This is a genomic window from Patescibacteria group bacterium (assembly GCA_041667185.1).
In the GTDB taxonomy this organism is placed as follows: Bacteria; Patescibacteriota; Patescibacteriia; order SG8-24; family SG8-24; genus JBAYFM01.
This window is the reverse complement of the sequence record JBAYFM010000011.1, coordinates 1-55,229: the sequence shown is the minus strand read 5'-3', so window position 1 is coordinate 55,229 and position 55,229 is coordinate 1. Positions and strand designations below refer to the sequence as shown.

Below are 55,229 nucleotides of genomic sequence, written 5' to 3'. Positions count from 1 at the left end.
GGGACCTTCTCCAGCCCCAGGATGCGATGAGCCGACATCGAGGTGCCAAACCGGGTCGTCGATGTGGACTCTTGGACCCGATCAGCCTGTTATCCCCGGAGTAGCTTTTATCCGTTGAGCTTCGACCATCCTATATTGGATCGTCGGATCACTAACTTCCGCTTTCGCGACTGGTCGTCTTGTCGGACTTCCAGTAAAGCAGGCTTGTGCGTTTGCGCGTCCAGCTCCGTTTCCATCGGAGCTAAGCCTACCTTTGTAAACGCCTCCGTTACCTTTTAGGAGGCTACCGCCCCAGTCAAACTACCCACCAGCTACTGTCTCCTGTGACTGCAACGATCGCGAAAAATGTAAGGAACGCGCCCGGCGAACCGGGCAAGAACTTTTCGCGACCTGTGAAGTCACAGGATTAGAATTTAAATAACACAAGGGTGGTGTCTCATTGGCGCCCGAAGGCTCCCACCTACGCTGAACATGCGCAACTTAAATCCAATAGCAAGTTGTAGTAAAGCTTCACGGGGTCTTTTCGTCCAGCTGCTGGTAGAGAGCATCTTCACTCCCCTTGCAATTTCGCCGAGTCCATCGTTAAGACAGTTGCTCCCTCGTTATGCCATTCGTGCGGGTCGGAACTCACCCGACAAGGAATTTCGCTACCTTAGGACGGTTATAGTTACCGCCGGCGTTCATCAGCGCTTCGGTTCAAAGCTACATCCGTCTTGCGACGAGTTTCACCTCTCTCCTTAACGTTCTGACACTGGCCAGGCATCAGCCCCTATACATCGCCTTGCGGCTTAGCAGGGACCTGTGTTTTTGGTAAACAGTCGGAAAGCATACGCTTGCTGCGGGCCGTCTTTCGACGGCCAGGCCTTATCCCGAAGTTACGGCCACTTTTTTGCCGAGTTCCTAAACGATGGTTCTCTCGTTCGCCTTGGCACGCTTGTGCCCACCCACCTGTGTCGGTTTATGGTACGGTTTCCGCACGCGATAGCTCTAGAGACTTTTCTAGGCACCTCGTGCTTCCGAATTGCCAGCCTCGCGGCCGGCTTTCGACGAGCGCTTGATTTACGCTGCCGGATTTACCAAGCAGCCCTCTTGCGCCCTCGCGACGATCATAGCCGAAGATCGCTCGGAATTTCGATATGCGTCATCCCATCGACGCGTACGGAAGTGCTGGAATATTAACCAGCTGTCCATCGACTACGCCTTTCGGCCTCGCCTTAGGACCGACTAACCCTGGGACGATTTGCGTTGCCCAGGAAACCTTGGGTTTACGGCGTGAAGGGTTTTCGCCTTCATTTATGCTACTTATGCCGACATTCGCACTTCTCTGGCGTCCACCGGCCCTCACGGGTCCGACTTCACTCACCAGAGAACGCTCCGCTACCGCTCGCCCCTTGCGGGACAAGCCCTCGACTTCGGTACTCAGCTTGAGCCCCGGTATGTTTTCGGCGCGGGATAACTTGACCAGTGAGCTGTTACGCTTTCTTTAAATGATGGCTGCTTCTAAGCCAACATCCTGGTTGTATAAGTCACCCTACCGCCTTTCACACTTAGCTGAGATTTAGGGACCTTAGTCGGAGATCATGGGCTGTTTCCCTTGCGACTGATGGAGCTTAGCCCCCATAGTCTGACTGCCGAGCATTCGCGCGTGGTATTCGGAGTTTGGTAGGAAACCGTAGGATTACTCCACCGGTTCCCTTTCAGTGCTCTACCCCCACACGTTTCAGCGCTCAACGCTAGCCCTAAAGCTATTTCGCGGAGAACCAGCTATCACCCAGTTCGATTGGAATTTCTCCCCTAGCCACAACTCATCCCCATGTGTTGCACAGCATGTGGGTTCGGACCTCCCCAGGGTTTTACCCCTGGTTCATCCTGGTCATGGCTAGCTCACCGGGTTTCGGGTCTAGTGCGTGCCACCTGTCGACAATCAACTCCAGGCCGAATAAATCCGGCTCAGAGTTGAAAGTCGACTGCGCCCGTTAAGGCTCGCTTTCACTACGGCTCCACCCCCTCAGGGGCTTAACCAAGCGACACGCAGCTAACTCGTCGGCTCATTCTTCAATAGGAACGCTATCACCCCGCCAGGCTTGCGCCTGACTTGGGGCTCTAACTCCTTGTAAGCACACGGTTTCAGATACTATTTCATCGCCCTCCCGGGCTACTTTTCACCTTTCCCTCATGGTACTTGTTCACTATCGATCACAAAGAGTATTTAGCCTTGCGACATAGTCGTCGCTGATTCATCCGGGATTTCACGAGTCCCGGATTACTTACGTAGTTCTGCTACGGAGACGAGTTTCTTTTTACCTACCGGGCTATCACCGTCTTTGGCCGAGCTTTCCAGCTCGTTCGACTAAGAAACACGCCTTCGCCGGGGTGTTACGAGCGCCCCCAGCAGAACCCGATCTACACCTGCTCCACAACGACTCGCATCTTTATTTGCCACCCGTGGTACGAATATTGCTATCCGAACTCGGTGCGGCAAACCATGGAATAGGTTTGGGCTCCTCCCCTTTCGTTCGCCACTACTCAGGGAATGTAGCCGCTAGACTCAGACGCGCATGACGCGTTGCCGCGTTAAACGCGGCCTGAGACTAACGACTGAATTTTTCTCTTTTCCTCCGCTTACTGAGATGTTTCACTTCAGCGGGTACCCGCTCACCAGGTCACCCTGGATCGCGATCTGACTCAACGCCAGACCAGGTTTCCCCATTCGGACATCTCCGGATCAAAGGTTGCTTGCCACCTCCCCGGAGCTTTTCGCAGGCTGCTACGTCCTTCATCGGCCCTTTGTGTCGAGGCATCCACCATGTGCCCTTAATTGCTCTCTCACCACTGAAACACGAAAACGTCCTCGTCTTCGTGTCAGCTGTATTGTTGACGTTTAGACCTTCTCTCGACTTGCTAATTCAATTGTCAAAGTCCCTGGTGCGAACGTCTTTTCCGTGGCGTTCAGCCCCAGAAGTAGAGAACGAGACGCGCTGTCATCGTTGTCTGCTTACGAGGCCAAATCCGTGAACCCTTTAAAAAAGACCGCCTTCCAAGCGGTCGAAACTTACATCAACAATTCGGATGAAGTCAGCCGCTTGAAATTGATGAAACCTTGTTTTGCATAGTTTACGAACCGTTCGCGACAGACGACCTCTCAACCGGCTATTTGTGGACAATCGTCTATTTCGAACGTGGGTCCATTATGGACTAAATCAAAAAACCTGTCAAGACCCGCGGCAAGGGAGTGTCAAGATGGGGCTGGTGTGCCCCATTTGAGCTTAAAACCGCTGCTGCCGGGCAGGATATCCACTGATTGTGGACAAGCGCACCTTTTCTCCGGAGACCGCGCGCGGGCAATCAGCGCGCCGGGCGCAATGAGAACGATTGAAAATAATTATCACTATTTTTTCAGCCGCGAGGGCGCAGCCTCGAAGATTCCGGCCGCCGATAAAAAAACCGGCCAGGCGAACCCTGACCGGCTGGATCGCGGCGCCAGAACGGCGACGATCACTTCTTGACGAACGGAGCTTTCTGCATGATCGCGTCGGCGAGGCCGTAAGCGACGGCTTCTTCGGCCGACATGAAGTTGTCGCGATCGGCGTCCCGGCGGACCTTCTCGAGGGACTGGCCCGTATGTTCCGCAATGATCCTCAGCAAGCGCTCATTGGTCTTGTCCATGTGAGCCGCACGGATCTTCACGTCCGCGACCTGGCCTTCAGCGCCGCCGAGGACCTGGTGAATCATCACCTCGGCGTTCGGCAGCACGTAGCGCAGGCCTTTGGCGCCGGCGCAGAGTAGGACGGCGCCCATCGAAGCGGCCTGGCCCATGCAGATCGTCGAGACCGGCGCGTGGATGAGCTGCATCACGTCGTAGATGGCGAGACCGGCCGTGACGTATCCGCCGGGACTCATGATGTAGAGGCTGATCGGCTTGTCCCGATTTTCAGCGTCCAGGAACAGCATCTGAGCGACAATCAAGCCAGCGCTGGCCGGATCGACCTGGCTGCCCAAAAAAATGATGCGATCCTTGAGCAGGCGGGAATAGATGTCAAAGGAACGTTCGCCGTGCGGTGTCTGTTCCACGACCATCGGCACAAGGTAGTTGCTGTTCTCTTTCTGGTCTTTCATCGCTGTCCTCCTGGCGCGGATTGGCTTTGGTAAAAGAACGGGACTTAGCTCTTTCTTAAGCTATTGGCGGTCGATTGTCAACCGGCTGCCGCGCCAGCTGGACGCCCGCGCTATATATAAAGAAAGGCCCCCGTCCGAAAGTTCGGACAGGGGCCGGAGACCTGGCTCTAGCCGATATGCGTGCGGTTACGTCCCGCGCGCTTGGCTTCAAGCATGGCCATATTCGCCTGCTGGATGAGAACCGTGACTGTTTCCTGCTCCTGGTAGCGGTGCGTCTTCACCCCGATCGAAGCGGTGATCCGGACGTCCTTCTTACCGGGAATGCTGATCCGGATCTCCGAGATGCGCTGGCGGATGCGTTCCGCCAGGAGCTGTCCGCCAGCTTCGTTCGTGAGCGGCGCGATCACGGCGAACTCTTCGCCGCCGTAACGCGTCGCCGCATCGCTGATGCGGACGGTATTCATCAGCACTTCGCCGACCTTCTGGAGGACCAGATCTCCGATCTGGTGGCCGTACTCCTTGTTGAAGTTCCCGAAGAAATCGATGTCCAGGAACAAGAGCGTCATCTCGCGGATCTGGCCGCGGGAAAGCATATTGTACTCTTCCCTGATCTTGTGATCGAAGTAGCGGCGATTGTACAAACCGGTCAGGGCATCAGTGTGGGTCAATTTCTCGACCTCGGTGTTATCCTTGATCACGGCGACGATCGCCACTTCCCGACCCTGGTCGTCGCACACGAAATTCAACGTGAGCAGACCCGGGGTCATCTTGCCGCGCAAGCCCACGAACTGGGTGCGCAGGTTGCGGATCTCGCTGTTCTGGCAGAGCATCTGGCTCACGTCCGGACCATTGATCCGTACGCGTTCGGTGCAGAGCCGGAACAAGTTATCGCCCTTGGCCAGATCGGCCTCGATCTCGAAGATATCCTCGGCTCCCTTGTTGAACATGGTGATCGTGCCGCGCAGATCCGACACGATGATCGCGTCGCTCGCGGAATCGAACACATAGCTCAGCAGGGCGGGCTGCGCGAGGATCTGCTGCCGGGCCACGAGCCGGTCTTGGCGCGATCCGATATCGAGGCGTCCGAGCGCCGACTGCGCAAGCTTCAAGACGAAACCAGCGAGCCGGATCAAGACACGGCGGAACCAGCCCGGAGCGGAACTCTCGTTCCCCCGCGCTGTCGCTTTTTGGCGCTTGTTCTCACAAGCGTGGGCAACGATGCGTTCCATGATGACCTCCTGGCAACCCAGCAGCCGAAACGGCCCGATAGCTGCCTGATTGATTGTGAACGAACTCGTCTACCCGGAAAGCTGGTAAACATAATAAGTTAGCACAAACTTGGCTACTTGGCAAGATGTCTCGGTATCCATATAATCAGCCTGGGCTTAAATATGCTGAAAATCACTGTTCTGACGGTCGGAAAACTTAAGGAAGACCACTGGCAAGCGGCTCAGGCCGAATTCCTGAAAAGGCTGCGGCCGTTCGCCAAGATCGAGGTCGTGGAAGTGGCGGCGGCGCCGATCACGCCTTCTTTCGGACCGGAAAGATCCATGGCGGATGAGGCTGCGCGGCTGATTGCCCGATTGCCGAAGGATGCCGCGGTCATCACTCTCGATCGCCGCGGCGAAAAGACTGATTCCGAGAGCTTGGCGAAATGGCTCGAGACGAGCGGTGCTTCGGGCCGGCATCTGGTCTTCGTGATCGGCGGCGCGGCCGGACTCGACGGCAAGATCAGCACCTTGGCCCAAAAGAAGATCTCCCTCTCCGGGCTGACCTTCACTCACGAAATGGCGCGGATCATCCTGCTCGAACAGCTGTACCGCTCTGCGACCATTTCAGCGGGCAAGAAATACCATTATTGAGTGGGGCAATATATAATAGAGTGCAGGAGTGGAGGAGTGTGGGAGTTAAGATACGCAGCAACTCCCCGACTCCCTCACTCCTGCACTCTCTCGCAACACATTACACCGTGCGGGCGTGGCGAAATGGCAGACGCGCCAGCCTTAGGAGCTGGTTCCCGGAAGGGATTAGAGGTTCAAGTCCTCTCGCCCGCACCACGTAAAAACCGCAGCTTGTCTGCGGTTTTTACGTGCCCCATGGAGCCGAACGAAGCGAGGCTCTTTACGGGGCTTTCTCTATACGAACGCTGGCGCTCGCGCGGCACAGCCACTATAATGAAAGGACTATGAAGAATGCCACCGAGGTCGTGTTACTCCACGGCTACGCCGAAAATCCGACCAAGATCTGGTTCCCTTGGCTGCACCAATTGCTGGAAGAACGCAGCATCCGAGTCTGGGCGCCATTCTTCCCCGATCCGCTGAAACCAAGCTATAGCCGCTGGCTGAACATGGCGTCTAAACGTGCCGCCGACTGGGACAGTTCGACCATCGTCATCGGCCACAGCCTCGGCGGCGTCACCGCGCTCCGGGCTTTGGAATTCGCCGCCAAGAAACCGATCCGCGCGCTCATCACCGTCGGCTCGCCTTTCGCCGCCACCGTCAACCTGAAACCGCTGACGAACTTTTTCGAACATCGCGTCGACTGGGAGCTGGTGCGTTCGCGGGCGGAAAAATTCATCGCCATCCAATCCAAGAACGATCCGCTCGTGCCGTTCGATCACGCGATAAGATACAAAGAAGCGCTCGGATCAAGAGTGATCATGACCGAACGTGACAACCACTTCATCGGCAGGACGAACAAGGTGCTCTGGGAGACACTGAGGCGGATGTTGTGACCGAAATCAGCAAGGACCGGGCCTAAAAACCCGGTTTTTTATTGTCCGCTGAGCTAAAATCCGCGTCTGGTCCTGAAAATAGTGTCATTCATTTGACACTATTTTTCAGATACTGTAAGCAAAGCGCGCCTAATCCCCTAACCCATCGGCCTATGCGCCAACGTTCGCGGTTCGCGATACCCACCGTCTCGATCCTCGTCTTAGCGACATTCCTCATCGGCGCGACCGCCGCGGCTCAGACGGCTGATCTGGAACAGAACCCGTCCGTCTGCAGTTGTACCTGTGCCGACGCGACGGTCGTCGGCGAACCAGCGGCCACGGAAACCACGAGCGAAAATATCGCGACTCCGACCGAAACGACAACAACGACTACCGCAGATGCGGCAGCGATCACTAGCCCGTCTACCTTGCGTATCAGCGAACTGCTGCCGGATCCGGTCGGACGCGATACTGACGGCGAATTCATCGAACTCGAGAATTACGGGACGACGGACGCCAACCTGGCCGACTGCCTGCTTCGGATCCCCGGCAAACACGACTACACGTTACCCGAGATCACACTGGCGGCCCGCAGCTTCCATTACTTCCTTTTCGCGGAAACCGGACTGACGCTCACGAACAGCGGAGGGATGCTGGAATTATCCTGCGCTGAAAACCAGCTGGCGCGCGTCAGCTACTCCGGTCCGGTCGAAGATGGTTCGGCTTACGCGATCGACGCGAGCGGGATCTGGAGTTGGACGACCGGACCGACGCCGGGACAAGCCAATGTCTTTCCGGTCGCGGCAGCGCCGCCAACAGAACAGACAGCGGCCGCCGCTCCCGAGGCGACGCCGGTCGCAGCGGAAACCATTGAAACGACCGCGAGCGCAGCGACCGACAGAACGACCGCTGACGTCGCAACACCGGATCCGCCGCCGGCTGAAGTGACGGTGGCGATCAATGAATTCCTGCCCGACCCGATCGGCAGCGACGACTTGGAATGGATCGAGTTGCGCAACGACGGCGAATACCCGGTCGACCTGGCCGGCTGGCAGCTGGATGATGCCGAAGGGGGCAGTCGTCCCTACGTCTTCCCGGCCACGACCGTCATCGCGGACCACGGACTACTGCTCGTCGCCAGATCGTCGTCCGGCCTGGCCCTGAACAATAACGGCGATCAGGTTCGCCTATTCAATGCGGCCGGACAAATGGTCTCCGCCGCGACCTACGACCAAGCTCAAGAAGGCGATTCCTTCGCTTGGTCTGGCCAAATCTGGGTTTGGTCGGAACCGACGCCGGGGCTGCCGAATTCGGCCGTTGTCATGACTGCGGCCGCCACTGCTGATCCCGAAGCTGTCGTTTCCACGACCGAGGAAACGAGCGCGTCCGATGACGAACCGGCGGCCCCGCCGCCGCTCACCATCGCCGACGCGGTCGCGCTGGCGGAAAGCGACCAAGTGCTAGTGCGCGGCGTGGTGAATATCTCGCCAGGCGCGATTTCCAAGACGATCTTCGGAATCCAGGATCCGGACGGCAGCGCCGGCCTCACGGTCAGATTATACGGAACACCGGAGCGTCCGCCGGCCGTCGGAGACGAAGTTGAATTGACCGGGCGCCTAACGACCGGCTCGCCAGGGCCACGCCTCAGCGTGTCGGCCAAAACCGGCTTGAAAGTGATCCGGCCAGGAATGACTCTGGAACCACGCGTGGTTGGTTCAGCTGACCTACCTGATCTGGACGGACCACTGCTCGTGAATATTTCCGGCGAGGTGTCCAAGATCGGTTCGACCTGGTTCAAACTGATTGACGAAAGCGGCGAAACCGAACTCATGGTCCGCTACGCGAAAACATCGCCGGCGCCGCGGCTGAACCTGAACGACCGGATCGAACTGACCGGCGTGTTCCGGAACAGATCCGCGTCGCCGGAATTATTCCTGACGCGCTCACCCCGACTGCTACCCGCGCCAGTGATTGCGGAACCTGAAAAAGAAACGGCGCGTGCAGCCGATGCTTTGAATATCAATCTGTCTCCCGCCGTCGAGCTGCCAGCCATCCGAGCGGCCAACTGGCTCTGGCCGCTGGCCGCGACCGCAGCTGGAGCGGCGGTGGCGGGCGGCGCGTACCTGATTCGGCGGCGAAAATATCAATTCAGCGAAGAATTGGCCGCTGACATTGACAAATAAAGGCCGGCTCCCGTAAAATACCGCTTGCGTACACAACGCGGGTATCGTATAGCGGCTATTATGCCACCTTGCCAAGGTGGAGATGGGGGTTCAACTCCCCCTACCCGCTCCACGAAAAAACGTCCCTACTAAGGGGCGTTTTTTCGTGGATGCTTGGGAGGGGCCGGACACGCCGGCCCCCTACGACGCAGTCGGCCCGCTGTGCTGGCCGACACTACAAATACCGAGCTACGGCGAGCACTTCTCGGCGCAAGCCGCATCATCGGACGAACCGAGTTCGCCGCAGCGGACGAGGTTCTGTCCGGCGGCTTACCCGCTCCAAAAACACCCAAGCGAAAGCTTGGGTGTTTTTTATACGATGACCGCAGCGTCAATCAACATTTCCCGCGGCAACTCCGATTCCCTCGGCAAAGGTCGGAAACGCGTGGATCATGTTGGAGAAATCCTGGTAAGTCAGCCCGGTGTACATCGCAAGCGCGATCTCGTGTACCAGTTCGGAGGCGGACTGGCCGACGATATGCCCGCCCAGGATCAAGCCCGTCTTTTTATCAGCGACGATCTTGACCAGACCCTCCGTCTCGCCGCTCGTAAGCGACCGCGAAAGCATCGAATATGGCGCCCGGCCGACGCCCACGTCATAACCCTGATCGCGCGCTTCTTTTTCCGTCAGACCGACGGAGCCGACCTCGGGGTGGCAATAAGTGCCGCGCGGCAGGACTGACAGATCGACCCTGACCACATTCCCTTTGATGGCGTTATGTCCGGCGGCAGAGCCCTCCCGATGCGCGACGCTCGTATACATCAGCCGACCGGCGGCATCTCCAGCGATGTAAATGGCGGGATTTTCGGTCTGAAAAAAATCATTAAATTTGATCCGATCTTCGACATCGCGTTGCACCCCGACTGTCTCCAACCCCAGCCCGGAGAGATCGGGCTTCTTGCCAGCGGCCAAAAATATTTTCTCCGCCCTGACCTGGCGCGCCGAACCATCGCGTAGCCGTACCGCGAGTACGACCGCATCGCGCTCCTGGCCGACAGACTCGATCTTGGCAGAGGTTAGCAACCCGATCTTCTGATCGCGGAAAGATTGCTCCACGATTGCCGCGATCTCTGCGTCTTCGCGCGGCAAGATATGGTCGGCGAACTCGATGATGGTCACGGCCACACCGAGAGGCGCGAAGATCTGGGCGAACTCGCAGCCGACCGGGCCGCCGCCGATGATGGCGAGCGACCGCGGCGTTTTGCCGAGCGCAAGAATATCCCTGACGGTCAGATAACCCGTTTCAATCAAGCCTGGTATCCGCGGCACAGTCGAAATACCACCGACGGCAACGACGAATTTTTCCGCCGCGTACCGTTTGCCCGAGACCTCGATCTCGTTGGGACCGACGAAGGCAGCATGGCCGCGAAGAAGTTCGGCGCCCAGGCTGTCCAAGACCCGCTCGATCCGGCCGCCGCCGGTGATCATGTCGACGACCCGGCGTTCACGCTTGAGCAAGGAGCCGAAATCGACGCCGATCTTGGGCAGCTCGCTGGCAGGCCGACCCTGATGTTTCGCGGCAACAATGCCCTCGATCGAACTCAAAAGCGACTTGGTCGGGATGCACCCCCAATTCGGACATTCGCCGCCGAGCCGCGGCGCGGACTCGACGAGGGCGATGGATCTGGCTCCGGCGGCATGGGCAGCCTCAGCGGCAGCGATGCCGGCCGGCCCGGAACCGATGATGATGATCTCGAACTTCGAGGTTGGCATCGCTATTATTCTTCGTCCGATTCTTCGTTCTGCTGGACCGAATCCTTGGCGTGGCACTTCGGACAATCCTCCGGCTCCCCGGCTGGTTTGAGCGCCCGTGCCGGTGAATAACCGCACAAAATACAGGTCTTGGCCATAAACATTGCGTGATTGAATTACTTGTAAATTATATCACAGCAGCCTGATTGTCGCAGGGCCGCCGGGACTCCGATGACGCCGGCTTGACACTACGCCCTAAAAGCCTAGACTAGGCTCAAGTTCTTTGAACAACCAAGGAGACAACACATGTCGAAGCTCAGTTCGCTGCTAGCTGCGGCTCTCGCGCTGGTTATCCTGACTCTGCTCCCGGCCTGCGGCGGCTTTGTCGTGCCGCTCGGAATGCCCGCCGGCTACTGCGCCGATGACGCCGATTGTCCGAACGGCAACGCCTGCGTCGATGACCGCTGTGTCGCAAGCGCGGCACCTGAATGTGCCGTCGACTCCGACTGCGTCGCCAGCGGCCAGATCTGCAACAACGGCGCCTGCGTGGCGCTCAGCCCGGAAGACGGCAGCTGCTATGAAAACGCCGACTGCCAGCCCTGGCTCATCTGCCTGGACGGCGTCTGCGACGAAGCCCAGCCAGCCGGACAGCATTGCTATGCGAACGCCGACTGCCAGCCCGGACTCGCCTGTGAAGGCGGGGTCTGCGCGGCGCCGCCGGAACCGGAATGCCTCCAGGACAGCGGCTGCGCCGAAGGATCGACCTGCCGCGACGAGCACTGCGTCGAACTGCCGCCGCAAACCTGCGATGCCCAGTCTGACTGCGGCGAACATCTGGTCTGCAAAGACGGATCCTGCGTCCGCCCCGGCTGCCGACTCGACAGCGAATGCGCCGCGGGAAAGATCTGCTACGGCTGGACCTGCGTCCAACCGCCGGCGGACTGCGCCAATGACGGCGAATGTCCGGAAGGCCGGGTCTGCCGCACTGGCGACTGCGTAAAAGCGGAACCGCCGGCGGACTGTTCGGCCAATTCCGATTGCGATGAAGACGAGGACTGCCTCAACGGCCAGTGCGTCGAATCAGGCAGCGATGAAGCCTGTTCCGCGGACGTCGGTTGCCCGAGCGGCTTCTACTGCTCCGACGATGACGTCTGCACCGAATTGCCCGCTGACTGCGCCGATGACGGCAAGATCACGCTCTGCCATCGGACGCAAGAGACAGACAGCCGCGACGAGCGCCGCGACGGCAACCATCATGGCGAATCCCATGAGATCACCGTCGGCTGCGGCTCGCTCAGCGCTCACCTGCGCCACGGCGACCAAGTCGGAAACTGCCTCGGAGCCGAACTTGACGCCCTGGGACTGTTGCGCGAAACGCGCAAGTGGAACCGCGCCGACTTCTGGAAAGACGGACTTTTGACCGACGCTCCGAACCATCTTGTCGGCAGGAACGCTTGGCTCAACTTCTGATCATTGTCTTCTTGTCTCGCCGCCCCGGCCGCTCAGCCGGGGCTTTTTTTGTTAACGTCCGAAATTTCCGAGTACCGCCGCGGGCGGTAAGAAGGAGATTTTGTGACAGTTAACAACCCCTCACTGTGTCGCTCGCCAGCGATCCAATGGACAGCACTGGAAGCCGAGCAGCCGAGGCGTTTCTGAGAGACTAAGGTCGGTTTTTCGGACGACTCTGTCGGACGAGGTGATGGGATTTTCATGTCTGCGCCAACAGACGCCGCTGACGATAGACAACCAGCGTCCTTTTTATTAAGCTTGCCACACGCCCGGGTGGTGAAATGGCATACACAGGAGACTTAAAATCTCCCGCCGCAAGGCATGCCGGTTCGAGTCCGGCCCTGGGCACCAAAAGAGCCTCTCTCTGGAGAGGCTCTTTTATTTCGTTGACTGCCGGCAAAATTCACCCGCGGAATTGCCGCCCTTGATACACGCGCAATTGGACCCGCCCGGGTTCCTTCACCAGGCGAACCGGCTCGATCCCCTCGAACGGCCAGACCTCGGTAATGACCATCGCTTCCGGCTGGAGTTCCGCGGCGAATTTTTTCTTCAGCCGGTCGTAGACCTTGGGCATCAGGAAGATGAAAATCACGGTCGCGTCGCTCAGATCCTGGCCGTACAGATCGCGCAACAAAATGCGGACATTGGCCCCGCGGCGCCCGGCGAACAGACGGCGCAGCTGCGCCAGGGCATAAGGCAACAGCGAGATCTCGAAGCCGATGAACTTCGCTTCCGGAAACCGCGCGGCGAGGTCGAACAGAACTCCGCCATCGCCGCAGCCGAGATCATAGACCGTGTCGCCGGGCTGCAAACTCAATAATCCGACCAGCGCGTCGCGCTCTTTCTTGCGCGTCGGGATCCACGGCGCGGCCGACAACCCGGCCAGCGCGGACGTGACCAAAAGGATATAAACGGCGATGAAGATGATGGTTCCCCAATCCATAGACCTACATAATCTACCGCACCGCCGCCCCAATTGACAGTCGCGCGGCGGCAACGCCCAGCGAGCTGTGATTTTCCCGCGTTCTCGGCTACAATAAGGTCATCACAGCCTATGCCTGACTTCGACGTCAACGACAAAAAAGTGGAGGATCTGCTCGAACCGCGCGCCGAAAAAGACGAGCAAGTCTTCGATCTGACGCTCCGGCCGAAACGGCTCTGCGAATTCGTGGGCCAGACCAAGCTCCGCGAGAATTTGGATATCTTCATCGAGGCCGCCAAACGCCGCGGCGAACCGATCGAGCACGTCATGCTTTACGGTCCGCCAGGCCTCGGCAAGACCACGCTCGCGCACATCATCGCTGAGGAACTCGGCGTCCACATCCGCACCACCTCCGGTCCGGCGCTCGAACGCGTCGGCGACATCGCCTCCGTGCTCACCAATCTCGAGAACGGCGATGTGCTGTTCATCGACGAGATCCACCGGCTGAACAAGGTCATCGAAGAGGTGCTCTACCCGGCCATGGAGGAATTCGCGCTCGACATCGTCATCGGTAAAGGCCCCTCGGCGCGCACCGTCCGCCTCGACCTGCCGCGCTTCACGCTCATCGGCGCCACGACGCGCCTGAGCCTCATCTCCGCGCCGCTCCGCGACCGCTTCGGCGCGACCTATCATCTCGACCTCTACACCGTCGAAGAGCTGACCAAGATCATCCAGCGCAGCGCCGTGATCCTTGGCGCGCAACTGCCAGCCGAATCCGCCGCGCTCATCGCGACCCGTTCCCGCGGCACCCCGCGCATCGCCAACCGCCTGCTGAAACGCGTCCGCGATTACGCCGACGTCAAAGCCGCCGGCCGCCTCGACACTGACGTCATCGAAGCGGCGCTCGGCATGCTTGAGATCGACCGCCACGGTCTCGACCGCACCGACCGGCTGATCCTCGAGACCATCATCGTCAAATTCGGCGGCGGCCCGGTCGGCCTCCAGACCATCGCCGCGGCGACCTCGGAAGAGATCGAGACCATCGAACTCGTCCACGAACCTTTCCTGCTGCAGCTCGGCTTCATCAGCCGGACGCCGCGCGGCCGCGTCGTCACCGAACACGCCTACCGGCATCTGAACCTGACGCCGCCGGCGAACCAGAAACCGCTCATCGAGTGATCCATGTCCTTCTCTTTCGCTTTCGGACTCATCCTCATCCCCTATTTCCTGACCCTCGGACTCTGCCTGGGTTACGCCGCTTTCGCGATCCAGCACCTGGTCCACTACGGTGCCACGACCAAGTTCAGCTTCCTCGTCACGTTCGCCTATCTGGCCGGCATGACGCTCATCCTGTTCTTCACCTGGCAGACGCTCGCCGGGGTCGATTGGAACGAACAGATCGAGGTCGCTCCCTCATTCATCATCCCCGCGAACGATCTGCAGATATGAACCTGGACCAGCTGATCAAACGCAAACCGGACGAGAAAGTGATTTTCTTTCTGCGCCGCCATTGGGTGATCTTCGCGGCGGAGATTCTGCTCATCATCGTGCTGGCTGCGGTACCGTTCGGCGGCGACTGGCTTCTGAGCAATCTCTGGCCGCAACTACTCCTCGGCCCCCACTCGCGGCCGATCCTGATCCTGCTCCTCAGCGCCTACTACCTGATGATCTGGGTTTTCTTCTTGTCTTATTTCATCGACTACTACCTGGACGGCTGGATCGTGACCGACGACCGCATCCTGAGCGTGGAACAGCGTGGCCTGTTCTCGCGGACGATCTCCGAACTGGATCTGGCCAAGATCCAGGACGTGACCTCCGAAGGCAAAGGTTTTCTAGCCTTCCTGTTCAACTACGGCTACGTGTACGTCCAGACCGCCAGCGAAATCGGACGTTTTACTTTCGAACAGATCCCGAAACCGCACGAGGTGCGCAGACAACTGCTCAGCCTCATCGAAGCGGATCGCAAGAAACAGGGCGAGATCGGACAAAATCCGTAGCCGACTTTTCAAGAAACTTTAAAAAACAAACCCCGTCTCCAGGACGGGGTTTTGCGATGAGAGATCAGCCGGCGGCCGGAACTTCGAAACAATCGCGGCAGCGCGCTTCGTAAAGTTCGTCGCCGCCAACGACGATGTTGCCGTCAGCCGACCTCGGCGGACGCTTGAGCTGGGAGCGAGTCGCCGGAGCGCCGCAACAGACGCAGACAGCGGTCAGCTTCGTGACCGAATCAGCGACGGCCATGAGCTGCGGCACCGGTCCGAAGGGCCGGCCGAAGAAATCGGTATCCAAACCGACGACGATGACCCGCAGACCGGAAGCCACGAGCCTCTCCGCGACCTCGACGATGCTGGCCGCGAAGAACTGCGCTTCATCGATGCCGACCACGCCGACGAAACCATTGGCTTCGATCCAGGCGCCGATGTCTTCGGGGTTGTCGACCGAGATCGCTTGGTGGCTGTGGCCGTCGCGCGAAGCGATGGTCACGGCATCAGTCCGACTGTCGCGGACTGGTTTGAAAACGATGACTTTTTGTTTGGCGATGGCCGCCCGCCGCAGACGGCGGATCAGCTCTTCGCTCTTGCCGGAAGACATGCAACCGACGATCGCTTCCAGTTGTCCGTGTTTCATGATCTCCTCCGATTTTCACGGTCTTGAAAAGAACGGCCATGATCTTACCCGGCCCGCAGCCAAATGTCGAGGCCGGACCGCGGCGGATCCGAACCATGGACCGCGGCAAAAAAAAGACGGCTGGCTGGCCGCCTGTTTTCAGCGGATCAGGCTCATTTCACCTTGACCCAGCGGTAATTCTGCCAGACCCAGCGCGCGGCTGTTTCCGCTTCGTTGAACAGTTGCTGCTGGGTGTCGCTGCCGAAGACCACGACGACGAGCGGGCGATTGGCCCCGTCGCGGATCTTGGTGACGAGATTCCACTTCGATTCGTTCAAGTAGCCGGTCTTGCCGCCGAGCACGATGAGTCCGTTATCCTCATCGGTCAAAAGTTCGTTGGTGTTCTTCAGCTGATGCTTCTGGCCGGCCACGACCAGGTCGTAGGTCGATGTCGTCGCGGCTTTGCGGATGAGATAGTACCGGTCGAAAGCCTCGATCGCCAGCGCCGCGGTATCGACGGGCGTGGAGATGTTGTCGGTCTCGAGCCCGGTGGGATCGGCGAAGACCGATGATCTGAGCCCTAAAGCGGCGGCTTTGCGGTTCATCGCCGCCACGAACTCCGGGATCGTGAGTCCGGACGAGCGCGCCAAAGCATGGGCGGCGTTATTGGCCGAACCGACGATCATGGCGTAGAACAGGTCCACACTGGTCAGCTTCTCGGAGACCCGGACCTTCAGACTCGCTTCGCCGGCGCGGGCCGTCTCGTCGGCGGTCATCGTGACGGCGCCGCGCAGCTGCGCGTTGCGATCAAGCAGGACCATCGCCGTCATGAGCTTCGTGATCGAAGCGATGGGATGGCTGGTCCGCGAATTCCTGGCGAGCAGGATCTCGCGGCTGTTGTAGTCGACGACCAGAACGGCGCTCGCACTGAGCCGGTTGAAATCGAATCTGGCGCCGGCCTTCAGCTCGGGCATATAAGATAATGAACGCGCGACGAGCGCGGGCGGCAGCCGGGCGGCCGTCCGGGCCTGATCCGAACCGGCGGCTGCGGGCGCGAAACCAGCCAGCACGGCCGGATACTCGATGTAGCCGTACTTCCCCGCCCAATCTTCGAGGTCAACGATCCCGCTGGTGCGGACCGAAGGTATCGCCGTCCAATCATCCGGACGGAAGCAGGCTTGCAGGTCGGGACGAGAAGAATAGATCCGGTCCAGGCTCTCGATCAGGTCGGCCGGAAGCACGGCCGCGGCCAGCGGCTGGGTCATCGACAAAAATAACGCGATCGCGAGTCCAGCTCCGATCAACGTCGATTTGTGGGTTGGATATTCAATTCGCATGAGGCCCTCCAAACCGATACTACTAGTAGGCCTGCCGAAGTTCAATCCCCGTATAATAATATTTCAGGATGTCCATCCAGCCGGTCCCGGCCTCGGCCCGGCCCAGCGCATCGGAAGCCGACATGCCGACACCATGGCCCCAGAGTTCCTTGCCCTGATCGTAGGGCGCCGGCTTCGACACGAGCCAAGGATGATCAGTGCTGCTCCAGACCTCGGTCCAGGCGCGGGTCCGTCCGTCGGAGCGCGAGAAATACGGCGTCACGACGAGTTCATTATTATAAGTGACCGTCATCCCTCTGGTCTCTTCAACCGCCCGGACCACGTTCGGCCGGATCAGCTCGGAGGCATAACCTTTGTAGACCTGGTCGTTGCCGGTCGTGTTCAGATCAAAAAACTCGGACTGGTGTTTGCCGCCGATCGAAACGACGAACAGTGCGTAGGTCCGCGCGGCCGTGACCAGGGCTTTCTGATATTCGAGATGCGAACCGTTCGAAGTCTCGGCGAAACCGCGCATGTAATCTTCGAGCGGCACCACTTCGACCACCCATAAATTGCCGGTGGTCTGGACATAAAAGATCTCGATCTTGCCGCGGAACTTGTTGAAATTTATCGAGGTGTCCCAGGTCGGCCGGTTCTCATAACTCAGGATCTCGAAGATCGTCGCCGGATCGACCGGTTCGAAATAAATATATTTGGACAAGACCTGCCGCAGCGATCCGTTGCTGACGGCGTAGGTGCGCGAGGCCGGATCGAAAACGACCGAGGTCGGCCCGGACAAAGTCGCCACGGCGCTGCCGGAGCTGTCCATCAGGCGATAGGAGCCATTGGCCGTGAGAGTCACCGGCCGGGTGGGATCGTCAGGGTTGATCAGGCCGACGCGGATATCCGGACCGCGTGAGCCGGAAACCGGAACACCCGGATCGGAAAGCGTCTTCACTGATGACGCGACCGTGCCCTCGCGGACCTCGATCGGAATCTCGATCTCTCCCCCCTCGATCGGCTCGTTGCCGGCGGCCAGAGTGAACCTGGCCAGATAGACCCCTTTCGCGCGCGGCGCTGATAATTTGAAATTGAAGAAAGTCAGCTCGCCCGGCTTGATCATCGAAACCGAGAGCGGCGTGGCGGTATAAGTATCCGTCCATGAAGGGTCGCGGAAACTGAACGCGTTGCCGGCCGCGGCCTTGAGCGCTAACGGAGCTGCGCCGCCGGCGCTCCAGGGAACGCGCCCGACGTTCTTGAAACCGACGCGGAACTCCTTGGTTGTGCCGCCTTCGAGACTCAACCGCCGATCGCTCACGAGCATCTGCAAGGCCTTATAACCGGCTGCCGGACTATCACTCAGAACGCCGGAGACGGAACCGACAGTCTTGGGCGCCGGTTTCTTGACCTCGATCTCGATCATGAATTCGCCGCCCGGGATCCAAGCCAGTCCTTCGACTGCGAGCGCGAAGGTTTCTTTATATATCCCCGTTTCGAGCGGGGCATAAAGAGTGAAACTGATCCGCCCCATGGCACCGGGACCGACCTTGGTTTCGGTCAGTTTGGCCGGCTGGGTCTTGCCAAGCCAACCAGCGTCGGCAAAAACGCTGTTGCGATACTTCGGACCGTACGTATAAATCGAGACAAAATTATTGCCGTCCGCTAGCCAGGCGGACGAACCGAGATTCTTGAAGCCGATCGTGAAATTCCTTGATTCACCCGGAGCCAGGATCAGACGACGCTCGGAACGGATCATTTCTTTCGCGGCGTATTTGGGCGCGGCGGCGACGGCCGGGGTCAAACCGGGAGCAGCCGCCATAATCAAAAATAAAAAACCCGCCAACCAGGTCCACAGCCTCGGTTCAGCGGTAACGAGCTTCCGGCGGGGTTCGCTGAACCCGGCCGAACGCAATAAAGGAGAATTGTAGCTCCGGAATGACATGACCGCTGATTTATTTTTGTTTAACCCTCCTCAATATGATCATTTTATCATTAAATAAGCTCAACGTCAAAAGTCGCGCGGCCTTCATGTTATACTTTCACTGCCGCAAAGATGACAGGGCGCGGCCTGTGGTATAAATTCAGGTCGTTGCTAAACTAAGATCATGTCACTCACCAGAGCCATCGCGGGAAATACCGCCGTCCAGGTCGCCGGAAAATTCACCGGCGTCCTTTTGAGCGTCTTCACCGTCGCCATCATGACGCGGCATCTCGGCCGCGCGGGCTACGGCGAATTCACGACCGCCATCTCCTTCCTCCAGTTCTTCGGCATCCTGGTCGACTTCGGCTTCACGCTCACGATGATCAAGATGATCTCCGAACCCGACGCGGACGAACGCCGCATCGTGGCCAATATCTTCACTCTGCGCGTCATCTCCGGCGTCTTCTTTTTCGGACTCGCCGCGCTCGTCGCCCAATTCTTTCCTTACACTCCGGCGGTGCGGCTGGCGATCGCCGTCGGCTCGCTCTCGTTCCTCTGCGTCTCGCTGTCGCAGATCTTCACCGGCGTCTTCCAGAAAAAACTCGCCGTGCGCCTGGCCGCGATCGCCGAGGTCGCCGGCCGCGGCGCACTGTTCCTCGGTGTCTTCTTCGCCGCGCGGGCCGGCGCCGGACTCATCGCCATCGTCGCGATCCTGGCGGCCAGCAACATCCTGCAGCTCGTCCTGAGCCTCGTCTTCGCGCGACAGCTCGTTAGCTTCGGCTGGGCCGCCGACCTGGGACTCTGGCGCGAGATCTTCCGACAGAGCTGGCCGATCGGCCTCGCCATCGTCTTCAACCTGGTCTATCTCAAAGGCGACGTCATCATCCTCTCGCTGTTCCGCTCGCGCGCCGAGGTCGGCCTCTACGGCGCCGCCTACAAGGTCCTCGATGTCATCACCATTCTGCCGACCGTCTTCATGGGCCTGGTCCTGCCGGTGCTCGCGAGCGTCTGGACCGCCGGCGACCGCCAGGATTTCAACCGCAAACTCAGCCGAGCCTTCGAATTCCTGTCCATCCTCGCCATTCCGCTCGTCTTCGGCACGATCGCGGTCGCGCGCGACGTCATGATCCTCATCGCCGGTCCGGAATTCGCCGCGGCCGGTCCGCTGCTCGCGATCCTCATGGCCGCCGGCGCCATGGTCTTCTGGAGCGCGCTCTACGGCCACACGATCGTGGCCATCGGCCTGCAGCGGCGGATGCTGTGGGGGTATGGTCTGAACGCCGCGATCTCGCTCGCGCTCTACTTCCTGCTCATCCCGCGCCACGGCGCCGTCGCCGCCGCCTGGGTCACGCTCTTCTCCGAAGCGTTCATGTTCCTCGCGACCGCGTTCGTGGTCATCCGGGCCACGGGCTCCCGCCCCGACCTCAGGATCTGGTCGCGTTCGCTCGCGGCCTCGGTCATCATGCTCGGCGGCCTCTGGGGTCTCGCCGGCCTGCCGGTCCTGCCGCGCGTCGCGATCGGCATCATCACCTACCTGGCTTTCCTCTTCATCTTCGGCGGGATCTCCACGGAGACCATCCGACCTTTCCTGAAACCATCATCCGACACATGACCCCGACGCTCCTCGCCGCCATTCTCGCCGCCATCGCCGCCGCCCTGTTCCTGGCGCTCTGCCTGCGCGACCGCACCGCGGCGATCGCCGTTTTCGCGGCACTGCTGCCGACCTACCTGATGCGTTTCAATATCCCGCTGCCCGGACTCGACGGCGCCGGACTGCCGACCACTTTCCTGGAACTGCTTTTCCTGATCCTGTTCGGCTGCTGGTTCGCGGCGGATGGCCGCCACCCCTCGGCCTGGCGGCCGCTGAAGCGCTGGATGCGCCCCGCGATCCTGCTCTTGACCGGCGCGACTCTGGCCGTCTTCGTGTCGCCGGAACTCCGCGCGGCGGCCGGCATCTGGCGCGCATATTTCCTGGAACCACTACTGTTCTTCGTCGTCTTCGCCGACACCGTCAAAGACCGCCGCCAGATCGACATCGTGCTGTTCGGACTCGGATCCGGACTGGCGGTCGTGAGTCTCGCCGCCATCTATCAGAAATTCACCGGCTTCGGCATTCCGAATCCCGTCTGGCAGGCCGCAGCGACGCGGCGCGTGACGAGTTTCTTCGGCTATCCGAACGCCGTGAGCCTCTACGCCGTTCCCGTCATCGTCCTGCTCGCGGCCCGCGCGTTCTCGCTGCTCCGTTCCAAGATCAAGATGGCGCGGATCGTCGGCGCCGGAGCCGCGCTGGCAGCCGCGCTCGGCGTCTTGGCGATCCTCTTCGCGGTCTCCGAAGGCGGAGCGATCGCCCTCGCCGCCGGACTGCTCGTCCTGGGACTCCTCCTCAAACCGCTGCGCGCCGCCACCCTGTCCGCCATCATCGTCGCCTGCCTGGTGATCTCTCTCTACCGCCCCGTCACGGATTACGCGGCCGGCATCTACAGCCTCCGCGACGACTCCGGTTCGGTGCGCCTGATCGTCTGGCAGGAATCGCTCGCCATGCTCGCCGACCACCCGGTCTTCGGCGCCGGCCTCGCCGGCTACCAGCAAGCGCTCGCGCCCTACCACCAGGCGAAGCACATCGAGATCTTCATGTACCCGCACAATCTGGTACTGAACTTCTGGAGCGAGATCGGACTCATCGGACTCGTCGGTTTCCTCTGGCTCGTCGTCCTGGCCGTCATCGCGAACGTCCGCTTGGTGCTCTCCGGCCGCAGCGGCTGGCTCGCGCCCGCGCTCCTCGCCGCTCTCGCCGCCCTGCTCGTCCACGGTCTGGTCGACGTCCCGTATTTCAAGAATGATCTGGCGATGATCTTCTGGCTGCTCATCGGACTCACCGAGACGGCTGCGACCATTGCGCAAGGAACCAAGCCGACGCCGACACTGAAGCCGGAGACGACCTGAGGGGTGGACCCCGCTACAGGCCCGAACCAGATGTTGCTTAATTGATGACCAATCTAAGGCAAAGCCGCCTCACGATTCATGCTTCCACCGAACGAGAGGACGCAAGATGCCTGTAACGGGGTGGACTTTAAGCCGGAAGCGTGCTAATTTGCCTACGTCAAAAATCTTTTCTTCCAGAGTGGAGAGGTGTCTGAGTGGTCTAAAGAGACGGTCTCGAAAACCGTTGTACCCGAAAGGGTACCGTGAGTTCGAATCTCACCCTCTCCGCCTTGGAAGAAATTTTTTTTATTTATGGTGCCTGAGCTGGCGCAATGCGAGTCGACGAGCATTGCGCGGGTCGCAAGGGCGACCCGGGGTCAGCCGAGCGATCTCCGATAATTTGCGAGGCTGACAAAGGGACGGTCTCGAAAACCGTTGTACCTGCAAAGGTACCGTGAGTTCGAATCTGTTTTGCTCGCATAACAACTGTATCGCTCGCAAAACCCAGGGCGGCCCTTGCCGCCCGTGAATCGCTCGTCAACTCGCGATTCACCCTCTCCGCTCCGGGGTTTAAAATTTTTCCACACGAAATAGCCTTCTCGAAAACCGTTGTACCTGACACGTCGTTCGCGAACGACGTGCCCGGCAAAGATACTGTGAATTAGAGGCGACCGATGCAACCTTGTCGCCAAGACAAAACCGCCTGAAAAGGCGGTTTTGTCGTTCGAGTTTGCGGCACCACGGGAGCTGATTTCCTTAGATGGCCATACAAACAATTGTACATTCAGAACAATATTTGTTACTTTTTATCAGCCCTTTAACAATGGTAACAACCCTCCCCTGTAATTGTTGCCCCAAAATGCACAGGAGAAGTAGCGTGGTAAACAATAGAAGCAGCCTCATAGTCCCAGAGATCATGAACGAAGACGCCATGGACGTTCTGGTACGATGGGATATCGCCGATGTGGTCAATGGCATCTCGACTATTTTCACTGCTGAAGCGGGCATTCCGCTCTCAGCCGAGGCCAAGCTGGCCATGTACCATTTGCGCTACCTGGAGTTCGCCGGGACCATGCCAGGAAAACAATTTCCGGACCAAATAGAATCTGACCGCTTCGACGCCCATTCTTATCACTTCGTCGCCCGCCTAGGTTCCGAAGTGCTGGGCAGCGCACGGCTCATTCCCTGCGAAAAAGGTTTTCCCATGGAGGATGAACGCGAGGTCCTGCTACCTGACGGCACGCCCTGGGTCTTCCCACAAATCCACCCCGTGACCGGCATACCCGTCTCGCGTGCCGAGGCCGTCGAGACCTCGCGTTTAATCGGTCGGCCTTACGAACTGCCGTCTGGCGATTTATTGTGGTCAACACCCCTGATTCTCGAGGTGATGAAAAAGTTTACGGTCAGCATACCGGAATGCAAATACTCCGTGGCCTTTCTCAGGGTGCGTCTGCTCGATTTGTTCAGGAAATTAGGTTATGATTGGATATCGATCTCGCCGCCTCAAGAATTTCGCGGCGGTCAATTCCAAGCAGCCTGGATCGATAGCGTGCAGTTTGCCAACGTCAGCGCCGGCCCAAGGATCTTGCCTCAGAACAAGAACACCAAGCCTTAGTTGACGCACAGTACATTCGCAACAGTCTAGGCTTTCTGACCGGCTCACCTAGTGAGCCGGTTTTTTCTTTCGAGACCGCTCCGTAACATTTTACCGACACAGAGCGCCGGCAAACATCAGTTGACACTGACCTGCCTTTCACATAAGATCCGACGGGGTATTTTGTACCTTAAAATAATCACTCTTGTCCTGAAAGTAGGGGAAGATAATGCAGATAGCACGACTCAGACGCGGCATAGCGATCATCACATCGATCTTTAAGGCATCTTCCAACCGTCACAAAAAGCGGATGCCTACGGCCGAGACCGGTTCCTATGACCCGCATGCCTGTCATCGAAGTTTCTCTGCCGAGCTCGACCGGCTTCGCGCCCAAGCGGCCCATGGCTGGAAGCTTGAACTCCAAAAACTGACCGAATTCGGTCTGCGGGACGGAATGTCCATACTCGAAGTGGGGAGTGGCCCGGGATACGTCACGGAACAGTTCCTGGATTCGTTCCCATCAGCGCGCATCACCGCGCTGGAGATCATACCGGAACTGTCAAAGCTGGCGCAAACACGCCTGCAACCAGTCGCCGGAGGACGCGTTGATTTCGTCACTCGGCCACTGCTTGATAACGGCCTGCCGAACGACAGCTTTGATGTCGTCATTGCTCGCTTCGTCTTGCAGCACCTGCCGGACCCTCAAGCCGCGACATCCGAAATCAAGCGCGTCTTGAAGCCTGGCGGCAAACTCTGCATCATCGACATCGATGACGCGGTCTTGGGTCTTACCACTCCGATTCTGCCCGAACTGGCCGTCGTCATGGAATGTGCCAGGCGTCTGCAAGCAGCTCAAGGCGGCAACCGGCTGATCGGCCGCTCGCTTCTACGCATCCTCGGGCAATCGGGTTATATCGATCCGAGATTGGATATCGTCAACCTCCACAGCGACGACCTCGGCCTGGAGACTTTTCTTGAGCAACTGCATCCGGATCGATTTTCACGCCTCGTCGATGCCGGCGGGATCTCCGACTCGTTATTCTCCGACTACAAGGTGTCGCACGAACGACTGCGACAAGCTGACGATCCCATCGTGATGGGGTTTCTGTTCATGGCTTGCGGAACAAAATCCGCCGCCTGACAAATCACGTGCCGCATACGCACGCCAGCGGCAGTTCTCGTGTCACGCCATTCGTACCGGCCCCTCGCTTGGGCCGGTTTTTCTTTAATATTGATGTTAGAAAATATGTAATCCCAATTCGCTCCGTCGCCCGTGTCCGAGAACAGCAGAGCCTTGTCGCCAAAACAAAACCGCCTAAAAAGGCGGTTTTATCGTTCGAGTTTGCGGCACCACGGGAGCTGATTTCCTTGGACGACTATGCACAACAGCGGCAATTTGCCACAACTCAAAACTTTACATTCAGAATCATATTTGTTAATTTTCGTCAGCTCTTTAACAACGGTAACAAACCCCTGTAATTGTTGCCCCAAAACGCACAGGAGGAGTTAGCGTGGGAAACAACCGAAGCCGCCTCATTATTCCCGAAATCATGAACGAAGACGCTATGGACGTTCTGACCCGCTGGGATATCACCGACACGGTCAACGGCGTTTCCACAGTCTTCACGGCCGAAGCCGGCATGCCGCGCTCGCCCGAAGCTTATCGAGCCATGCATCGTTTGCGAGCCCAAGAGTTCGTCTGGCTCATGCCGAAAGACGACCAGAGCGGAATGGAGCAGGACCGTTTCGACGCCCATTCCCATCAATTCATCGCCCGGCTGGGTCCAGAAATCATCGGCACCATGCGACTTGTCCCTTGCGAGAAGGGATTTCCCATGGAAGATGATCATGAAGTCGTGTTGCCTGACGGTGCGCAATGGTCCTTCCCGAGCGTTCACCCCAAAACCGGCGTACCCGTCTCGCGCGCCGAAACCCTCGAGATCTCGCGTCTCGGCGGCCGACCCTACGAGCTGCCGTCGGGCGACCACATCTGGACGGCGTTTCTGGTCGTCGATGCGGCGGTAAACAAGTTCCTAGCAAGCAAACCGGATCGCAAATACGTCGTCGCTTTGCTCCGAGTGCGCCTGCTCGATCTGTTCAAGAAATTCGGATATGATTGGATGCCGCTCGCGCCACCGCAAGAATTCCGCGGCGAACAGGTTCAAGCAGCCTGGATCGATAGCGTACAGGTTACCTGCCCGAGAATCTTGCCTCGGGACAAACGCATCAAGTAGCGACCACACGACATACGACAACATGACATAAGGCCACGCGCTATACGACTACGCCGACAAACGTTCTTACCGGCTCACCCTGTGGGCCGGTCTTTATTTTGGAAAAACTGGTGGTGTCGAATGTCGCGGCTGGTTTTTAATCTCCTCCTTGCTGACGATAATCAAGGTCGCCAGTACCATCAATGCGCCGCGACTTGACCTGCGCTGGACGAAACTATAATCTCCACGAGTCCCACAGTACATTGACAACTTACACACTAGGGAGACGTGCGATGAAACGAAAACTCGCAGCGCTTCTGCATCAAGCGGCAAAAAATATCCCCTTCCACCGACGACGCGCGCCGCGCAAGATCACGGATCTCGCGGCCTGGCCGCTCATGGATAAATATGATCTATTGAAGCACTCGCCTGAGCAAAGCACAGAATCATTGGATCCCACACGCACCGACAACTACACCATCTTCGCGTCCGGCGGTACGACCATCATGCCGAAATTCCTCTTCTATACTGAAGTGGAGATGGCGACGATCCACCGTAACCTGGCTAAGCATTTTATCGCCGCTGAAATCAAACCACAGGATCGGGTGATGAACTATTTTTTACCCGGCAACCTGTACAGCAGCTTCGTGACGGTGCACCAAACCCTGATGCTGCTGCCGATCGTCAACGTCCCCGTAGGCGCTATGTCACAAAAGGACGAGGTGATCGCGGCCATCGAACGCTTTCATGTCAACGTCATCGTCGGAATGCCGACCTCGCTGCTCGATTTGGCTCGCCATACTCTGGCGCGGAAAAAACACCTTGAGATAGACAAGGTCTTCTACGGCGGCGAGATGATGTATCCGGCCGGCGCCGAACTGTTGCGAAAGGCCTGGGACTGCCGTTCGATCAGATCAGCGGGCTACGCAACGGTAGACGCCGGTGCTGTCGGCTGGCAATGTCTCCACTGCAACCAGAACGAACACTTCCCGTTCAAAAACGTGTTCGTGGAAATAATCGATGACGAGATCGTCGTCACGCCGCTCTACCGCCGCCTCATGCCGATCATCCGCTATCGGACCGGCGACCGCGGCAAGTGGGTCGAACCTTCCTGCGATTGCGGCGGCGGACTACCGCTCTTCAAGCTGCAAGGACGCATCGACAGCGTCATCCTGATCTGGGGATGTAGAATCATCCACGACCATATCATCCTGCCGCTCATTGACCGCGGGCTGGATACGGCGACCTTGCAGATCGAGGCGCGCTTGGACAGCGACAAGGAGATTCTGACCGTCCGATTCGAAAAAGACTCCATCACCTCGATGGCCGACGCACTGAAGACTGATCTGCGTAACGATGTTTATACGCTCAGTACTGATGTGGCCAATACCCTCTCGCGGCCATTCCTCGACACACACCTCTTCTTCGAACCGGTCCAGCCAGGAACCCTGAAGCGCAATGAACGCACCGGCAAGGTTGTTCCTTTCTTGGATCTGCGTGCATCCGCCTAATCCTTCGTCCGCCACCTCCGCAGCGGGGGTGGTTTTTTATGGAGTAATAAGTATCCCTTTCTTCGAAACCGCCGAAACCGCTCCACAACGGCTCAACGATATGAGGAAGGCACTGAGCCGCATCAGTTGACACGGACCAACCTAATCATATAAGTTTCGGGAGATATTTTGTACCTTAAAATAATCACTCTTGCTCCGAAAGTGGAGGTAGGCAATGTGCACAGCGCGACTAAGACGTGGCATAGCAATCATCACGTCGATCTTTAAGACATATTCCGACCGCCATAAAACGCGGGCGCTTACGGCTCAGACCGGTTCCTATGACCCGCATGTCGGCCATCGAAGTTTCTCTGCCGAGATCGACCGGCTCCGCGCCCAAGCGACCCATGGCTGGAAGATCGAACTCCAAAAAATGAACGAGTACGGCCTGCGGGACGGGATGTCCATACTCGAAGTGGGGAGTGGCCCGGGATACGTCACGGAACAACTCCTGGATTCGTTCCCTTCAGCGCGCATCACTGCGCTGGAGATCCTGCCGGAACTGTCAGAGCTAGCGCGGACGCGCTTGCAGCCGGTCGCCGGAGGGCGCGTTGATTTCGTCACTCGGCCGCTGCTTGATAGTGGCCTGCCGAACGACAGCTTTGATTTCGCCATCGTCCGCTTCGTCTTGCAGCACCTGCCGGACCCTCAAGCCGCAATCTCCGAAATTAAGCGCGTCTTGAAACCCGGCGGTAAGCTCTGCATCGTCGACATCGATGACGCAGTCTGGGGACTCACCGCCCCGGCCCTGCCCGAAGCGGCTGTCATCCTGGAACATGTCGGGAATCTGCAAGCCGCCCAGGGCGGCAACCGACTGATCGGCCGCTCGCTTCTGCGCCTCCTTGGGCAATCTGGTTATACCGACCCGAGATCAGACATCGTCAGCCTTCATAGCGACGACCTCGACATAGGGACTTTCCTTGACCAACTGCATCCGGATCGATTTTCGTCTCTCGTCGACGCCGGCGAGATCTCCGCCTCATTCTTCTCGGGATATGTGGCGTCATATGAGCGGCTGCGGCAAGCTGACGACCCTACCGTGATAGCATTGCTCTTCATGGCTTGCGGAACAAAGACCGCTGTCTGACGACTCCTGTGCCGTATGCGCACGCCGACGGCAGCAACAGTTCTTGTGTCACGCCATTCGCACCGGCCCCTCGCTTGGGCCGGTTTTTCTTTATGATGAAAACCTCCGCTGTCCACGTTGACTTATTCCCGCTCCTGAAGTAATTTTTCATCAGTTCCTTTCAATCCTGTGTCATCAAAGGAGAACGAACATGAGACCGCTCGTCGGTGTCTTCGTCCTGTTATCTACAACAGCCGCCGCGCAAACCCAGGATAAAAACTCCGGCCGGCCGACCCCGTCGGATCAAACTGAAGCCGCCGGTGTCGAAACAAAGCCTCCAAAATTCAGTTTTCTATTGGAGACCGGAGCTGGCGCATTGATCCTGGATACGCCGCAGATGAATCTGCGACAAATGCGGCTCGCGGTCTCCCCCGGAGTTCTCTGTTATCAAGCGCTTTTCATCGCTCCATCGATTCAGCTGACGCGAGTGGATGTCAGACTGCATCGCGGCAGCGGCTTGCCGTTCGATACCGACGCGGAGCTGCCCTGGCAGCCAGCCGTCGGCCTGTTGGTCGGACTGAGCTTCATGAAGATCGGTCCGGTCTACGCGGCGCTCGGCGGTAACATCACGTTCCCCATCGGCACAAGCCGCGTGATCGCGACGGCAGCGTCCTCGCGTGACATGCTGGTCGGAAGTATGTCTCCTCAGGAACTGATCCGGGACCACGCGAACGCTTCAGTCAGCTGGTACAGCGCGGCCGGCACGCTTATGCTGGGAACGGACATCGGCCGCTGGCACCCTTACGTCGACCTGGGCGTGTTGTCGATGAAAAGCCTGCTGACGCTCGAATTTGACCAAGCCGCGGCCGAGGCCATCTCGCCGACAGCTCCGACAAACCGCTTGTCGTACGGCGGCGCATCAACGGACTTCTTCTACGATGTCGGCTCGACCTTCGACCTGACCAAAAAACTCTCCCTGCGCGTTAACGCCTCGGTGTGGCGCGCCACCGATCTACTCTTCGTCGTCATGGATGCCGGCCTGAGCGTCGCACTCCCCTACTGAACCAGAACACCCCCGGCCTCCGGGGGATTTTTTTATTGGGTAAGTATCCCTTTTGCCACCAGTAACATGGTGGTTTTTGTTTGCGTACGGCGGAAAAACAGCGATGGTAGTATGGTAGTGGGGTGTATCCCTTTTATTTCAATCGCAACAATGTCCGACAGATCGTGACTTGACGCCAACCAGGCTAAAACCTAATATCCGGACAACCTCGAACATTGACAATTCACCTGCAAAAGGAGAACGCGCATGAAAAAAGTACTGTGTACGCTTCTGCGCCAAGCAGCGAAGAACACGCCTTTCCATCAGAGCCGCGCGCCGCGCCAGGTCGCGGATCTCGCGGCCTGGCCGCTCATGGATAAATACGACCTGTTGCGACATTCACCCGACCGTGGCGTCGAACTGCTGGATCGGACGATTACTGTCGGACGCATAGTAGTCGCATCTGGCGGCACGACCTCATCGCCGAAGTTCATCTTCTATACCGAAGCCGAAGTCGAGACGCTCTCGCAGAATCTCGCCGAACATCTGCTCGCCAACGGCGTCGCGAGCGGCGACCGCATCTTGAATTACACTCCCATCGGCGGCCTCTACGGCACGTTCATCATGGTGAACCGCGCTTTCATGCTCCTGCCGATACTGAATATCCCCATGGGAATCGCAGGGCATCATGATCATGCGATCATGGCCATACAACGATTCCGCGCCAACGCTATCCTCGGCATGCCGACCTCGCTCCTCGATCTCGCCCGCCACATGGTCGAAAAAGGAGTGACAACTAGCATCGACAAGGTCTTCTACGCCGGCGAGATGATGTATCCGGCCGGCGCCGAACTGTTGCGAAAAGCCTGGACTTGCCAGGCGATCCGCTCGGCCGGATACGCAACTAACGACGTCGGCACTGTCGGCTGGCAATGTCTCCACTGCAACCAAGGCGAACACTTCCCGTTCCGGAACGTCGTCGTGGAAATAATCGACGACGAGATCGTCGTCACGCCGCTCTACCGCCGCCTCATGCCGATCATCCGCTACCGGACCGGCGACCGCGGCCAGTGGGTCAAACCCTCCTGCGGCTGCGGCAACGGACTGCCGCTCTTCAAACTCCTGGGCCGCGCCGATGACGTCATCCTGATCTGGGGCTGCTCGCTGGTTCACGACAACCTCATCCTACCGCTCGTCGATTGCGATCTCGACACGACGGCCGTCCAGATCGAGGTCCGCTCGGCTAGCGATCAAGAATTGCTGACCGTCCGTTTCGAATGCGCATCCTTGGCCACGTTACCGGACAATCTGATGGCCAGATTGCGCGACGAGGCCCACCATCGAAACCCGGAACTGCAGGATCTCGTGCCTCGCCAGCTCCTCGACGTCCGCCTCTTCTTCGAACCGGTTCGTCCGGGAACCCTGAAGCGCAATGAACGCACCGGCAAGGTTGTTCCTTTCCTGGATCTGCGCGCGTCCGCCTGATTCTTCGTCCGCCACCTCCACAACGGGGGTGGTTTTTTATGGAGTAATAGAGACGAAGTACTGGAGTGCTTCATCACTCCCTGACTCCGTCTCCCCCAAACTACCCCACTTTCACGCTTTACATTTCCCCTGTCCACCGCTATATTCACAAAGTTCTTTTCCAACAGATGCGGGACGCGACCACCTTACCTGCACGACGCCAAAGGAGCGGTGTTATGCAAAATAAATCCCAACAACTCGTTGTCCTGGAAATCTCTTTGCCCGACGCGATCGATGTCCTGGTCCGGTGGAATATCACCGACATAGTCAACGGCATCCCGGCCGTTTTCACCGCCGAAGCAGGCATTCCGCTCTCGGCCGAGGCTAAGCTGGCCATGTACCATTTGCGCTACCTGGAGTTCGCCTGGCGCCAGCCGGAAAATCATTTCCCGGACCAGACGGAAAGCGATCGTTTCGACGTTCATGCTGACCATTTCATCGCCCGCCTGGGTTCCAACGTGCTGGGCAGCATGCGGCTCATCCCTTGCGAAAAAGGTTTTCCCATGGAGGATGAGCACGAAGTCCTGCTGCCTGACGGCACGCCCTGGGTCTTTCCGAGCGTCCACCCCAGAACCGGCGTACCCGTCTCCAGAGACGAAACCGTTGAAATCTCGCGCCTGTGCGGCCGACCACATGAACTGCCGTCGGGCGACTATCTCTGGACGGCGTTCCTGGTCATCGACACGGCCCTGAACACGTTCCTGCTCAACAAAAAGGAACGCAAATATGCCGTTGCTGTGATGAATGTCCGCATGTTCGATCTTTTCACCAAGCTAGGGTATGGCTGGATCCCGCTCGCACCGCCCCAGGAATTCCGCGGCCTGCAGGTCCAAGCGGCCTGGCTAGACATGAAACACCTCGCCTGCCCGCGGATCCTGCCAAAAAACAGGTAAAGCAAACCCTAGATCGCGCGAATTCCATGACCTAGGCGACATCGACACCGACTTTCATACCGGCTTACTGAGGTAGGCCGGTATTTTAATTATGGAAAAAAATTTTACATCCCGAAACCCGCTCCGTCGCGGCCCGCCGAACGCTTCACGAAGCGCTATTTTACGGCTAATATGATCACAGTGAACGCGCGTCTTTAGATAATGATCACGCCAGCGACTATGACCAAATATTTCAAGATCGATCTCGCCGTGCTCGCTGCCGCCGTCGCCGCGGACATCCTCGCCTACCCGTATCTGCCCGACCGGCTCGCGAGCCACTGGGATCTGAACGGCCAGGTGAACGGCTACATGCCCAAGACCGGATCGCTCATCTTCATGCCGGCGCTGATCCTGCTGATGCTGGCCATCCGCGCCCTGATATTGAAATTCGATCCGCTCGCCGCGAACATCAAAAAATTCAACGCGGCCTACGAGCAGACCTGGCTCGTCATCATCGGGTTTCTCTTCTATATCCAATTGCTGACCCTGGGCTGGAATCTCGGTTATCGCTTCAACCTCAGCGCCGCCATCGTGCCGGCTTTCGCCGCGCTGTTCTGGTTCCTGGGTTCAGTGCTCGAAAACTCCAAACGCAACTGGAGCGTCGGCATCCGCACTCCCTGGACGCTCTCGAGCGACGTCGTCTGGGATCGGACGCACCGCCTCGGCGCGAAACTTTTCCGGGCCAGCGCCCTGCTCGCGCTCGGCAGCCTGCTCTTTCCGGCCGCCGCCGCCTACCTGATGGTCGTGCCCATACTGGCCGCCTCGCTGATCCTGGTCGTCTACTCCTACGTCGAATACGCCAAGGAAAAACGGACGCCAACGCCGCCAGAAAACCGCTGAAATAAGGCCGATTTTAACTAAATTCGGCGCAGGGCGTATAATGCCGGCTGCTGACGCCGCGTCTGAACAGGCGTCCGACGATCCACTCTCCAACCTCCACTCATGGGCTTCTCTGATGCCATCATCATCATTCTCGGGCTAACCCTCTTCGAGGTCATCTCGAGCATCGACAACGCCGTCGTCAACGCCGACGTACTTTCGACGATGTCGCCCAAAGCCCGGCATTGGTTCCTCTTCTATGGCATCATCATCGCCGTCTTCGTCGTCCGCGGCCTGATACCGCTCATCATCGTCTACTTATCGAATCCGGCGCTCGGTCTGATGAATGCGCTCACGGCCACCTTCAGTTCGGATCCGAGCGTCCGCGAGATCATCGAGCGCCAAAAACCAGTCCTGCTCGCTGGCGGCGGCCTTTACCTGGTCTACCTCTTCTCCTACTGGCTCTTCATGGAAAAGAAAGAACATGCTTTCTTTCTCGAAGCCTACATCGAGCACCGCCTCTCATTCTGGTTCTATGCCACGGCTTCGATCATCCTGCTTACAATCGTCTGGGCGACCATGCGTTTCCACCCGACGATCGCCCTCGGCGCTGTCGTCGGCTCCACTGCCTTCTTCATCACCAACGGCTTCAAACGCAATGCGGAAGAAAAAGAGAGGGAACTCGCCGGCGGCAACACCAAGCTCTCGGACATCAGCAAGATCATCTATCTCGAACTGCTCGACGCCACCTTCTCGATCGACGGCGTGCTCGGCGCATTCGCCTTCACCATCTCCATCCCGCTCATCCTCCTCGGAAACGGCCTCGGCGCTTTCGTCGTGCGCTACTTCACGATCCATGGCCTCGAAACCGTCAAGAAATACCGCTACCTCAAGAACGGAGCCATGTATTCCATCGGCTTCCTCGGCTTCATCATGCTCGGAGAATCGCTCAGTCTGCATATCCCGACCTGGCTGCCGACGATCATTACCTTCGCCGTGGTCGGCCTTTTCTTTTGGCTGTCGCAAAAGGCGCTGCGATTGGAAAAACATCTGGAACGATAAGCTGACGCCGGAAATATTACTCAACCAAGCGAAAATGGCCGAAAAGGCCCTTTTTTGTTATAATTAAGCTAAATCATCCTGACCACTATGAACAAATATCTTCTCGGTTCCCTGCTCATCGGCCTCACCCTGATCGGCGCCGGCTGTTTCGGCCCCCAGCCGGTCCAGATGACCCCGGTCGCGCTGGAATATTGGCGCGTTGACGACGAGCCCGAGGACATGGCCGAGATCATCGCGGCCTACCAAAAACTTCACCCGCAGATCACGATCAACTACGTGAAGATGGCCCCGGAGCGCTACAAGCAGCTCCTGCTCGAAGCGCTGGCCGAAGACCGCGGGCCGGACCTGTTCGTCCTGCCGAACGTTGCGCTCCGCGAATGGCAGGCCAAACTCCTGCCGCTGCCCAAAGAGACGTCGGTCGTGTCCATGGCTGTCAACCAGCAGAAACAGATCGTGCCGGTCGAGCAGAAAAAAACCTCGCTCACCGTCCGCGAACTGAATAACTCCTTCGTCGAAGCCGTCGTCCAGGACGTGGTCATGGCCGCGGTCGACGATCAGGCTGGCGGCCAGGTTCAGGATGCCATCTTCGGACTGCCGCTCTCGCTCGACACTCTGGCGCTCTACTACAACAAAGACCTGCTCAAAGCCGCCAACATCGAAAAGCCGCCGGCGACCTGGTCTGAATTTCTGGACCTGATTCCGGGCCTGACCACGGCCAAAGAAGACGGGACCGTGACCCAGTCCGGGGCTTCCATCGGCACGGCTGACAATATCCGCTATTCGACCGAACTGCTGGCCTCCATCATGCAGCAGAATGGCGCCGTCCTGGCCGATGACCGCGGCTACGCGCAGTTCGACCAACGGACGCCGGAAACGTCCGGCGACCCCTACCCGCCAGGCGTCCACGCACTGATGTTCTACGTCAGCTTCGCCGAACCGAGCGCCCCCAATTACGCCTGGAACAACAAGATGCCGGATTCCCTGGATGCCTTCGTCTCCGGCAAGACCGCTTTCTATTTCGGCTATCCGCATGACGCCCGGCTGATCAAGGAGCGGGCGCCGAAACTCAATTTCACGGTCGCGCCGCTGCCGCAAGTCAATCCCGGACGCCAGGCCAACATCGCCAAATATCCGGTCGAAGTCGTCTCCAAAAAGACCGCACACGCCGACGAAGCCTGGGATTTCCTGCAATACCTCAGCCAGAAAGACAAGGTCACGAACTTCCTGGTCAAAACCCTGCGGCCGACCGCGCTCCGCAGCCTGGTTAGCGAACAGATCACCAACCCCGACACCGGCGCCTTCGCCGGCCAGGTGCTGACGGCCAAATCCTGGTATCGCGGCCAAAATTACGCCGGGGTGGAAAAAGCTTTCGCTACCATGATCAACACCAAGCCGAGCCGGGAAAGGCCGGAGTATCAATGGATCGTCAGCGCCGGGGTCGCCGCGGTCAATCAGACGCTGCGCGACTAGCCGCCAGAAACTGCTGCTCCGGAACTTCATTTAGTCCGGCGGTTGCCATATAATATATAAGTATGAAGATCCGCAAAGCCATCATCCCGGTCGCCGGTCTCGGGACCCGCTTTCTGCCGGCCACCAAAGCGCAGCCCAAAGAGATGCTGCCGGTCGTCGACAAGCCGGTGATCCAATATATCGTCGAAGAGGCCGTGGCCGCCGGAATCGAGCAGATCATCTTCGTCACCAGCCACACGAAACGGGCGATCGAGGATCACTTCGACCGCAACTTCGAACTGGAATACCGCCTGCAGGAGGGTGGCAAGAAAGACCAGCTGGAGATCATCAAGCGCCTGTCCACCATCGCGTCTTTCGCCTACGTCCGCCAGCGCGAACCGCGCGGCGACGGCCACGCCATTCTCGAAGCCGCGCACCTCATCGGCAACGAACCAGTGGCGATCATGCATGGCGACTACATCATCGACTCGGCTGAACCCGGCATCGGCCAACTGATCGAGGTTTATGACCAATACCAGAGCGGAGTCATCGGCGTCCAGCGCGTGACCAAAGAGCAGATCAGCAAACACGGCATCGTCAAAGGCCGCCCGATCAGCGAGCAGCTTTACGAAGTCGAGGGTCTGGTCGAAAAACCGAAGCCCGAGAACGCGCCGTCTGACCTGGGCATCAAGGGGCGCTACATCGTGACCCCCGAGGTCATGGAGGAGCTGCGCCGCGTTCCGCCGGCGGCGGACGGCGAGATCCGCCTGATCGACGGCTTCAAGGGACTGCTCGGCCGCCAACCCATCTACTGCCGGGACATCAACGGAGACATGTACGACTGCGGCAACAAACTGCAATATCTCATCGCCCAGGTCGAATACGGGCTCAAGCACGCCGAGGTCAACAAAGACCGGCTATTCGCTGATTTCCTGGTCCGCCGCGCGGCCGAACTCAACCAAACATCAGATCAGCCGAAGCGCCACTAACCCTCGATCCTATGTCTCATCGATCCCCGAACTTTCCGCCCGCGCCGACTGCTCGCCCGCGCCGACTGCTCGCCCGCGCCGCGGTGCTGCTGATGCTGCCGGCGCTGCTGCTCGCCGGTTTCGGCTGCAAGAACGCCAGCCCGGCGGTCATCGAGGCATCCAAACCGATCACTCTGAAATATTGGCGCGTGTTCGACGATCAGGACGCGTTCCAGCCCATGATCGACGCCTACCGCCAGCTCCACCCGAACATCAACATCGAATACTCCAAATTCCGTTTTGAAGAATACGAAGCCGCCCTGCTCGACGCCATGGCTGAAGACCAGGGACCGGACATCTTCAGCCTCCAGAACACCTGGATGCTCAAATGGCAGCCGCGGCTCGCGACGGCTCCCGGCGTGGTCACGGTCCCCTTCCGCGAGATGCAGGGCACGATCAAGAAAGAAGCCGTGACCGTGCTGCGCCAGGTCCCCGGCATGACGCTCAAACAGCTCGCGAACGACTACCTGGACGTGGTCTACGCTGACGCGGTCATCCCGACCGAACAGGAAGATCCGCGCGCGCCGCTCGTGCCGTACATCTACGGCCTGCCGCTCGCGGTCGACACGATGGTCCTCTACTACAACCGCGACATCCTGAACGCCGCCGGCATCAGCCAGCCGGCGACGCAGTGGCGCGAATTCCAGGACCACGTCAAACGCATCACCAGGCTCGATGAGACCGGCGCTATCCTGCAGTCCGCCGCCGCCCTGGGCACAGCCGATAACGTGGAGCGCTCGCAAGACATCCTGGCACTGCTCATGATGCAGAACGGCGCCCCGATGACGAACGAGAGCGGCATGGTCACGTTCGATCGCTTCACGCCGGAAACGGCCGGCCAGGAACTGACTCCCGGCGCCGCGGCCCTGGTGTTCAACAATGATTTCGCAAATCCGGAAAAAGAGGTCTACACCTGGAATGACAAGATGCCCGCGTCGCTCGACGCTTTCGCCGCTGGACGGACGGCCTACTTCTTCGGCTACTCCTACCATCTGGCGCAGATCCGCGCGCTCAACCCGAAGCTGAATTTCAGCATGACCGGTTTCCCGCAGATCGAAGGCAATAAACCCGTCTACTACGCCAATTATTGGCTGGAGGTCGTCTCCAAAAAGACCGCGCATCTCGACGAGGCGTGGGACTTCGTCCGGTTCATCACCGCCGCCGAGCAGGTCCAGAAATACCTGAACGCCACCGGCAAACCGACCGCGCTCCGCAGCCTCGTGAACAGCCAGTTGGAGAACACCGACCTGTCGGTCTTCGCCGCGCAATTGCCGTCCGTCCGTTCCTGGTATCGCGGCCTCGACGCGATCGCCGCGGAAAAGATCTTCAACGATATGATCCGCCAGATGATCGCCGGCGACGCCGAATCCAACAAGATCGTCGAACTGGGGGCCGCTAAGGTCAACCAGACCATCAAATGAGAACCGCTATGATCCGGAGCCGCACGAAAAAAATCCTGCTCGGACTGTTCCTGGCCGCCGTCCTGGCCGGCTGGAGCGCTGTGGCACTGGCGCCGGCCGTCCTGGCCGCCGGTGAGGGCCAGCAATGTTCGACCAACGACGACTGCGATTCGCCGCTGTCCTGCCGCAGCGGCCGCTGCACCCGGATCAACACTTTCCGCCTGGTGCCGGAATGCGCGACTGTGCGTAGCGCGATCCCCGGCGAAGCGCCGCCGGTCCCCTCCATCACCTGCGCGCTCGAAACTTTCGGCCGGATCGCCCAGCTCATCCTGGGCCTCACCGGCAGTGCGGCCCTGCTCATGTTCGTCTACGGCGGCTTCCTCATGGTCACTTCGGCCGGCAGCTCAGACAAGGTCTCCAAAGGTAAGACCGTCATGACGAACGCCATCATCGGCATCGTGATCATCATGACCTCGGGCCTGCTCATCCAGTACGGCATAAGTAAGATCGGCATCAGCTCCGAATTCCAGGTAGTCGGACAAGCCTGCACCGGTACCGGCGGCCGAGGCGTCATCATCCAAATGCCGAATGGCGAAAACAAATGCGTTTCCAGCTGCGCGACCGACCTGGCCGCCTCCGGTTTCAGCTGCGTCAACACGACCTTGCCAGCCAATGCCGGAAAATATTGCATCGCCAACCTCTGCCCCGGCAACGCCGACATCATGTGTTGTCTCACTCAATAACGCCGCCCCTAATTATGCGCTCCCATCTCCGCCTGCTGATCCTGCTTCCATTGCTTGCCTCGGCGTTCGCCATGACGCTCGCCGCAGCCGCTCCTGTCCTGGCCCAAACATCTGACGCCGCGCCGCCGACACTAGACCTAGAGCCGATCGCTCCGGCCGCCGAACCCCTCCGCACCCACACCCTGCCCAATCCGCTCCAGGCCGGAACCATCCCCGAACTCCTGGGAAACGCGGCGCGCCTCCTCACCGGCATTGTCGGCTCCATCGCCCTGCTCATGTTCGTCTACGGCGGCATGCTTTGGATGACCTCGCGCGGCAATTCCAGCCAGATCGAGAAAGGCAAGAACATCTTCGTCTGGTCGACGATCGGCCTGCTCATCATGTTCTCTTCTTACTTGATCATCAGCTTCTTCCTGCAGACCATCGGCGCGACAAGCTAACGCCCTGAGCCACCACTATGCGTCATGAGATCAATTCAGCGAGAACGAACCGCGCAACAACCGCCAGACCGTCGCGCAGCCTGAGTCTTCTGACTGTCGGCACGACCGCGTCCATTTTAGCTGCCCTATTCTTCTTCGCCGCGACCCCGCCAACCCTGGCCGCGCCCACGCCCAGCACCGGCTTCAGCCAGTCGGCAGCTGTCGGCGTACCGCTGCCGCTCGCCGGCGTCACCGTGCCCGGACTCATCGGCAAGATCATCAACCAAACCCTCGGTTTCGCCGGCCTGATCGCGCTCCTCATGTTCATCTACGGCGGACTGACCTGGATGCTGGCCTCGGGCAACGAAGACAAGATCGGCACGGCTAAAAAGACGGTCACCTGGGCGGCTTTGGGCCTGATCATGGTCTTCGCTTCCTATATGATCGCGAACCTGGTGATCACCTCGCTCTCCGCCGAAACGATGGACCAACCAGCCGCGACGCCAGCCACCACGACTGCCCCAGCAGCTCCAGCCCCGACCACTCCCGCCATTTAAGGCTGAACGGCCGCTCAAAACGGCCGCCAAAAACCCGCCTCAAACCCCTAAGCCGCGAAATTCATTTTTCGCGGCTTTTAGAGTAAAATAAGTGTATCCGCATTATTGTGGATATCTTTAAGTATAATTCGGGAGGGGGTGAACTATGACAAAACACACGCTTAAGAAGATCGCTGCCAGCACTTTGACCGCCGTCGCCGTCGCCTTGCCGCTCGTGGCCATGGCCCAGGTTGACCTCGGACTCAATTACGCTACCAACATCGGCCTCGGAACCAAGGATGTCCGCGAAACAGTTTCGAGCGTCATCCGCGCTTTCATGGGCCTGCTCGGTATCGTGGCCGTCTGTATCATCCTGTTCGGCGGTTTCAAATGGATGACCGCCGCCGGCAACGAGGAGAACATTTCTGATGCCAAGAAACTCATCATCTCCGGCATCATCGGCCTCGTCATCATCATGTCCGCTTACGCCATCGCCCAGTTCGTCGTTGGCGCCGTCATCAACGGAACTTCGAACACGTAGTCGAGATCAAGCGCAAAGCTTTGCCCCGCTCCGGATTCCGGAACGGGGATCGCCCGCCGCAGGACGGACGGCCCCTGTTCCGGAAAAACAATTTTCAGACCGAACTCTTATGGTCACTCCCTTCAAGAATAAATCTGTCGCGGCCGCGATGCTTTTTTTGGCCGCGGTCTTCTGTCTGGCGCTCGTGGGTCCGACGCCGCTCCTTGCCGTTGATACCGGTCTTGACGCCACGGCCGGAGTCGCCGGTTTCAAGACGACGAACAACCCCGCCGCCGCGATCAACATCAGCATCGGAAATTTCATCAATCAGCTCCTGGGCTTTGTCGGCGTCATCTTCCTGCTTCTCACCATCTACGCCGGCTTCCGCTGGATGACCGCGCAGGGCAACGATAAGCAGATTGACGAAGCCAAAAAATTACTGACTGGCGCGGTCATCGGCATGATCATCATCTTCGGAGCCTACGCCCTCACCACCTGGCTCATCGCCACGGTCGGACAAGCCACCGGCCAAAACATCCAGTAAGCGGAACAGCCGCGCCATGATCAGCCCCGCGACCAGTTATCAATTAATTTCAGGCCTATGACGCCAAAAAAAGCGAAGATCTCGTCCGCGATCCTGTCCCTGCTACTGCCCCTGGGTTTTATGGTCATAACGCCCGTGGCGCTGGCGCAATCCGCGAACAACACCCCGCCAGTCAGAATCAACACCGTCGGCAACCTGGATGCGGTCGCTGGAAGAGCCGGCTATGACATCACGACTGGAACTGCCGTCGGACCGGTCGAAATCATCGGCAATGTGATCGGTTACGCCCTGGCGCTGCTCGGCGTCATCTTCACGCTCCTCACCCTCTACGCCGGCTTCCTCTGGATGACCGCGCAGGGCGCCAGCGACCAGATCGACAAAGCCAAAAAAATGCTCACCAATGCCGTCATTGGCTTGGCCATCATCACGGCCTCTTACGCCCTGACCAGATTCGTCTTTGACGTGGTCCTGAAGAGCGCCCAGGTGACTTCCGCGTCCGGAACCTAATCCGCAGTAATGATCCGCCTATGTCCGGTCATGATAAGATCTCGCTCAACAAAAAATTAGCCGCGACGCTATTGCTGCTCCCGCTGCTCCTTGCCGGTCTGACGCTGGGTTTGGCGATTCCGAACCCGACCCCGGTCCTGGCTCAGGCCACAGTCGAAGCTCCCGGCACCAAAGCCCCGCTGCAAAAGGGACTCAAGGGGCTCACTGATGACAAGAGTTACGCCGACACCTTCGCCAAGAACGCCGGAATCGATACCGGAACAGCCTCGCTCGAGACCATCATCGGCACCATCATCCGTTCGCTCCTGGGCCTCCTGGGCACGGTCTTCGTCGTGTTCATCATCTACGCCGGCTACCTCTGGATGACCGCGCAGGGCGACAGCGACCAGATCGGCAAAGCCAAGAAGATCATCCTCAACGCGTCCGTCGGCCTCGTCATCATCCTCCTGGCCTGGTCCATCACTGAATTCGTGCTGGTGAATATCGTGGCAAGAAGCCTGGCCCGCTAAGGCGGACTTTCTCATCTCTTCCGACCATCCCTATGACCAAGAATCGCGGACTTCTGACACTGGCGATCGCGACCATCACGCTGCTGGGCCTCGCCGTCTGGCAGCTCCCGGCCCTGGCGCAGGCGCCGGCACAACCGCCGGCACAACCGAGAAACAATTCCGTGCTGACGGATATCGTCGATTCCGGCACTCGGACCGGCACGGCGGCCGGTTTGGCCAGCCAGACCGGAGCGACCGAGGATCTGCGCGTGGTCATCGCCAAGATCATCCGCAACGTCATGGGGATCCTGGGCTTCCTGGTCGTCTGTCTGATCCTCTACGCTGGCTACCTCTGGATGACCGCGCAAGGCGACAGCGATCAGATCGGCAAAGCCAAGAAGATCATCCTCAACGCCACCATCGGCCTCGCGATCATCATGTCTGCCTACGCCGTTGCTTTCTTCGTAGTCAGTGCGATCGGAAACACTGAGAACCAGGACGTGATCCGCATCTCCATCTGAATCCCAGCCGAATCTGAATTGAATTGGAAAAGCCGCACCAGAGATGATGCGGCTTTTGTTATCGGGCGGACTGAAAGATCAATATTCTTCGATGACGCAGCTGGGATGGATCTGGGCGTACTGGTGTCCGCGAAAAGTGGTTCGCGTGTTCCAGTGATCGGTCCATCGCAGATAGCCGATCTTCTGCAGCTGGCACTTGGTGGTTCCCGGACCTCCGCGGCAGGCGTAGAACGTGCCGGTCAGGGTCTGCTGGCCGAGATGGCCGAGGCAGATCCAGACGCTGGTGCCTGGCGGGACGCCGGGCAGCAGACCGCGCGAGCCGCGGACCTTGACGTGTTCGCCATTGATCAGGAGATCGAGGTAGAACCCCGAATCATTCTGGATCTCCATGGCGTAGACGCCGGTCGAGCAGCCTTCGGGACGCTGATCGAGCCAGCCCCAGTTCTCCGGCGGGGAGACGCGGCGCTGCGCGGGCGGCGGGACCAGGTCGGCCATCGTCGGAGCCGCGGCCGGATACTGAGCGGCGACCCGCAGTTTGAGTTCGGCGTTCTGGCGCTTGAGCTTGGCCAGTTCGTCCTCTCCCGGCTTGGCGACGACAGCGGTCGTGGCGCAAGCGGCGAGCGAGCCGAGGCACGCGACGATCGTCGCGAACGACATCAGCTTCTTCATGACGCTCTCCTCTCGTGCGGCTTGGCCGCTACTGTTGGGGTTGATCGGGCTGCAGCTTCTGCTGCAGCTTCTTGTGCATCCTCAGGGAATCGTTGGCCTTCTCTTCGACCTTGCGGAGTTCGTCCTGGGTGACGTACCCGGGCGAACCGGCGGCCGGAGCCACTGGTTGACCGTAACCGGCCGGCGGGATGACATCGCCGAAGTAGTACTGGTAGTCGCCGCCGACGCCGCCTCCCATCGAGGGGTAGGCTCGGCCTTCTTCGACGGCCTTCCAATACTGCTGGCTGTTGTACTCCTGCACGTAGTTCTCGGAGAGAACCTGGGCCAGGACCTCGGGATCGCGGGTGTAGCCGTTGAAGCTGTAGACGCCCGGCTTTGACGAGACCGAAGCGAAACTACAGCTGGCGAGCGACGCGATAGCGAGTGCGAGCGCGGACACCTTGGACAGTTCACGATAGAGAGCCTTCATGATTGACCTCCTCGCCCCTGATGGGGACATTGAATGCCCTTATGGGGCGGTTTTTGAATGAACGCATTCGGAGGTACGACCCTCCAAAATGACATCCAAATATAGCATATTTTAAGCTGATTGTCAAGATGCGGCGTTGGCAGAAATTAGCGCAACCAAGCTTATTTTTGGCACCAATGATGGCCGACCGCGAGATAAAATCCCGCAAGGCGACGGATGTCATACCACTTCTGCTGCCCCCGGCAAAAGCGCCTTCGGCTTACGCCAAAGTATCCAGGCGCGCCAGGCTGCCGCCTGCAGGGATTCCGGCCGCGGCAAGGAGCCGGCGTGTATTCCGCGGCCTACAGAAAACCCCCGTCCGGCTGATAGCCGAACGGGGGGGTGAAGATCAAAGATCTGGATACTTGCTGAGTTCCTGGAAGACGTCTTCGTCTGGCGCTGCGGGCTGATGTTTCGCCTTGGTCGCCTGACGCGCTGCTGGCGGCGGTGGCGACAGATCGACTATCGATCCGACGCTTCCGTCCGATTGCCGGAAAGTTCCGGTGGCTGACTCGGTCGGACCGGTCAGATCCTTCCAGTAACTGCCGTTGCGCACCTTCTCCATGTCCGCTTCGAGCTTGCCGTAGTCGGCTGATTCCGCTTCCGAGCAGAAACGCCCGTCGCAGAGTTCGACTGCCCGCTTCAGAATGGCATTGCGCCGTTCACCGAGCTTCAGCAGCAGTTGCTGGTCGATCTCCGTCGCGGCCTTGTCGGCTTGAGCGGAAACCTGGCCCAGCAGATCGCGGCGCTCGCTGATGTCGGTCAGCTGATCAGCTGACGAATCCGCGAGTTGCCCGAAAGCGGCGGCGAAACGCGGGTTGACCATGGCGAGCGTCGCTATCACGAAGATGATCGCAGCGGCGCTGACGGTGAACTTGCGGAGCCGCGGCCCTTCGAACCAGTGGCTGGAATAAACCGCTGAGAAGAAGATGAGGCAGATCACGGAGACCGCGGTCGCCGTCAGGCTACGCCAGAACGGAATGACCGCGGCATAGAGACAAGCCGCCGTCAGCCAGGCCGTGATACCGCGCAACCAGCGGACGAACTTCTCCGCCGTCTCGGTGCTGAGCACTTCCACCTTGTCGGTGAACTTGTTCAGCCCCTTAGTCGCGAGCGACACCAGATGGATCAGGATCGTAGCCCTGATCCAGAAGAGCGTCGACAGCAAGCCGTACAGGATGCCGGCCGCGAGCATACAACCCTTGGCCGCCGTGAGTCCGGCCGCAATCTCATGCTCGTAGGCATAGAAGCCCACGACCACGCCGGTCGCCATGAGCAGACCGGGAACGATGACTGAAACGTACAGGAGCCGTTCGGACAAGGTCAGATTATCCTTGACCCAGCCGGCGGCGTCCTTGGCCTCGTTGCCGATGACCAGTCCGATCAATTTGATCAGGTTCATTGCAGACCTCCTTCGATGGTCAGATGGGCAGGAACATTTTCCACCACTTAGGCTGCGGACGCGGCGTCTTGATCCTCTGGAGCTGGGCCGCCACGAGCGGCTCCAGGCTCTGATCGAACTCCGTGTACTTCCGCCAGCCGGCCTTCACGATGCCGGCGGCCTTGGGGCAGCCGGATTTCACGAGTGCGCCGACGAACGCGAAGAACTTGCCGATCAAGTGCCGCGCGTTGCGGTTCTCGAGAAGCGGCAGGAGCTCGAGACGGACTTGGGGATCCATGGCCATGAAGCCGATGAACTCCTCTTCCGAATCCAGCTCATGCAGGGCGTCGACCGCCCGCTTGCGCTCTCCGACCGTGAGCGTGTCGATCCAGGACGTGAACTCCTTGAGCCGCTCCGGGCTCAGAGTGCCGAGGATGTCGAACGGCGAAGCGTTCGGTCTCAGCTTCTTGGGCGCTGGCGCGGCCGCCGGCTTCTGCAGCTCGGCGTCAATGGTTTCGAAACAGCACGGCGCCACCCTGAGCTTCTGATCGATCACGTCCTTGAACGAGATCTCGCGTTTCTGCTCGGCCTTCAGGTCGTGCAGATTGACGCAAGTCGGCTGATGCGCCAGGCCGGTGGCGAGGATGAGCTTCTTGGCGTTGACCTTGCCGGTCGCCGCTTCGACTGCTTTTTCCTTGTCCTCGACTGTGGCCGCTTCGCCCTTTTCCTTCTTCTCCTTGACGACGTCGCCGATGGCTTTGCCAGCCTCGTTCACGAGCGAACGGACATACGCGGCGCGAGCCGGGGACTTGAAGGCGCTATCCGGCACTTTGCCGATGGCGAATCCGACGACGCCGGGAACGACCTGGTAGATCGTCTCGATGGCATCGGGCGACAGGTCGCGGATCAGAGCCTCGACCGGTCGCGAATCAGCGAACATGTGCACGATCTTGATGATCAGGCGCTCGATGTACGATTCCGCGACGGTGCCGATGGTCTCGCCCACTGTGGGCTTGTCCGGATTCTGATTCTTGTCCTTGCCCTTTTCCTTGTTCTTGTCTGACATGACGTCCTCCTTTTTGGAACTCTAACTCCGGACTCTCGCGAGCCGGAAGTGTTTGTAATGAGCTCAGTCTCGCCGGCCGAAGCCGAACGCGGACCGTGTTACGAAACATTCGTAACGGCTGAATATAGCATAAAAAAGGCGTTTTGTCAACGGGAGGGGGACGAAGTGCGGAAGTTCTGAAGTGCTGAAGTACTGGAGTACTGAAGTGCGGAAGCTTGATCTCAAACCTTCAGAACTCCCGCACTCCAGTACTCCCGCACTCCAGTACTCCCGCACTCCAGTACTCTCAACACTCCCCTCACCCCCAGCTTCCTCCCAAACCTCCGGTGCTATATGATTAGCCCATATGAAGCGGCAGCTCAAAAATGCGCTGAAATGGCTCAGCGGACACCAACGCAGCGTCCTCTGGGTCATGATCCTGGCTTATATCGGCCTTTTTTCCGCTCTCTGCCTCTGGAAATACGGCCTTTACCTCTACGACTCCATTGATCTCGCTTATTTCAATCAGGTCTTCTGGAATTTCCTGCATGGCCGCTGGTTCGAGGGTTCGATCCACCCTCATTCCTCGCTCGGCGACCACGCTGAGCTGGCGATCCCCTTCCTGTTGCCGTTCTACGCTTTTTTCCCCGACCCGCGGACCCTGCTCGTCCTGCAGACCGTCGCTCTGGCGCTGCCCGCCTGGCCACTCTTCCTCATCGCCGAACGCCGCTTCGCGGCCCGCTCGCTCGCGCCCATCGCCATCGCGGCCCTGTGGCTCGCCTCCCCTCTCGTCCAGAACATCAACATCTACGAATTCCATATCCTGCCGTTCGCGCTCCTGCCGCTATTGTTCGCCCTGCGCGAATACGACCGCGGCCGGCTGCGCCACTTCCTGATCTTCGCGCTCCTGGCGCTCGTCGTCCGCGAGGACGTCGCGTTGGTCGTCGTTGCTTTCGGCGTCCTGGCCTGGATCGAAAAAAGATCCTGGTCCTGGCGGCTGGCCCCGGTCGCGCTCGGCGGCGTCTGGTTCGTCGCGGCGCTGCGGCTCATTGCGCGCTTCGCTCCGGTCGGCGGCTACAAATACGCGATCTACTATTCCTGGCTGGGTAACACGCCGGCGGAGATGCTGCTGAATACCCTGACCCGGCCGCTGCGCGTGCTCGGGCATCTGTTCACTTTCGCCAATCTGGAGATGCTGCTGGGTTTCGCCCTGCCTTTCGCCCTGCTGCTCATCCTGCTGAAACCGCGGCGCCTGATCCTGGCGGCTCTGCCGCTCCTGCAGATCATCCTCGGCGCGCCCGGCGGCGGCGAGTTGATCCTGCGCACGCATTATTCGACGCTGTTCCTGCCGGCGCTGTTCGCCGCGGCGCTCGACGGCCAGGCCGCCCTGCCGAAATTCGCGGCCCGTCTCGCCAAGCGCGGCCTGCCCGACGCGCGGCTGCTGTTGACCGCGTTGCTCGTCTTCGCGGCGCTCTACGGAAATCTCGTCCTGGGGCCGCTCAAGGACGCGGCCGTCCTGGCGGCGGATGGCGCAAGCCGCCGCGAACAAGCGGCTGCAGCTGACGATCTGCTGGCGCGCGTCGGACCGCAGGCGGCGGTCGCGGCCAGCTATGCTTTCCTGCCGCAACTCTCGTCCCGCGAATATCTTTACTCCCTGCACTATCAATTCCTGGGCGTCACGCAATTCGCCCTGACGCCCTACACCCTGCCATCCACCGTCCGCTACGTCGCGCTCGACACCGACGATCTCCTGAATTATCAGGCGCAGTTCCTGAGGACGGACTGGACCAAGCCGCATTACGCCGGCGGCTACGCGCGGCTGCGCGAAGCGGCCAAGGGCGGCGCGGTCTTCGCCCGGGAAAACCTGATCCTGATCGATAATCTGGCCGCTCCGGCTGACCTGGCCGCGGAGCTGACCGGCGCGCCGTATGAATTCGCTTCGGGCATCACCCTGGATTCCTGGGGACTGCGAGTAACCGGAACCGCCGGAGAAAAAGTCATCGCGCTCGCGACCGCCTGGTCCGCGACCGCGCCTGTCGCCGCTGATCTGGCCATGCGCGTCAGACTCAAGGACAGCGCCGGCCAGACCGTTTATGACCGCGCTTTCCCGCTCGGCGGCGGATTGACGCCGACCTCCGAGATCGCTCAGCGCCAAGCCGTCGCGGAACTGAACCTGCCCGCTGCCAGCCTCGCCGACGGCTGGTACTATCCGGAAATCTCACTCGAACTCATTGACAGCCGCCTGGTACTGGGGCCGCTGGGCTCGACCAGACGCGAGATCATGGCGCGAAAGAATTTCGGCGCCGCCGCTCTGCCGCCGCTGCTGATCAATGGCCAGTAGCGCCAAAAAGAAATAAATGAAAACCCACGGCAGAGAGGCCGTGGGTTTTGAGATGGCTGGAGGAAAGAACGATCAACGGAGGGAAGCCGGCAGGATCACGTCCCGGGTATTGACCGCCCAAACGGCGGCGGATTCGGGACCGACGGTCAGCTTCTGCTCCAGCGTGCCGAGCTCGATGAGCTCGCCAGCGGCGGCACCCTCAGCTCGCGGCGCGATCATGTCCCTGGCGACATAGACCGTGCCCGCGACGACGTGTTCGCCGGCTGCGGAGCAGAGATAGATCCGCTGATGCGGCGCCACGAACTCGGTCGAACTCGCGCGACCCAGCACCGTGACGTCCTGGCCGTCGATGCCCAGCTTGAGGAAGAAGAGCGAGTCATTCACGATCTCGATCGCTTCCGGTCCGGACTCGCAGCCTTCGGCCGTCTTCTCGGTCTTGGCCAGATTCTTGGGGAACGGCTGAACGGCGAGGCGGTCCGTCGGCTGATCCGACAAGGACTTCGCCAGCGGCGACGCCAGGCCGAACTCACTCTGGCGCTCGGCCAGCTTGTTCAGGACCAGGATCTGGACCAGGGTGTCATTGTCCGACTGCAGCGCGCGGAGGGCATCGTTCCCGTCCGTGTTCGCCGAAGTCGCGGCGCAGCTGCTGACCAAGACTGCGATGAACAGGCTCGCCAGAAAATTCTTCATGATTTTCTCCTCGGTTGAATGTTTGGGAAAGAACGCGCGACGAAAAAGATTAGCACAAAAAACGCGCTTTGTCAATCATCCCGGCGACAAAACGCGCTCGATCCCCGCTCGCGAACGGCCTTTTATTTCTGGCGGCGCAGACGCCAGATCGTGGCGAAAAATTGCCAGACCTCTTGCTTGGTGAGCTTGGAGCTGCCGAACCGGCGATCCCGGAAGACAACCGGGATCTCCGCGACCTGGAACCCGTTTTTTTCAGCCAAATAAAGCGTCTCTTCCTGAAAAGAATAACCGTTGCTTTTGACGCCGCTCTGCAAGATCTTGCGCAACAACGCCGCCCGATAGCACCGGAAGCCGGCGGTCACATCCTCGGTCCTGAGGCCCAGCGCCCATTTGGTCAGCTTCATGGCCGAGCTGCTGATGAGATTGCGATAAGCCGGCCAGCCCTCGGTGCGGCCGCCTTTAATGCGGCGCGAACCGATCGCGAGATCGGCGCCGGCGGCCACGGACGAGATCAGCCGCGGCAGATCCTGCGGGTCATGCGATCCGTCGGCGTCCATTTCGCAGGCGGCGTCGTAGCCGCGCTCCAGCGCCAGGCGAAAACCTTCCAGGTAAGCCGTCCCGAGCCCCAGTTTGCCGCTCCGATGCAGGACGGACACGCGCCCCGGATGCGCGGCCGCGAGTCCGTCGGCCAGCCGGCCGGTGCCGTCCGGCGAAGCGTCGTCAACCACGAGGATGTCCAGATCAGCGAGACCCAGATCCAGGACCGCGGCCGCGACCCGCGCCAGGTTCTCTTGTTCGTTGTAAGTCGGGATGATGACCAGGGTTTTCATAATCAGTCCGCGGCGATATCGGCAGCGGGTTCAAAACGAAAGATAGTGATGGCTCCGAACGCGGCAGCCGGACGCAAGCGGGCGGTCGCGGCCACGACGCCGAGCTGCCGCTCATCCGGACCATAGTAGACATAGCCGATGCCGCGCGCCGCGAGAAAAGCCTCGCGCTCGGCCGCGGCCATGACCGAGTAGAAATCCAGCATGGCCCGGCGCTTCGCTTCGAAATCGAGCGTATTGACGATGTGGCCGACATAAACCCGCCGGCCAGCGAGCCCGACGATCGAGTGCGCGGCTGGCTGGTCGCTCAGGAACACGGACTCCGGCGCGGTCTGGCCAGCGATCCAGGCAAGCGCGGCCTGTTCGTCGCGGTCAAGAAAAAACATCGGCGGCGAATTCGTGCGGTAGTGGCTCAGGTTGCGGCCGATGGAGACCAAGGTTGACGGCAGGAACAAGGTCAGCGCGATGACCGCGGCCAGAACGCCAAGATAGGCGGGCGTCCTGATATTCCGTTCGCGGATGATCGCCCAGACCGCGAGGAAGACCGGCAGCGACAAGATGACCAGCGGAAATTCCAGACCTTCGAGCAAGCGGCGTCCGAAGATCAGCGGCAGATAAATCAGGATGAATTGCGCCAGCGCCCAAACGACGAGGAACGACCAGCGGCCATCGTCCTGATCCCGCCGGCGGCCGAGGAGATAACCGAAGGGCCACAGGACCGAAACGAGACCCAGGCCGACGAGGACGTAGAGAAGTCCAGGTGTCGGATTGGCATTGTTGTTCATGAGCGCGACCGCCGCCTGGCCGTAGTGCGTCAGATAATAATGATAGGCGACCGATGGCAGGGAGAGGGCGACGAAAATAGCGTAAGCCGCGAGGGCGCGGGCCTGGAAGCGCCGGCGCGAGCGCCAGATCAGCCAGAGCGTCGGCACGGCATACAGGGTCGGCGCGTGAAACGGATGGAACTCAAAGAGGACCAGAGCCGCGATCCCGGCCGCCACGGCATAACGCAGGCGGCCGCTCAAAAAAGACCTGACCAACAGATAAAAAGCCAGCAAGAACAGGATCCAGGAAGCGATGAAATGCGGACTGTAAGACAGCGTCAGGAAGCCATTCGCTTCCCCCACCCAGAGATCGATCGGCCACGCGTAACCCTGGGCGTCCGCCGTCTGATAACCCATGAGCGGCGCGAGGTAGACGCCCAGTCCGGAACCGAACAACAGGAGCGCAGCGGCAGCCAGCCGTTCCCGCGGCTCGCGCAGGAACAGGGCGGCGGTCAGATAGACGACGCCGGCGAAGACCGGGATCAGCAGCACGCGCGCGACCTGGAACGCCGCGATCGCCGTCAGATCGAAGAGGCGCGCCAGCCAGCCCACCGACAGCCACAGGATGTTGAACACCGGCAGCAGCGGCTCGGTCGTGAAATCATTCTGGAGCAGCCACGCGCCGCCTTTGACCTGGTTGATATACGACAGGTAAACGTTCATGTCGCCCGGCGCCAAGAATTGCAGGCCGGTCCAGAAGCCGCCGCCGTGCACCGAGCGCCACCAGGCGTAAAGCGGCGCGATGGAAGTCGCGATGACGGCCGCGGCGGCGAGCAGGAGCAGCCAGAATTTTTCCCGCGCGCCGACGGCGAAAGGACGGCCGTCGCGCGGCGGCGGCGCGGCCAGCTCCGACTGGAGAGCGAGGACGCTTGTCGCGTACCGGCGGATCGTCCTGAATACCGGCACTTTCGACCGCCTCCCTGGAACCGAATCTTCGCTCCAGACGACCGGCAATTCCGCGACCGGCAGGCCGGCGCGTTCGGTCCGGACCACGAGTTCGGAATCGAAGAACCAGCCGTCATCCTTGATCGTCGGCAGGATCCGGTCGACGACGTTCGCCGCGGCCGCTTTGAAACCGCACGGCAGATCCGCGGTCTTGGTGCCGAGCGCCAGACGCTGGAAGATCAGGTAGCCGTGCGACAGCAGCCGGCGGAAGCGCGACCGCTCGACCCGCGAACCGGCCTGATAACGCGAACCGACCGCCAGGCCCTGGGTCACGGCCGCGACGCGGACGAGTTCCGGCAGCGCTGCGAGGTCGGTCGAGAGATCAACGTCCATGAAAGCGCAGACTTCGGCGGGGAACTTCTGCCAAGCCGAGCGGATGGCCAAGCCCTTGCCGCGCTGCTCCAGCCGCAGATGACGGACGCCGCTGAGCGACCGCTCCAGTTCGCGCGCGACCGCCGGCGTGGCGTCATCGGAACCATTGTCGGCGATGACGATGGTCACTTCATGTTCGGCCAGCCGCGCGTCGACAAAATGCCGCAGTTTCTCGACTGACGGTCGCAATATTTCGGCTTCATTGAGCACCGGAATGGCGATGGTGATCTTCATAGCGCCGACAGGTCATAGATCCAGACCTCTGCGTCATCATATACCAACGCCGCCCGCCGGTCAGCCGCGACGGCGTCGCGCATGGCGACGTGGTCTTTCTCGATCATCACGAAGCGGGCGTTGAAATCGCGACGGATCGCGGCCGCGGCCCCGCTCGCCATCCGTCCGGTCGTGATCTCGACGTATTCGTCGTGCAGCTGCGGATCCTGGCGATACAGGAAAGTCGGGTCCAATCCGTTGACGTAAACCTGGCGATCATTGAACAAAAATAACATCGGAAAATCATCCCAGTCGCTGTGGAACACGACCTCGCCGCCGACCGCCGCGGTCTGCAACCATTCGGCCGCGCGCTGATAGCGGGTCCAGGAATAACCTTTTTCATAAAGCTTCCGGACGCCGAGGACGCCGCGGACCATGGTGAAAGCGAAGAAGACGGCGAAATACAACAGCGCCAGACGGACGAACCAGACGACTAACGAGCGGGATCCGGTACGGATCCAAGTCCGGAGCGGCTGCCAGTCGAACCAGCGCCAGAGTGTGCCCAGGACCAGCGCCTCCGCGAGGAACGCGAAGGGTACGAAATATTCCACATGCCGCCGGCTGCGCAGTGTGAGCAGCAGGAACAGGCCGGTGAGCAGGACCGCCGCGAAGACGAGCGCGGCATTCCGGCGTTCGTTGGGATCAGCCGCGCCGGACAGGATCTTGATCTGGCGGCGATGCAGGACGACGTACGCGACGATCGTCAGACAGACGCCGGCCATGACGAAGACCGTGCCGGCTGCTCGGAAAAGTTCCAGGAACGGATACGCGTACCACTCGCTGCCGACGCCGATCCGATCGCGGAAACCCACGATGGCGATCTGGAAGATCTGCTCCCAGTAGAACTGCAGATTCCTCGGGAAATACGGATTGACGAGCACGCCGGCAACGAGGCCGGACGCGATCGCGGCGAGATTCAGTATTATGTCGCGCGACGGACGGCGAAGCGACAGCCCGTGCCAGGCGATTCCGGTCCGGCCGTCGAAGATCGATCCGGACAAGAACTCGCCGGTCGCGAGAGCCGCGGCGGCGACGAGCAGCAGCGGCCAGCCGCCGTGGGTCCAGACGTAGACCCAGGCCAGCAGGAACAAGAGCCGCGGTTTCCGCTCACGCCAGGCCGCGAGAGCCAGAAACAGGATGAGCAGCGACGGCGCCGTGGCTTTGACGAGATCGAACCGGAACAGAAAAGTTCCGGAGGTGGCGAGCAGGGCCGCGAAGAAAAGCGGGGCAGCGGCGCGACAGACGCGCAACAGGCGATAGAAAGCGGTCAGCGCGGCCGAAGCAAAAAAGACGGCGGACGCCTTGGCGCCGACGAACGGACCGAAGACGGCGATGAACGGCACCATCGCCCAGTGATACAAAAAATGATGGTCAGCGTAAGCGTGCGCCAAGGTCGTGAACGGCAGCCAGGGAAAATCAGCGACGAAACCGCGCTCCTTGAGGAGCAAAGCCATCTTCAGATGATAAAAAGAATCCGGATCGGCAAAAGAACGCTGCCAGAGCACGAAGCTATTCACGGCCAAAGCAACCGCGAAGAATAAGGCGTAGCGTAGCCAGCGATGCCGACTAAAAAAACCGTTGAGTTGAGCGTATCTGATCATATTGCCAGTATACAATAATTCAGGGATTAAAACTCGACAACGGAGCAAAATTACGGCAGAATCATGAGAGACAAGGTTGCGAGATCTTACTCTCCCGCACTCCTGCACTCCCGCACTCTCACACTTCCTTATGATCAACAACGCCAAAAAATTCATCGTCACCATCAGCCTGGTCACGGTCCTCTCGGCCATGCTCCTTTGGCGTTACCGCCAGGATGCCAGCGATCTGTTGCGCCGCGCGGAACAAGGTCCGCTGCCGCCAGCGATCTCGGCCGAAGAAGTCGGCGAACTTACCAAGACCGCTCCGCCAGCCGAACCCGCGGCCATCACCCCGTCTCCCCCAGCTCCGGTCGTCGGACCGCCGCCGGCTCCAGCCGCCGCTGAAACCCCGGCCGCCGAGCCCGCGCCCGCCGATCCTGCTCCTGCCAAGTCCGCTCCCGCCCTGCCCGCGAGCATCAACCTGAAAGTCCCGATGGTCTACCAGGCGCCCTTTTCCGTCTGGGACGCTAAGGATGAGGACGCCTGCGAAGAAGCCTCCATGCTCATGGTCCAGGGTTATCTGAACGGCACCACCGGATTCAGCCGCGAGGAGATGCGGCGGCTCATCGACGGGATCGTCGCCTACGAGATGTCTTCGCTGGGTTATTTCGAAAGCACCGACGCCGCGCAGACCGCGGAGATTATGCGCTCCTACCTCAAGCTCGGTTCGGTCAAAGTGCTGCCCGTCGCTTCGATCGACGACATCAAACGCGAACTCGCCGCCGGACATCCGGTGATGCTCGGCGCCTCGGGCCGCAACCTGCATAATCCGAACTTCAAGAACGGCGGCCCGGTCTACCACATGCTGGTCGCCAAAGGTTACAAGCCCGGCTGGATCATCACTAACGATCCCGGCACGCGCAAAGGCACTGATTATCTCTATGCCGAAGACGTGCTGTTCAACGCGCTCCATGACTGGAACGGCGGCGACGTCCTGAACGGGGCCAAAGTGATGATCGTGGCGAGATGATGATCCGCGATCCAGAATTAAAAGATCCAAGACAAAAACGCCGCCATCAACACGATCGCGGCTGTTTTTGTAAGCGCGAGATGATCAATTTTGGAGTACTAGAGTGCTGAAGAGCTGGAGTGCTGGAGGCCGACTATCTCCCCAACTCCGTCTCTCCCTCATCTTGACTTTTCGGTCAAAATATACTAAGTTCCGGATAAATTCGCGCCAAAACAAACTCCGAAAGGAAACTGAAAATGGAAACGAAACAGGAACTGATCGACCGGAAGTCGCCCGAGATCCTGAGTGCACTCGCCTCGGCGCCCGTCTACAAGAAGCAAGGACGAGTGCGGGCTCGGCCAGCGGTCGCGGGCGAGGAGATCACGACCGTGCTCGAAAGCGGCGTCAAGGAAACGGAGAACAAGGCCGGCCCCGGCGACTGGATTGTCACCAACCCGTCCGGCGAACAGTACGTCATCTCGGAAAAGAAATTCCTTGGCCGCTACGAAGCGACTGACGAACCCGGCGCGTACTCGGCGAAAGGTTATTGCCGCGCGATCCCGAATCCGTTCGGAAAGCCGATCGAGATCCTGGCTTCGTGGGGTTCGCCGCAGACCGGCGACGAGCGCTGTCTGATCGCCGACACCTGCGATGCGAGCGGGAAAACGGACGGCGAACCTTATCTCATCGACGCCGACGCTTTCGCCAAAACCTACCGGCGAGTCGAAAACTGAACGACCTTCTTCTGAAAGCTCCGCCGCGAATGTGTGGGAGAGACGGAGTCAGGGAGAAACGGAGATAGTAGATTCTCCACCAGCTCCGATTATCTTTAGCTCGCCGCACTCTCCCATGAGCGCGGTTTTTTTT

The 55,229-nt window shown here is 59.7% G+C and carries 51 protein-coding genes, 5 tRNA genes and 1 rRNA gene; 40 read left to right on the top strand and 17 right to left on the bottom strand.

The features are described 5' to 3' along the window. Positions 1–2,828 (bottom strand): 23S ribosomal RNA (locus WCT10_04625); the annotation flags it as partial. A 432-nt stretch (positions 2,829–3,260) separates the two neighbouring features. Here WCT10_04625 and WCT10_04620 point away from each other — a divergent pair. Beyond that, positions 3,261–3,506: a hypothetical protein gene (locus tag WCT10_04620; GenBank protein MFA6604086.1), complete on the top strand. Its 246-nt coding sequence runs from the start codon at positions 3,261–3,263 to the stop codon at positions 3,504–3,506. On the opposite strand, the gene WCT10_04615 is transcribed toward WCT10_04620, so the two are convergent. Continuing rightward, a complete protein-coding gene (locus WCT10_04615) occupies positions 3,496–4,116 on the bottom strand; it encodes an ATP-dependent Clp protease proteolytic subunit (GenBank protein ID MFA6604085.1) in 621 nt (206 codons plus the stop codon). The two genes, WCT10_04620 and WCT10_04615, sit on opposite strands and share 11 nt — an antisense overlap. Positions 4,117–4,283: 167 nt before the next feature. Further along, the gene (locus WCT10_04610; protein ID MFA6604084.1) at positions 4,284–5,345 is read right to left on the bottom strand and encodes a sensor domain-containing diguanylate cyclase; all 1,062 of its coding nucleotides are present in this window, start codon (positions 5,343–5,345) and stop codon (positions 4,284–4,286) included. Positions 5,346–5,507: 162 nt separating this feature from the next. Between WCT10_04610 and WCT10_04605 the strand changes: the two genes are divergently transcribed. The 5 genes from WCT10_04605 to WCT10_04585 all read left to right on the top strand — a co-directional run bounded on the left by WCT10_04605 (position 5,508) and on the right by WCT10_04585 (position 9,124). Then, positions 5,508–5,978, top strand: a complete 471-nt coding sequence (locus WCT10_04605; protein ID MFA6604083.1) for a 23S rRNA (pseudouridine(1915)-N(3))-methyltransferase RlmH — start codon at positions 5,508–5,510, stop codon at positions 5,976–5,978. Between the two features lie 109 nt (positions 5,979–6,087). Continuing rightward, positions 6,088–6,173: transfer RNA gene (locus WCT10_04600), tRNA-Leu, on the top strand. Between the two features lie 128 nt (positions 6,174–6,301). Continuing rightward, a complete protein-coding gene (locus WCT10_04595) occupies positions 6,302–6,850 on the top strand; it encodes an alpha/beta fold hydrolase (protein MFA6604082.1) in 549 nt (182 codons plus the stop codon). Between the two features lie 152 nt (positions 6,851–7,002). After that, positions 7,003–9,012, top strand: coding sequence for a lamin tail domain-containing protein (locus tag WCT10_04590; protein ID MFA6604081.1), 2,010 nt, complete (start codon positions 7,003–7,005; stop codon positions 9,010–9,012). Between the two features lie 37 nt (positions 9,013–9,049). Continuing rightward, a tRNA-Gly gene (locus WCT10_04585) sits at positions 9,050–9,124 on the top strand. 258 nt (positions 9,125–9,382) lie between these two features. Here WCT10_04585 and WCT10_04580 read toward each other — a convergent pair. Beyond that, entirely contained in the window at positions 9,383–10,765 is a 1,383-nt protein-coding gene (locus WCT10_04580; protein ID MFA6604080.1) for an NAD(P)/FAD-dependent oxidoreductase, read from the bottom strand. Between the two features lie 5 nt (positions 10,766–10,770). Continuing rightward, positions 10,771–10,902 carry a hypothetical protein gene (locus tag WCT10_04575; GenBank protein MFA6604079.1) on the bottom strand — a complete coding sequence of 44 codons (132 nt, stop codon included), beginning with the start codon at positions 10,900–10,902 and terminating at the stop codon, positions 10,771–10,773. Positions 10,903–11,050: 148 nt separating this feature from the next. On the opposite strand from WCT10_04575, the gene WCT10_04570 reads away from it, so the two are divergent. Together WCT10_04570 and WCT10_04565 are read left to right on the top strand one after the other, a co-directional pair. After that, the gene (locus tag WCT10_04570; GenBank protein MFA6604078.1) at positions 11,051–12,214 is read left to right on the top strand and encodes a hypothetical protein; all 1,164 of its coding nucleotides are present in this window, start codon (positions 11,051–11,053) and stop codon (positions 12,212–12,214) included. Between the two features lie 306 nt (positions 12,215–12,520). After that, positions 12,521–12,604: transfer RNA gene (locus tag WCT10_04565), tRNA-Leu, on the top strand. Between the two features lie 52 nt (positions 12,605–12,656). On the opposite strand, the gene WCT10_04560 is transcribed toward WCT10_04565, so the two are convergent. Continuing rightward, positions 12,657–13,196, bottom strand: a complete 540-nt coding sequence (locus WCT10_04560; protein ID MFA6604077.1) for a methyltransferase domain-containing protein — start codon at positions 13,194–13,196, stop codon at positions 12,657–12,659. A gap of 111 nt (positions 13,197–13,307) precedes the next feature. Between WCT10_04560 and ruvB the strand changes: the two genes are divergently transcribed. Genes ruvB through WCT10_04545 form a run of 3 tightly spaced genes read left to right on the top strand, consistent with a single transcriptional unit; the run spans position 13,308 to position 15,172 of the window. Continuing rightward, positions 13,308–14,354 (top strand): Holliday junction branch migration DNA helicase RuvB, encoded by a 1,047-nt coding sequence (ruvB, locus tag WCT10_04555; GenBank protein ID MFA6604076.1) that lies wholly within the window; start codon positions 13,308–13,310, stop codon positions 14,352–14,354. Between the two features lie 3 nt (positions 14,355–14,357). Continuing rightward, the gene (locus WCT10_04550; GenBank protein ID MFA6604075.1) at positions 14,358–14,624 is read left to right on the top strand and encodes a hypothetical protein; all 267 of its coding nucleotides are present in this window, start codon (positions 14,358–14,360) and stop codon (positions 14,622–14,624) included. Further along, a complete protein-coding gene (locus WCT10_04545; protein ID MFA6604074.1) occupies positions 14,621–15,172 on the top strand; it encodes a PH domain-containing protein in 552 nt (183 codons plus the stop codon). The genes WCT10_04550 and WCT10_04545 overlap by 4 nt, the downstream gene beginning before the upstream one ends. 64 nt (positions 15,173–15,236) lie before the next feature. Here WCT10_04545 and WCT10_04540 read toward each other — a convergent pair whose 3' ends face one another. The 3 genes from WCT10_04540 to WCT10_04530 form a co-directional block, all read right to left on the bottom strand. Continuing rightward, positions 15,237–15,803, bottom strand: coding sequence for a thymidine kinase (locus tag WCT10_04540; protein ID MFA6604073.1), 567 nt, complete (start codon positions 15,801–15,803; stop codon positions 15,237–15,239). A gap of 152 nt (positions 15,804–15,955) precedes the next feature. After that, complete coding sequence (locus WCT10_04535) at positions 15,956–17,047, bottom strand: serine hydrolase (protein MFA6604072.1); 1,092 nt, start codon at positions 17,045–17,047, stop codon at positions 15,956–15,958. A 94-nt stretch (positions 17,048–17,141) separates the two neighbouring features. After that, on the bottom strand, positions 17,142–18,917 hold the full coding sequence (locus WCT10_04530; protein ID MFA6604071.1) for a SpoIID/LytB domain-containing protein: 1,776 nt from the start codon (positions 18,915–18,917) through the stop codon (positions 17,142–17,144). Positions 18,918–19,203: 286 nt separating this feature from the next. Between WCT10_04530 and WCT10_04525 the strand changes: the two genes are divergently transcribed. From WCT10_04525 to WCT10_04400, 26 genes are all read left to right on the top strand, one after another. Further along, entirely contained in the window at positions 19,204–20,631 is a 1,428-nt protein-coding gene (locus WCT10_04525; GenBank protein MFA6604070.1) for a flippase, read from the top strand. Next, positions 20,628–21,962, top strand: coding sequence for an O-antigen ligase family protein (locus tag WCT10_04520; protein ID MFA6604069.1), 1,335 nt, complete (start codon positions 20,628–20,630; stop codon positions 21,960–21,962). The genes WCT10_04525 and WCT10_04520 overlap by 4 nt, the downstream gene beginning before the upstream one ends. Before the next feature lie 180 nt (positions 21,963–22,142). Continuing rightward, positions 22,143–22,229, top strand: a tRNA-Ser gene (locus tag WCT10_04515). Between the two features lie 92 nt (positions 22,230–22,321). Further along, positions 22,322–22,421 (top strand) — tRNA-Ser (locus WCT10_04510). Between the two features lie 436 nt (positions 22,422–22,857). Continuing rightward, positions 22,858–23,556, top strand: a complete 699-nt coding sequence (locus WCT10_04505; protein ID MFA6604068.1) for a hypothetical protein — start codon at positions 22,858–22,860, stop codon at positions 23,554–23,556. Between the two features lie 208 nt (positions 23,557–23,764). Beyond that, positions 23,765–24,676, top strand: a complete 912-nt coding sequence (locus WCT10_04500) for a methyltransferase domain-containing protein (GenBank protein ID MFA6604067.1) — start codon at positions 23,765–23,767, stop codon at positions 24,674–24,676. Then, complete coding sequence (locus tag WCT10_04495) at positions 24,652–25,014, top strand: hypothetical protein (GenBank protein MFA6604066.1); 363 nt, start codon at positions 24,652–24,654, stop codon at positions 25,012–25,014. The genes WCT10_04500 and WCT10_04495 overlap by 25 nt, the downstream gene beginning before the upstream one ends. A 71-nt stretch (positions 25,015–25,085) precedes the next feature. Further along, on the top strand, positions 25,086–25,769 hold the full coding sequence (locus tag WCT10_04490) for a GNAT family N-acyltransferase (GenBank protein MFA6604065.1): 684 nt from the start codon (positions 25,086–25,088) through the stop codon (positions 25,767–25,769). Positions 25,770–26,041: 272 nt separating this feature from the next. Next, positions 26,042–27,259 (top strand): AMP-binding protein, encoded by a 1,218-nt coding sequence (locus tag WCT10_04485; GenBank protein ID MFA6604064.1) that lies wholly within the window; start codon positions 26,042–26,044, stop codon positions 27,257–27,259. Positions 27,260–27,473: 214 nt separating this feature from the next. After that, positions 27,474–28,385, top strand: a complete 912-nt coding sequence (locus tag WCT10_04480; GenBank protein ID MFA6604063.1) for a methyltransferase domain-containing protein — start codon at positions 27,474–27,476, stop codon at positions 28,383–28,385. Between the two features lie 190 nt (positions 28,386–28,575). Further along, positions 28,576–29,427 (top strand): hypothetical protein, encoded by an 852-nt coding sequence (locus tag WCT10_04475; protein ID MFA6604062.1) that lies wholly within the window; start codon positions 28,576–28,578, stop codon positions 29,425–29,427. A 246-nt stretch (positions 29,428–29,673) separates the two neighbouring features. After that, positions 29,674–30,891, top strand: a complete 1,218-nt coding sequence (locus WCT10_04470) for a hypothetical protein (protein ID MFA6604061.1) — start codon at positions 29,674–29,676, stop codon at positions 30,889–30,891. Positions 30,892–31,106: 215 nt separating this feature from the next. Next, the gene (locus tag WCT10_04465) at positions 31,107–31,823 is read left to right on the top strand and encodes a hypothetical protein (protein MFA6604060.1); all 717 of its coding nucleotides are present in this window, start codon (positions 31,107–31,109) and stop codon (positions 31,821–31,823) included. Positions 31,824–32,042: 219 nt separating this feature from the next. Then, on the top strand, positions 32,043–32,702 hold the full coding sequence (locus tag WCT10_04460) for an SdpI family protein (GenBank protein ID MFA6604059.1): 660 nt from the start codon (positions 32,043–32,045) through the stop codon (positions 32,700–32,702). Positions 32,703–32,804: 102 nt separating this feature from the next. Further along, positions 32,805–33,743: a DUF475 domain-containing protein gene (locus WCT10_04455; protein MFA6604058.1), complete on the top strand. Its 939-nt coding sequence runs from the start codon at positions 32,805–32,807 to the stop codon at positions 33,741–33,743. A gap of 87 nt (positions 33,744–33,830) precedes the next feature. Next, complete coding sequence (locus tag WCT10_04450) at positions 33,831–35,213, top strand: extracellular solute-binding protein (protein MFA6604057.1); 1,383 nt, start codon at positions 33,831–33,833, stop codon at positions 35,211–35,213. A 62-nt stretch (positions 35,214–35,275) separates the two neighbouring features. Then, a complete protein-coding gene (galU, locus tag WCT10_04445) occupies positions 35,276–36,181 on the top strand; it encodes a UTP--glucose-1-phosphate uridylyltransferase GalU (protein ID MFA6604056.1) in 906 nt (301 codons plus the stop codon). A gap of 11 nt (positions 36,182–36,192) precedes the next feature. After that, positions 36,193–37,641: an extracellular solute-binding protein gene (locus WCT10_04440; protein ID MFA6604055.1), complete on the top strand. Its 1,449-nt coding sequence runs from the start codon at positions 36,193–36,195 to the stop codon at positions 37,639–37,641. An 8-nt stretch (positions 37,642–37,649) separates the two neighbouring features. Then, positions 37,650–38,363 (top strand): pilin, encoded by a 714-nt coding sequence (locus tag WCT10_04435; protein ID MFA6604054.1) that lies wholly within the window; start codon positions 37,650–37,652, stop codon positions 38,361–38,363. A gap of 14 nt (positions 38,364–38,377) precedes the next feature. Continuing rightward, complete coding sequence (locus WCT10_04430; GenBank protein ID MFA6604053.1) at positions 38,378–38,803, top strand: pilin; 426 nt, start codon at positions 38,378–38,380, stop codon at positions 38,801–38,803. A gap of 17 nt (positions 38,804–38,820) precedes the next feature. Continuing rightward, the gene (locus WCT10_04425) at positions 38,821–39,339 is read left to right on the top strand and encodes a pilin (protein ID MFA6604052.1); all 519 of its coding nucleotides are present in this window, start codon (positions 38,821–38,823) and stop codon (positions 39,337–39,339) included. Positions 39,340–39,484: 145 nt separating this feature from the next. Next, positions 39,485–39,859, top strand: coding sequence for a pilin (locus WCT10_04420; protein ID MFA6604051.1), 375 nt, complete (start codon positions 39,485–39,487; stop codon positions 39,857–39,859). Positions 39,860–39,968: 109 nt separating this feature from the next. Then, positions 39,969–40,382, top strand: a complete 414-nt coding sequence (locus WCT10_04415; GenBank protein MFA6604050.1) for a hypothetical protein — start codon at positions 39,969–39,971, stop codon at positions 40,380–40,382. Between the two features lie 57 nt (positions 40,383–40,439). Then, positions 40,440–40,889 carry a hypothetical protein gene (locus tag WCT10_04410; GenBank protein MFA6604049.1) on the top strand — a complete coding sequence of 150 codons (450 nt, stop codon included), beginning with the start codon at positions 40,440–40,442 and terminating at the stop codon, positions 40,887–40,889. Positions 40,890–40,909: 20 nt separating this feature from the next. Continuing rightward, positions 40,910–41,398 carry a pilin gene (locus WCT10_04405; protein MFA6604048.1) on the top strand — a complete coding sequence of 163 codons (489 nt, stop codon included), beginning with the start codon at positions 40,910–40,912 and terminating at the stop codon, positions 41,396–41,398. Positions 41,399–41,430: 32 nt separating this feature from the next. Continuing rightward, positions 41,431–41,898 carry a hypothetical protein gene (locus tag WCT10_04400; protein ID MFA6604047.1) on the top strand — a complete coding sequence of 156 codons (468 nt, stop codon included), beginning with the start codon at positions 41,431–41,433 and terminating at the stop codon, positions 41,896–41,898. 78 nt (positions 41,899–41,976) lie between these two features. Here WCT10_04400 and WCT10_04395 read toward each other — a convergent pair whose 3' ends face one another. The 4 genes from WCT10_04395 to WCT10_04380 form a co-directional block, all read right to left on the bottom strand. After that, positions 41,977–42,567 (bottom strand): hypothetical protein, encoded by a 591-nt coding sequence (locus WCT10_04395; protein ID MFA6604046.1) that lies wholly within the window; start codon positions 42,565–42,567, stop codon positions 41,977–41,979. A gap of 28 nt (positions 42,568–42,595) precedes the next feature. Beyond that, positions 42,596–43,036, bottom strand: coding sequence for a hypothetical protein (locus tag WCT10_04390; protein ID MFA6604045.1), 441 nt, complete (start codon positions 43,034–43,036; stop codon positions 42,596–42,598). Positions 43,037–43,424: 388 nt separating this feature from the next. Next, positions 43,425–44,477 carry a hypothetical protein gene (locus WCT10_04385; protein MFA6604044.1) on the bottom strand — a complete coding sequence of 351 codons (1,053 nt, stop codon included), beginning with the start codon at positions 44,475–44,477 and terminating at the stop codon, positions 43,425–43,427. Positions 44,478–44,496: 19 nt separating this feature from the next. Beyond that, on the bottom strand, positions 44,497–45,522 hold the full coding sequence (locus WCT10_04380) for a hypothetical protein (protein ID MFA6604043.1): 1,026 nt from the start codon (positions 45,520–45,522) through the stop codon (positions 44,497–44,499). 346 nt (positions 45,523–45,868) lie between these two features. Here WCT10_04380 and WCT10_04375 point away from each other — a divergent pair, with 346 nt between their 5' ends. Then, entirely contained in the window at positions 45,869–47,842 is a 1,974-nt protein-coding gene (locus tag WCT10_04375; GenBank protein MFA6604042.1) for a DUF2079 domain-containing protein, read from the top strand. 72 nt (positions 47,843–47,914) lie between these two features. Here WCT10_04375 and WCT10_04370 read toward each other — a convergent pair whose 3' ends face one another. The 4 genes from WCT10_04370 to WCT10_04355 form a co-directional block, all read right to left on the bottom strand. After that, positions 47,915–48,532 carry a hypothetical protein gene (locus tag WCT10_04370; protein ID MFA6604041.1) on the bottom strand — a complete coding sequence of 206 codons (618 nt, stop codon included), beginning with the start codon at positions 48,530–48,532 and terminating at the stop codon, positions 47,915–47,917. A gap of 122 nt (positions 48,533–48,654) precedes the next feature. Next, positions 48,655–49,362 (bottom strand): polyprenol monophosphomannose synthase, encoded by a 708-nt coding sequence (locus WCT10_04365; GenBank protein MFA6604040.1) that lies wholly within the window; start codon positions 49,360–49,362, stop codon positions 48,655–48,657. Positions 49,363–49,364: 2 nt separating this feature from the next. Beyond that, positions 49,365–51,734 carry a glycosyltransferase gene (locus WCT10_04360; protein ID MFA6604039.1) on the bottom strand — a complete coding sequence of 790 codons (2,370 nt, stop codon included), beginning with the start codon at positions 51,732–51,734 and terminating at the stop codon, positions 49,365–49,367. Further along, positions 51,731–53,374: a hypothetical protein gene (locus WCT10_04355; protein ID MFA6604038.1), complete on the bottom strand. Its 1,644-nt coding sequence runs from the start codon at positions 53,372–53,374 to the stop codon at positions 51,731–51,733. Before WCT10_04355 ends, WCT10_04360 begins: the two co-directional genes overlap by 4 nt. A gap of 130 nt (positions 53,375–53,504) precedes the next feature. Here WCT10_04355 and WCT10_04350 point away from each other — a divergent pair, with 130 nt between their 5' ends. Both WCT10_04350 and WCT10_04345 read left to right on the top strand, forming a co-directional pair. After that, positions 53,505–54,383 (top strand): C39 family peptidase, encoded by an 879-nt coding sequence (locus WCT10_04350; protein ID MFA6604037.1) that lies wholly within the window; start codon positions 53,505–53,507, stop codon positions 54,381–54,383. A gap of 236 nt (positions 54,384–54,619) precedes the next feature. Beyond that, complete coding sequence (locus WCT10_04345) at positions 54,620–55,096, top strand: PGDYG domain-containing protein (protein ID MFA6604036.1); 477 nt, start codon at positions 54,620–54,622, stop codon at positions 55,094–55,096. Positions 55,097–55,229: the final 133 nt, after the last annotated feature.

Bases quoted from the DNA above. Each gene is read 5' to 3' on its own strand.
- WCT10_04360 (MFA6604039.1), bottom strand. From the start codon at position 51,734: ATGAAGATCACCATCGCCATTCCGGTGCTCAATGAAGCCGAAATATTG.
- WCT10_04545 (MFA6604074.1), top strand. From the start codon at position 14,621: ATGAACCTGGACCAGCTGATCAAACGCAAACCGGACGAGAAAGTGATT.
- WCT10_04485 (MFA6604064.1), top strand. From the start codon at position 26,042: ATGAAACGAAAACTCGCAGCGCTTCTGCATCAAGCGGCAAAAAATATC.
- WCT10_04570 (MFA6604078.1), top strand. From the start codon at position 11,051: ATGTCGAAGCTCAGTTCGCTGCTAGCTGCGGCTCTCGCGCTGGTTATC.
- WCT10_04385 (MFA6604044.1), bottom strand. From the start codon at position 44,477: ATGAACCTGATCAAATTGATCGGACTGGTCATCGGCAACGAGGCCAAG.
- WCT10_04520 (MFA6604069.1), top strand. From the start codon at position 20,628: ATGACCCCGACGCTCCTCGCCGCCATTCTCGCCGCCATCGCCGCCGCC.
- WCT10_04605 (MFA6604083.1), top strand. From the start codon at position 5,508: ATGCTGAAAATCACTGTTCTGACGGTCGGAAAACTTAAGGAAGACCAC.
- WCT10_04410 (MFA6604049.1), top strand. From the start codon at position 40,440: ATGACGCCAAAAAAAGCGAAGATCTCGTCCGCGATCCTGTCCCTGCTA.
- WCT10_04375 (MFA6604042.1), top strand. From the start codon at position 45,869: ATGAAGCGGCAGCTCAAAAATGCGCTGAAATGGCTCAGCGGACACCAA.
- WCT10_04615 (MFA6604085.1), bottom strand. From the start codon at position 4,116: ATGAAAGACCAGAAAGAGAACAGCAACTACCTTGTGCCGATGGTCGTG.
- WCT10_04475 (MFA6604062.1), top strand. From the start codon at position 28,576: ATGAGACCGCTCGTCGGTGTCTTCGTCCTGTTATCTACAACAGCCGCC.
- WCT10_04450 (MFA6604057.1), top strand. From the start codon at position 33,831: ATGAACAAATATCTTCTCGGTTCCCTGCTCATCGGCCTCACCCTGATC.
- WCT10_04395 (MFA6604046.1), bottom strand. From the start codon at position 42,567: ATGAAGAAGCTGATGTCGTTCGCGACGATCGTCGCGTGCCTCGGCTCG.
- WCT10_04550 (MFA6604075.1), top strand. From the start codon at position 14,358: ATGTCCTTCTCTTTCGCTTTCGGACTCATCCTCATCCCCTATTTCCTG.
- WCT10_04500 (MFA6604067.1), top strand. From the start codon at position 23,765: ATGCAGATAGCACGACTCAGACGCGGCATAGCGATCATCACATCGATC.
- WCT10_04425 (MFA6604052.1), top strand. From the start codon at position 38,821: ATGCGTCATGAGATCAATTCAGCGAGAACGAACCGCGCAACAACCGCC.
- WCT10_04560 (MFA6604077.1), bottom strand. From the start codon at position 13,196: ATGGATTGGGGAACCATCATCTTCATCGCCGTTTATATCCTTTTGGTC.
- WCT10_04435 (MFA6604054.1), top strand. From the start codon at position 37,650: ATGATCCGGAGCCGCACGAAAAAAATCCTGCTCGGACTGTTCCTGGCC.
- WCT10_04350 (MFA6604037.1), top strand. From the start codon at position 53,505: ATGATCAACAACGCCAAAAAATTCATCGTCACCATCAGCCTGGTCACG.
- WCT10_04480 (MFA6604063.1), top strand. From the start codon at position 27,474: ATGTGCACAGCGCGACTAAGACGTGGCATAGCAATCATCACGTCGATC.
- WCT10_04370 (MFA6604041.1), bottom strand. From the start codon at position 48,532: ATGAAGAATTTTCTGGCGAGCCTGTTCATCGCAGTCTTGGTCAGCAGC.
- galU (MFA6604056.1), top strand. From the start codon at position 35,276: ATGAAGATCCGCAAAGCCATCATCCCGGTCGCCGGTCTCGGGACCCGC.
- WCT10_04420 (MFA6604051.1), top strand. From the start codon at position 39,485: ATGACAAAACACACGCTTAAGAAGATCGCTGCCAGCACTTTGACCGCC.
- WCT10_04535 (MFA6604072.1), bottom strand. From the start codon at position 17,047: ATGACCCAGCCGCTGGCCGCGGCCGTGCTTCCGGCCGACCTGATCGAG.
- WCT10_04525 (MFA6604070.1), top strand. From the start codon at position 19,204: ATGTCACTCACCAGAGCCATCGCGGGAAATACCGCCGTCCAGGTCGCC.
- WCT10_04365 (MFA6604040.1), bottom strand. From the start codon at position 49,362: ATGAAAACCCTGGTCATCATCCCGACTTACAACGAACAAGAGAACCTG.
- WCT10_04355 (MFA6604038.1), bottom strand. From the start codon at position 53,374: ATGATCAGATACGCTCAACTCAACGGTTTTTTTAGTCGGCATCGCTGG.
- WCT10_04380 (MFA6604043.1), bottom strand. From the start codon at position 45,522: ATGTCAGACAAGAACAAGGAAAAGGGCAAGGACAAGAATCAGAATCCG.
- WCT10_04470 (MFA6604061.1), top strand. From the start codon at position 29,674: ATGAAAAAAGTACTGTGTACGCTTCTGCGCCAAGCAGCGAAGAACACG.
- ruvB (MFA6604076.1), top strand. From the start codon at position 13,308: ATGCCTGACTTCGACGTCAACGACAAAAAAGTGGAGGATCTGCTCGAA.
- WCT10_04610 (MFA6604084.1), bottom strand. From the start codon at position 5,345: ATGGAACGCATCGTTGCCCACGCTTGTGAGAACAAGCGCCAAAAAGCG.
- WCT10_04440 (MFA6604055.1), top strand. From the start codon at position 36,193: ATGTCTCATCGATCCCCGAACTTTCCGCCCGCGCCGACTGCTCGCCCG.
- WCT10_04345 (MFA6604036.1), top strand. From the start codon at position 54,620: ATGGAAACGAAACAGGAACTGATCGACCGGAAGTCGCCCGAGATCCTG.
- WCT10_04590 (MFA6604081.1), top strand. From the start codon at position 7,003: ATGCGCCAACGTTCGCGGTTCGCGATACCCACCGTCTCGATCCTCGTC.
- WCT10_04390 (MFA6604045.1), bottom strand. From the start codon at position 43,036: ATGAAGGCTCTCTATCGTGAACTGTCCAAGGTGTCCGCGCTCGCACTC.
- WCT10_04575 (MFA6604079.1), bottom strand. From the start codon at position 10,902: ATGGCCAAGACCTGTATTTTGTGCGGTTATTCACCGGCACGGGCGCTC.
- WCT10_04400 (MFA6604047.1), top strand. From the start codon at position 41,431: ATGACCAAGAATCGCGGACTTCTGACACTGGCGATCGCGACCATCACG.
- WCT10_04540 (MFA6604073.1), bottom strand. From the start codon at position 15,803: ATGAAACACGGACAACTGGAAGCGATCGTCGGTTGCATGTCTTCCGGC.
- WCT10_04460 (MFA6604059.1), top strand. From the start codon at position 32,043: ATGACCAAATATTTCAAGATCGATCTCGCCGTGCTCGCTGCCGCCGTC.
- WCT10_04430 (MFA6604053.1), top strand. From the start codon at position 38,378: ATGCGCTCCCATCTCCGCCTGCTGATCCTGCTTCCATTGCTTGCCTCG.
- WCT10_04580 (MFA6604080.1), bottom strand. From the start codon at position 10,765: ATGCCAACCTCGAAGTTCGAGATCATCATCATCGGTTCCGGGCCGGCC.
- WCT10_04405 (MFA6604048.1), top strand. From the start codon at position 40,910: ATGTCCGGTCATGATAAGATCTCGCTCAACAAAAAATTAGCCGCGACG.
- WCT10_04465 (MFA6604060.1), top strand. From the start codon at position 31,107: ATGCAAAATAAATCCCAACAACTCGTTGTCCTGGAAATCTCTTTGCCC.
- WCT10_04595 (MFA6604082.1), top strand. From the start codon at position 6,302: ATGAAGAATGCCACCGAGGTCGTGTTACTCCACGGCTACGCCGAAAAT.
- WCT10_04530 (MFA6604071.1), bottom strand. From the start codon at position 18,917: ATGGCGGCTGCTCCCGGTTTGACCCCGGCCGTCGCCGCCGCGCCCAAA.
- WCT10_04505 (MFA6604068.1), top strand. From the start codon at position 22,858: ATGAACGAAGACGCCATGGACGTTCTGGTACGATGGGATATCGCCGAT.
- WCT10_04455 (MFA6604058.1), top strand. From the start codon at position 32,805: ATGGGCTTCTCTGATGCCATCATCATCATTCTCGGGCTAACCCTCTTC.
- WCT10_04415 (MFA6604050.1), top strand. From the start codon at position 39,969: ATGGTCACTCCCTTCAAGAATAAATCTGTCGCGGCCGCGATGCTTTTT.
- WCT10_04490 (MFA6604065.1), top strand. From the start codon at position 25,086: ATGAACGAAGACGCTATGGACGTTCTGACCCGCTGGGATATCACCGAC.